This window comes from Lysobacter gummosus (assembly GCF_001442805.1).
Classification (GTDB): domain Bacteria; phylum Pseudomonadota; class Gammaproteobacteria; order Xanthomonadales; family Xanthomonadaceae; genus Lysobacter; species Lysobacter gummosus.
The window spans coordinates 3,723,650-3,781,149 of sequence record NZ_CP011131.1 but is presented as its reverse complement, the minus strand read 5'-3'; the positions used below and the strand labels follow the sequence as shown (position 1 = coordinate 3,781,149).

The following is a 57,500-nucleotide window of genomic DNA, read 5'->3' as shown; positions in this document are numbered from 1 at the left end:
TTGGCGTCGGTGTAGTACGGCGCGTCCGGCAGGCCCAGGCCGCCCTGCGAGGCGTAGGCGATGTTGTTGGCCGAATCCTTGAAGTCGGCTTCGGCGCCGAAGCCGAACAGCGGGTTGTCGCCGGTCTTGGACACTTCGCGCAGGTAGGCGGCGATGGCTTCCGGGCTGTCGATCGCGTCGATCTTGCCCAGGTCGGCCTTCAGCGGCTCGATGCCCTGGGCGTTGATCTTGGCCTCGTCCATGCCGGTGGCCCACAGGTCGCCGACGATCTTCTCAACGCCCGTGCCCTTGGTGTCGGCCGCGGCCTGTTCGGCCAGCTGGCGCTGCACGCCGTCGGAGCGCTCGTCGAGCATTTCGAACGCGCCCCACGAGGTGCGGTCGCCCGGGATGGCGTTGGCGGCGAGCCACTTGCCGTTGACGTAGCCGCCGAAGTCGGTGCAGGCGTCCTTGGTGGTGTCCAGGTCGCTCATGAGGAAGCGGTTGACCGGCGGCAGCTTGCTTTCGTCGAGCTTGAACTGGACGGCTTCGGCCGGCTTGGCGGCGGTGGCGTCGCCGGCGGCGGCCGGGGTGGAGGTTTCCTGCTTGCCGCAGGCGGCCACCGCGGCGGCGATGGCGAGGGACAACAGCAGGACTTGCGGTTTGTTGAAGGTCACAAAGAGCTCCAGCCGGAAGGGCGTTGGCGAGAAACGAACGGGGATTGTCGCGGATTTCGCGCCGGATTGACGCGGCTCGTGCCGGGACACCGGGCGGACGATAGTCCCGATCCGGGCGTGAGAAGGGTGTCGAAGGTCATGTGGGGTGGCGCGGGAATGTTCAGTTTTGCCCGGTTTGTGCATCGGATGAGCGCGATGCAGCGGTTCGGGCTTGCCGCTGCCTTCTCCCGCTTGGCGGGAGAAGGTGGCCCGCAGGGCCGGATGAGGGCCGGCGCCGCCTGACCCGCCCCGGCTCAAACGCTGGGCGTTTGAGCGTTCCCGGACGCGCGAGCCAGTGGCTCGCAAGCCGCGTCCGCTCACCCCGCAAGCGGGAGAGGGGACAGATGAGGCGCAAGCTGTCAACTCACCAGATAACCACCTGCTTATCGGCAGCACGCACCATCGGCTGCCCCGCCTTGCACGAGAACGCCGCCGCGAACGCGGGCAGATTCGACGGCGCGCCGATCGCGCGGAAATTGGCCGGCGCGTGTTCGTTGGAATTGACGATCACCTTGAGCAGATCCGGGGTGTAGCGATCGCGCCAACTGGTGGCGAAGCCGTAGAAGAACCGTTGATCGCGGGTCAGGCCGTCGGTCTTGGGATCGGGCTTGTCGCCGACCGCCAGGCGCATGGCGTCATAGGCGGTGGCCAGGCCGCCCAGGTCAGCGATGTTCTCGCCCAGGGTCAGCTTGCCGTTGACGTGCAGGCCGGGCGCGGCCTGGTAGCCGTTGAACTGCTCGATCAACTTCGTGCTGCGCGCAGCAAAGCCTTTCGCGTCCTCCGGCGTCCACCAGTTGACCATGTTGCCGGACGGATCGAAGCGGCTGCCCTGATCGTCGTAGCCGTGGATCATCTCGTGGCCGATCACCGCGCCGATGCCGCCGTAGTTCATCGCCTCGTCGGCGTTGGGATCGAAGAACGGCGGCTGCAGGATCGCGGCCGGGAACACCACTTCGTTCTGCAGCGGGTTGTAGTAGGCGTTGACCGTCTGCGGCGACATGCCCCATTCGGTCTTGTCCACCGGCTTGCCGATCTTGCCCAGGTTCCACTTGTAGTTGAACTGCTCTGCGGCCAGGGCGTTGGCGTAGTAACTGTCGCGGCCGGTCTTCAGGCCGCTCCAGTCGCGCCACTTGTCCGGATAACCGATCTTGGGCGTGAAGCTGGCCCACTTCTCCAGCGCTTTTTTCTTGGTGTCGGCGCTCATCCAGCTCAGGTTTTCGATGCGCCCCTTCAGCGCGGTGCGCAGGCCCTGCACCAGCGCGTCCATCTGCGCCTTGGACTGCTGCGGGAAGGCGACCTTCACGTACAACTGGCCCATGGCCTCGCCGGCCGAGCCGTTGATGGCGTTCAACACGCGTTTCCACCGGGCTTTTTGTTCTTTCTGCCCGACCATGGCCTTGCTGTGGAATTCGAAGTGCTCCGCGACGAAGGGATCGCTCAGGTACGGCGATGCGCCATCGACAGTGTGATAGCGCAGATACGCCTGCCAATCCGCGGCCGGCGTATCGGCGAGCATCTTGCTGACTTCCTTGTGGAAGTCCGGCATCGCCAGCGAGAACTGCGCCGGCACTTCCACGCCCTGCGATTTGAAAAACTCGGTCCAGGAGAAGTTGGGCGTCAGCTCGTTGGCCTTAGCCGGGCTGATGGGCTGGTAGTACAAGGCGACATCGCGCTGCAACTGCTCGCGCGACAGCGAGGCCTTGGCCAGACGGGTTTCGAACGCGATCACCGCCTTGGCCTGCGTCGCCGCATCGGCCGCGGCCGTGCCCGACAACTCCAGCACCTTGGCGATGTGTTGCTGATACGCGGCCAGCTTGTCGCGCTTGTCCTGATCGAAGTAATAGCCCTTGTCCGGCAGGCCCAGGCCGCTTTGCGTGGCGAAGGCCATGTTCATCGAGGAATTCTTGAAGTCGGCCTCGGCGCCGAAATCGAAGATCACCCCGCGGCCCTCGGCGGCGGACGTGCGCAGATAGGCGGCGATCTTCTCCGGCGTGTCGAGCGCGGCGATCGCGCTCAGATCGTTCTTCAGCGGCTCGATGCCCTGGGCGTTGATCCTGGCCTCGTCCATGCCGGTGGCCCACAGGTCGCCGACGATCTTCTCGATGCCGCTGGCGTTCGCGTCCTGGGCGGCCTGTTCGGCCAACTGGTGCTGCACCGCCAGCGAGCGTTCGGCCAACACGTCCGACACACCCCAGGACGAACGATCGCCCGGAATCGCGTTGGCGGCGAACCACTTGTCGTTGACGTACTGGCCAAGGTCGTCGCAGGCGTTCTTGGACGCGTCCAGATCGCCGACGGCGAAGCGCACCGGCTGCAGCAGTTTGCTTTCGTCGATCTTCAGCGTGGGCGCGGCCGCGGGCGGCGCGGCGGTTTGCGCGCTCGCCGCCGGCGCCGGCGTTTCGGGCTTGGCGCAGGCGCTCAAGGCCGCGGCGATGGCGAGCGACAGCAGCAAGGGGGACGATTTGAATCGGGTCGTGACGAATCGGGTCATGGCGCACTCCGGCCGGGCGAACTTGGGGTAGATGACGAAACAGCGGCTCTCGTTGCGGGCCGTCGTCGTCGGTCCCCAGCGCGATCCCACGACGATAGACCGGTTCGCAGGTCCGGAAGGGTGTCGTCAGTCATGTGGGGTGACCGGCGGCCTTGCGATTTGTGCGCTGAGCCGTTGCGCAACGAGGGCGCCGCCCGGAACCTGGGGCCGGCCGCGCGCATGCTAAGTTCGACGCCTGGATCGCGGCCGCCACCGCGGCCGGTCCACTCAGGAGCACAACCCATGCGCGTTCATTTCCACGGCGCCGCCGGCGAGGTCACCGGTTCCCTGCACGAAGTCGAGGCCGCCGGCCATCGCGTGCTGCTCGATTGCGGCATGATCCAGGGCAGTCCCGAGGCGGAACGGCGCAATCTCGATCCGTTCGCCTTCGACGCCGCCGCGCTCGACGCGCTGGTGATCAGCCACGCCCATATCGATCACATCGGCCGCGTGCCGCTGCTGCTCAAGCGCGGTTTCCGCGGCGCCATCCACGCCCAGGAAGCCACCGCCGACCTGATGCGGATCATGCTGCTGGATTCGGCCTCCATCGCCGAAAGCGAAGCCGAACGCGGCAACCGCAAACGCCAGCGCGGCGAGCCCGAACTGATTCCGCTGTACACCCGCGAAGATGTCGAAGCGACCATGCAGCGCGTGCAGCCGCTGGCCTACGACACGCGCCGCGAAATCCTGCCCGGCGTGGAGGTCGCGTTCCGCGAGGCCGGGCATATCCTGGGTTCGTCGGTGGTCGAGGTGTACGCCGAAGACCGCAAGCTGGTGTTCTCCGGCGACCTGGGGCCCAAGGGCACGCCGATCCTGCGCGATCCGGCGCCGATCGATCGCGCCGACCTGGTGCTGATGGAGTCCACCTACGGCGACCGCCTGCACAAGGATCGCGCCGAGACCATCCTCGAACTCGGGCGCATTCTCGAAAGCGCCTGGAGCGACGGCGGCAACGTGCTGATCCCGGCGTTCGCGGTCGGCCGCAGCCAGGAGCTGCTGTACTGGTTCGCCAAGTATTGGGACGAATGGAATGTCGGGCGCTGGAAGATTTTTCTCGACAGCCCGATGGCGGCCAAGGTGGTCGATGTCTACGACCGCCATACCGATCTGTTCGACGAAGACGCGGTGCGGGTGTGGAAACAGAAACCCAATCCCTTCCATCTGCCGAATCTGCAACTGACCGAATCGGCGCAGGATTCGATGGCGATCAACGAGCTCGAACGCGGCGCGATCGTGATCGCCGGGTCCGGCATGGCCAACGCCGGACGCATCCTGCATCACTTCAAGCACAACCTGAGCAAGCCGCAGACGCATGTGGTGTTCGTCGGTTATCAGGCCGAAGGCACGATCGGCCGGCGATTGGTGGAAGGCGCGAAGTGGGTGCGCATCCACGGACGCGACGTGCGCGCGCTGGCGCAGCGCCACACCATCGGCGGATTGTCGGCGCATACCGATCAACACGGATTGATCGAGTGGTACGGCCAGATCGCCGGCCATCCGCCGCTGGCGCTGGTGCACGGCGAAGACAAGGCGCGCGAAGCGCTGGCCGGCGAGATCGGCGAACGCTTCGGCGTGAAGGTGGAGCTGGCGCGGCCGGGGATGACTCTGCAGGTCTAGGTGCGGCGATGGACGCCGACCACTCGCGTCCATGACCCGCCGCCGCGGCTATGCGAAGAATTTACGCCTCGTTGTTGCTGTGAAATAGCGCCTTTATGGCTACCGGTCGCAAGCTGCGCCCAGACCATCAACAGGCGGCAAGCGTGAGCATCGTGATCGTACAAGGCGCCCATTCCGACTCGGAGCCGTTGGGCGCGGACTTCTATGCCGGGCTGCGCCGGCTGGCGGCCGCGGTCGGGCGCCGTCTGGACGTGCGGCCGTGCGCGAACCTGCGCGAGTTCCTCGCGCAACTGGGCTCGGCGCGCGCGGGCAACGCCGAGTTCGTGTTGATCGATCCGGGTGAACTCGCCTCGCAGGCGCTGGCCCAGCCCGAACCGCTGCGGCAGGCGCTGGACGCATTGCCCAGCGCTTACATCGAAGTCCACGACGGCAGCGCCACCACTCTGGACGAACGCCTGCGCGCGCACGCCGCGCCGCTGGCGACGATCGTGATCAACCGCGATCTGGCGGCGAGCTATCGCATCGCGTTAGGCATCGCCTTGCGGCGATTGGGGCGCGGCTGAGCGTCGCGGTCGCGCGCTGCCTCAATGCTTCCGTTCGGCTTCGGAATACCGCATCGACGCGGTTTCCCAGCCGGCGACGATCATCAGCACCACGGTCGTGACCGCGCCCAGCACCAGCGGCGACAGATGCATCGGCGCGGCGGCCAGCGCCAGCGCGGCGAGCAGCGACAGCCCGCCCAGATGCGAGGCCGGCGGGAAGCGGCGGGTGTTGGTCACCCACTTGAACAGCGCGCAGCCCAGCAGGTACAGCGCGGGGCCGCCGATGATCGCGACCACGCCGGCGGTTTCGGCGTGATCGGGATGCACCAGCACCAGTTCGTCGGCGACCGCGCACACGATGATGCCGCCGACGATCAGCAGGTGCAGATAGGTATAGGCCAGGCGCGCCTGGCTGGCGCTGTCCTGGCCGTGGGTGATGCGGTGTTCGCCGCGCGCCGCGCCGCTGTCGAAATAGATCCACCACATCGCCACGCTGCCGAGGAAGGCCATGCAGAACGCGGCGATGGTGGTGGGATTCCACTCCAGCTTGGCGAAGGTCGCGCCGGTGATCAGCACCGACTCGCCCAGCGCGATGATGATGAACAAGCCGCAGCGTTCGGACAGATGGCCGCCTTCCACGTCCCAGTCCGACAGCGACGAGCGGCCCAGGCCGGGCACGCGGAAGAACGCGATCGGACCCAGGTATTCGATCGCCACCGCGCCCAGCCACCACCACGCCCGCGACTCGGGTTCGGCCAGTCCGCCGGCGATCCACAGCACCGCCGACATCGCGAACCACAGGGTGATGCGGATGAAATTAAGGAAATTGCCCGGGCCGCGGCCGCCGCGCAGCGCCCACAGCATGAACGCGCTGCGGCCGACCTGCATGGCCGCGAACACCACGGCGAAGGCCAGTCCGCGCTCGGCGAACGCGTCCGGCAGCGCCGACGACATCATCAGGCCGCCCAGCATCAGGCCGAAGATGGTCAGCCGCACCGGGATTTTTTCCGGGTCCAGCCAGTTGGTCACCCACGAGGTGCAGATCCACAGCCACCACACCGCGAGGAACAACAGCCCGGTGCGCAATGCGCCGGTGGGGGTGAGGTGTTCGAGCAGGGTGTGCGAGAGCTGGGTGACCGCGAACACGAACACCAGATCGAAGAACAGTTCGGCGTAGCCGACCTTGGCGTGGCCTTCGCGGATGCGCAGCAGGGTGGACAGGGGTGGAGTCATGGGCGGAGTCGGGTCGGGGGCGCGTTCGCTACGGTAAGCGATGCGCGCGGTGGTTGCGATGGATCGGCCGCCGGCGTGTCAGGCGCGCGCCAGTCGCCACCACAGCAAGCCGGCGACCGCCGCCGGGACCGCGTAGATCAGCAGGAAGATAGGCAATTCCTCGCCGACCGAATAACCGGCGCGGGCCACGCCGATGTACATGTTGATCCCGGCGCCGAGCAGCCACAGCGGCAGAAACAGCTTCAATCCGGTGATCAGCGAGGCCGCGCCGGGGCCGCCGAATATGCGGCCGCCGAGCAGGCACAGCGCCATCAGGACGAAGCCGCCGAGTATCACCAGAATCGTATGCATCGTGTTTTCCCCTGGGGCGCTGGTCTGGGACCGCGGCCGTCGTGATGAGAGTCCGTCGGTGGGCATCGCTTCCACCGGCGCGATCATGGTTGGCGTCGGCGCGTGCAGGCGGTGTGCAGACGCAAGCGTGGACTGAGAGCCGCGAACAAAACCGCTCCCTCTCCCGCGTGCGGGAGAGGGCTGGGGTGAGCGGATGAGCGCCGTGGGCGCGAATGCTCCTACGCGAAACCCCACCAGTTGCCGCGCACCCTGACCCCAACCCCTCTCCCGCACACGGGAGAGGGGCTACTTCCGTACCGCATCGCCGCACCCAGCGTGCTTTCGCGCGCAGCCACACGCATACCCACACCCCGCGCTCATTAGCATTGCCCACCAGCACACCCCCAGGTAGGCGAACCCGCCGCCGCAGCACAAGACACCCGCGGCTTTCCCCGTGCACACCGCAGCTCGAATCACCCCGCCCAGCACACCGCGCGCATACCTGATCCCCCATGCCATCGGTCATGCCCACCAACCGCCCATTGGGCGCGACGGAGTTCGCCGTTAGCATCGGCCATAAGCGCAATGCCGCCCGACCCGCGAGCCGCGCATGGAACCGACGGAGCCCCTGCATGCTGACCATCCGCGACCTCACCAAGACCTACGCCAACGGCGTGCGCGCGCTCGACGGTATCTCCCTGGACATTCCGCGCGGGATGTTCGGTCTGCTCGGCCCCAACGGCGCCGGCAAGTCGTCGCTGATGCGGACCCTGGCGACCTTGCAGGAAGCCGACGCGGGCAGCGTGACCTTGGAGGGCGCCGACGGCCAGCCGATCGACGTGTTGCGCGACAAAGACACCGTGCGCCGGCAACTGGGCTATCTGCCGCAGGATTTCGGCGTCTATCCCAAGGTCAGCGCCGAGGAACTGCTCAATCACTTCGCCGTGCTCAAGGGCCTGAGCCAGCGCAAGCAGCGGCGCGAAGTGGTCGAGGCGCTGCTGCATCAGGTCAACCTGTGGAACGCGCGCAAGCAGAAGCTGGGCACCTACTCCGGCGGCATGCGCCAGCGTTTCGGCATCGCCCAGGCGCTGCTCGGCGATCCGCGCCTGGTGATCGTCGATGAACCCACCGCCGGCCTGGACCCGGAAGAACGCAACCGCTTCCTCAACCTGCTGGCCGAGATCGGCGAGAACGTCGCGGTGATCCTGTCCACGCACATCGTCGAGGACGTCACCGACCTGTGCCCGACCATGGCCATCGTCGATAAGGGCAAGGTGCTGCTGACCGGCGAGCCCAACGCGGCGATCGCCGCGCTTAACCAGCAGGTGTGGCGTAAGCAGGTCGCCAAGTCGGAACTGGCCAGTTACGAAACCCGCTTCACCGTGCTGTCGACGCGTCTGGTCGGCGGCCAGCCGGTGATCCACGTTTTCAGCGCCGATGCGCCCGAGGAGGGCTTCGAACGCGTCGCGCCGGATCTGGAAGACGTGTACTTCCAGCGCCTGCGCGAACACGCGCGCGTCGCGGCCTGAGCGGGGCGGTAATCATGATCAAGGAATTTTTCCGCTTCGAATTGCGGCAACAACTGCGTTCGCCGCTGCTGTGGCTGCTGGCGGCGATGTTCGGCCTGCTGGCGTTCGCCCTGGCCAGTTCCGACGCGGTGCAGATGGGCGGCGGCATCGGCAACGTCAACCGCAATGCACCTACCACCATCGCCGATATCCTGGCCAATTTCAGCGTGCTCAGCCTGCTGGTGATCGCCGTGTTCGTCGCTAACGCGCTGTTGCGCGACTTCGAGATGGGCACGGCCGATCTGTTCTTCTCCAGCCCGATGCGCAAGCGCGATTTCCTGATCGGCCGCTTCTGCGGCGCGCTCGCCTCGTGTCTGCTGGTGTACGCGATGATCGTGGTCGGGCTGCTGATCGCGCCGTCGATGCCGTGGGTCGATGCCGAGCGGCTCGGGCCGTTCTCGCTGTGGCCGTACATCTGGAGCTTCGCGGTCCTGGTGCTGCCCAACCTGATCTTCATCGGCGCCTTGCTGGCGCTGCTGGCGGTGACCGGGCGCAGTCTGCTGATCGTGTACCTGGGCGTGATCGGCTTCCTGATACTGCGCTTCCTCGCCCGCACCCTGGTCGCCGACCTGGACAACGAGTGGCTGGCGGTGATGATCGATCCGTTCGGCACCACCGCGTTCAAGCGCTCGATACGCTACTGGTCGTCGGTCGAGCTCAACAGCCAGTTGCCGGCGTTCAGCGGCTTTCTGCTGGTCAACCGTCTGGTGTGGGGCAGCGTCGGCCTGGGCATGATCGCGGCCGCGTTCGCCTTGTTCAAACCGCAGCGCAGCGGCACCGGCAAGGCTTGGTTCGGCCGCCGCCGCAAGCCGGTCGCGGCGGCGCGGCGCAGCGTCGGCGTGGAAGCGCCACGGGTGCGGCCGTCGTTCGGCGCGGCCACGGTGCGGGCGCAGTTCCTGCAGTCGCTGCGACTGGATACGATCGGCGTGCTCAAGAGCGTGCCGTTCCTGATCATGCTGGCCTTCGCGATCACCAATTTCATGGTCGGCGCCAGCTCGATGCAGAGCATGTTCGGCACCAAGACCTATCCGACCACCTCGTTGATGGTGATCGCGCTGCAGGCCAGTTTCAGCTTCATGCTGGTCCTGGTGACGATGTTCTACGCCGGCGAGCTGGTGTTCAAGGAACGCAGCGCCAAGCTGGCCGAAGTGGTCGATGCGATGCCGGTGCCGAACTGGCTGCCGCTGCTGAGCAAGTTCCTGACCTTGATCGCAGTGGTGGCGGTGTTCCAGTGCATCGGCGGCGTCGCGGCGATAGTGCTGCAATTGTCCAAGGGCTATACCGCGCTGGAACCGATGCTTTATCTGCGCGGTCTGGTGCTGGGCGCGATTCCGTTCGTGCTGATGGGCGGATTGGCGCTGGTGCTGCAGGTGCTCAGCAACAACCGCTTCATCGGCTACGGCCTCACCGTGCTGGTGGTGATCGTGCAGGCTTCGCTCGGCCTGCTGCACTTCGATCACAACCTCTACAACTACGCCCAGGCACCGGCGGCGCCGTATTCGGACATGAACGGCTACGGCCATTTCCTGATCGCGCGGCTGTGGTTCCAGGGCTATTGGGGATTGCTGCTGGGCGCGTTGATGCTGCTGGCGGCGGCGTTCTGGGTGCGCGGGGTGTCCACCGGCTGGCGCGACCGCGTGCGGCTGGCGCGCGAACGCCTGCGCGGCCGGACGCGCATCGCCCTGGCCGCGGTGCTATTGGCCTGGCTCGCGACCGGCGCCTGGATTTACTGGAACACCAACACGCTCAACCATTACCTGCCGTCGGACGTGACGATGGACGAGCAGGTGCGGTACGAACGCGAGTTCGGCAAGTACAAGAACCTGCCGCAGCCGCGCATCGTCGCGGTCGACAACCGGGTCGATCTGCATCCGGAAACCCTGCGCATGCGCGCCGTCGGCCGTTACGAACTGCTCAATCCGCATCCGGCGCCGATCGCCGAATTCCATATCAGGGTCGATTCCGACGCGAAGATCGAGCGCCTGGAATTCGGCGGCGCCAAGCTGATCCGCAACGATGAGCGCCTGGGCTACCGCATCTACCGGCTCGACCGGCCGATGCAGCCCGGTGAGCGCCGCACTTTGGATTTCGTCCAGTCCTCGGCGGTGGAAGGCTTCGCCAACGAGCCCTCGCAGTATGCGCTGGTCGGCAACGGCAGCTTCTTCAATTCCTCGGTGTTCCCGCACTTCGGCTACGACCAAAGCGGCCAGTTGACCGATCGCAACGAGCGGCGAAAACGCGGCATGGGCGAATTCGAGCGCATGGCCAAGCTGGAGGATCAGGCCGCGCGCGCCAATCACTACATCGCCAACGACGCCGATTGGATCGACTTCAAGACCACGGTGTGCACCGCGCCGGACCAGATCGCGCTGGCGCCGGGGTATCTGCGCAAGCAATACCAGCGCGAGGGCCGGCAGTGCTTCGACTACGCTATGGACCGGCCGATGCTGCCGTTCTATTCGTACCTGTCGGCGCGCTGGAAAGTGCGTAGCGATGAGGCGCCGGGCGGCATCAAGATCGAGATCTACTACGATCCCAAGCACGAGTACAACGTCGATCGCATGGTCGCCGCCGTGAAGAAGTCGCTGGCTTACTACCAGGCCAACTTCACCCCGTACCAGCACAAGCAGGTGCGGATCATCGAGTTCCCGGGCTACGCGACCTTCGCGCAGAGCTTCGCCAACACCATCCCGTTCTCCGAATCGATCGGCTTCGTCGCCGACCTGCGCGATCCGGACGCGATCGACTACGTGTTCTACGTGACCGCACACGAAGTCGCGCATCAGTGGTGGGCGCATCAGGTGATCGGCGCGCAAGTGCAGGGCTCGACCATGCTGTCGGAGTCGCTGTCGCAGTACTCGGCGCTGATGGTGATGGAGCACGAATACGGCCGCGCCAAGATGCGCCGCTTCCTCAAGTACGAACTGGACCGTTACCTGTCCGATCGCGGCGGCGAGCGGGTCGAGGAAATGCCGCTGTATCGGGTGGAGAACCAGCAGTACATCCACTATCGCAAGGGCTCGCTGGTGTTCTATCGGCTGCGCGAGGAACTCGGCGAAGCCGCGCTCAACCGCGCGCTGAAGCGTTTCCTGCAGGACAAGGGCTATCAGTCGCCGCCGTACACGACCTCGGCCGAGTTGCTGGAGTACATACGCGCCGAGGCCCGGCCCGATCAGCAGGGTCTGATCACCGATCTGTTCGAGAAGATCGGCTTCTACGACAACCGCGTGGTGTCGGCGTCGTCGAAGAAGCTCGCCGGCGGCAAGTACGAAGTCACGATGCAGTTGCATGCCGGCAAGCTCTACGCCGACGGCAAGGGCAAGGAAACATCGGGCGCGGTGGACGACTGGATCGAAGTCGGCGTGTTCGCGCGAGGGCTGTCGGGCAAGGAGGCCGATGAGCAGGTGTTGTCGTTGCAGCGCAGGCGGGTGACGCAGGCAGAGACCAAGGTGACGGTGGTGGTGGATCGCGAGCCGTACGAGGTCGGGTTCGATCCTTACAACAAGTTGATCGATCGGGTGCCTTCGGATAATCGCAAGCGGTTGTAAGGGGCGAGGGCTGAGTCGGCTTTTGCGGTTGCGGTTGCGGTTGTAGTTGCCGTTGCCGTTGCCGAGATTTTGTTTCGCTTCGCCTTTGTTGTTGTTGCTGTTGCTGGGCGCCGCGAGTTACACGCCGCGCCCAGCAACGGCAAAGGCAAGGCCGAGGCGAAGCAAAATTGGCAGCGGCAACGGCACGGCTAAAGCGAAATAGCCCGGGGCGGAGTCGAGGCCATAAGCCAAAGACCGAAAGCCGGTGCGGGACAGCAGGGCACAGGACAGCCCAAGGCGAAAGCGGGGCTAGGGAGTACCGAACCGCCGCGCGGGGAGGAGGCGCACAATTGCAACTTCAGGTTCCTATTTGGCTGGTTGGCAACCGCAAGATGGATCGGCTTTGCCGCCGGCACGAGGTTGCGGCCCAGTTGCCGGAGCGGTCGCCCGCCCAGGCGCAACCCGTGCGCGTCCTCCTCGCGCAAGCCCCGGCGGCAATGGCTCTCGCCCCCGAACCCGCCCATGGCCGCTTCGGCCGAAACCCGGCGATCGACCCACCCCAGCCACCCCCGAACCCCACCCACATGACCGCCCGCTGACACCGCCCGCACAGCTCAACTGGCGGTTTTGCCCGCTTTCGCGTAGAGTTCGCGCCGTTCAGCGCACGGCTGCCTCCCGCAAGGGTACGTTTCCCAGGTTGCCTGTCGCCCCGCACCGAGTTCTCGGATTCGCCGGCGCGACTTTTTATCCCGCACGTCTTTCGTAGCGCCGACACGGCCCGGAGCATCCGGCGTCGTCAAATTTAGATACTCGCAGCGCGGTTCAAGGGAACGCTGGGGTCATCACGCGATCGCTTCGTTCGCGCGTCCGTTCATTCGGCCGCGCGCGTCGGCGCACCGCGAACCACTGGAGTTCCAACATGACGTTTGAATCGCTTGGGCTTGCGCCCGCGCTGCTGCGCGCGCTGTCCGAACAGAACTACATCAACCCGACCCCGATCCAGGCCGAAGCGATCCCGCTGGCCCTGGCCGGGCACGACCTGCTCGGCGGCGCCCAGACCGGCACCGGCAAGACCGCGGCCTTCGGGCTGCCGCTGCTGCACCGTCTGGCCACCACCCAGGGCAACACCCAGCGCAAGCCGCGCGTGCTGATCCTGGCGCCGACCCGCGAACTGGCGCTGCAGGTCAGCGACAGCCTGCGCGGTTACGCCAAGTACCTGCGCCTGAACGTGCACGCCATCTTCGGCGGCGCCGGCATGGGCCCGCAGCTCGACGCGTTGCGTCGCGGCGTGGACGTGCTGGTCGCGACCCCCGGCCGCCTGATCGACCACCTCGAGCGCGGTAGCGCCAAGCTCGACGCGGTCGAGATGCTGGTCATGGACGAAGCCGACCGCATGCTCGACATGGGCTTCCTGCCCGCGATCAAGCGCATCCTCGGCCGCCTGCCGCCTCAGCGTCAGACCCTGCTGTTCTCGGCGACGTTCGAAACGCAGATCAAGCAGCTGGCGCTGGAGTTCATGCGCTCGCCGCAGCAGGTGCAGATCGCTTCCAACAGCATCGTCGCCGACGCGATCACGCACCGCGTGCATCCGGTCGACGGTGGCCGCAAGCGCGACCTGCTGATCCAGATCCTGGCTTCGCGCCCGAACGATCAGGTGATCGTGTTCGGCCGCACCAAGCACGGCTGCAACCGTCTGTCGGAGCAGCTGGAAGAAGCCGGCCTGAAGTCGGTCGCGATCCACGGCAACAAGAGCCAGGCGCAGCGCCAGAAAGCCCTGCGCGACTTCAAGGCGAACAAGGCCCGCGTGCTGGTCGCCACCGACGTCGCCGCGCGCGGTCTGGACATTCCGAGCCTGCCGCTGGTGATCAACTTCGATCTGCCGATGGTCGCGGAAGACTACGTGCACCGTATCGGCCGCACCGGCCGTAACGGTCTGACCGGCGAGGCGCTGTCGCTGGTGTCGCCGGATGAGGGCGGTCTGCTGCGCCAGATCCAGCGCATCTTGAAGGACGACATCGAGATGGTGACGGTCGCCGGCTTCGAGCCGTCGCGTCCGATCCGCATGGGTTCCGACGCCCCGGGCGCGCGTCGTCCGGGCGCTCCGGGCGGCAACAACCGCGGCAACAACGCTCCGCGCAAGCCGGCGCACCGTCCGCACGGCAAGCCGGCGTCGCGTCATGCGCATGCCGGTCCGAAGCAGCACCGCGGTGGCGGTGCGGGCGCGGGTGCCGGTGCTCAGCAGGGGCAGCGGCGGGATCGCAGCGCGGGTTGATTGATCGGCGCTGATCCAGACTGAAGAAAAAGGCCGGCTTTGCCGGCCTTTTTTGTTTGTGGTTTCGTCGGCTGGCCGATGCTGCTGATCGCCATCGCCATCGCCATCGCTGTCGTCGTCGCCGCTGTTGTTGCTGTTGCCGAGATTTTGCTTTGCTCGGCTGTGCTGTGCCTTTGCCTTTGTCGTTGCTGGGCGCGGCTTGTTACTCGCGAGACCAGGGGCACCCGGAGGGCGGCGCACATGGACGTGCGCCGGGTCCCGCCGTGGGCAGGATGCCCACTGCGGGACCTGCCTGCGCAAGCTACGCACTCGTGGCTTTTGACTCGAAACAGCTAAAGCCCTTTCTTTGGTTACTTTCTTTGTGGCTTTGGACAAAGAAAGTGACCCGCCGCTCTATGGCGGAAGCGTTTAGCGTTTGATCTTGCTTGTGGCTTCTAGGGCTTCTAGGGCTTCTAAGGAAACGGAAGTCCCTGATCAAAACAGCCAGACCTGCGCACTCCCCCTACCGTCATTCCCGCGAACGCGGGAATCCAGAGACTTCAAGCGTTCTCGCCCGAAAGGCTCTGGATTCCCGCGTTCGCGGGAATGACGAGCAAAAGAAGCCTCAAGCAAGAGCAAGAGCGAAAGCGAAAGCGAAAGCAAGATCAAACGCCTAAAGCTTCCGCCATGGAGCGGCGGGTCACTTTCTTTGTCCAAAGTGAATCGCCCAGGTTTTTGTAGACAGTCGTCAGCCGTTTAGTGCGTACCGCCTTTCAAACTCTATCGGGGACAGGCCATTGTTGGAACTGTGCCGTCGTTTGGGGTTGTAGAACAGCTCGATGTAATCGAACACATCGCCTCGTGCTTTGTCATGGGTATGGTAGATCCGTTGCTTAACCCGTTCGCGCTTGAGCAACTGGAAGAAGCTTTCCATCGCGGCGTTGTCGTGACAGTTACCGCGTCGGCTCATGCTGCACACGATGCCGTGGGCCTTCAAAAAGCTCTGCCAGTCTTCGCTCGTGAACTGACTGCCTTGATCCGAGTGCAAGAGCAAACCAGGCGCGGGCTTGCGTCGCCACACCGCCGCTAGCAGCGCCTGCAGCACCAGATCGGAGTGCTGCGTTGGACGCGTGGCCCAGCCCACGATCCTGCGGGAGAACAGATCGAGCACGACGGCCAAGTACAAGAAGCCTTCGTGGGTGCGAATGTAGGTGATGTCGGTCACCCAGGCCCGATTGGGTTCTTGCGCTGTGAACTCACGCGCCAGCACGTTGTTGGCGACGGCGCCGATCGGCCCGCTCAACGGCCGCGGCCGCCGGCCGTAGCCCACCATGGCGCGCAGCCCTTCTTGCTTCATCAAACGCGCAACGCGGTGTTTGCTGCACGTTTCACCCAACTCGCGCAGGTCCGTGGTGATCTTGCGATGGCCGTAGATCGAGCCGCTTTCCAACCAACTGTGCTTGATCAATCCCAACAGACGTTGGTCGTCGCGTGCACGCGCACTGGCCGGCGCGTGAAGCCAAGCGTAGTAACCGCTGCGGTTTATGCCCAAGACACGGCACATTGCGGCCAGGCCGAACTCGTCGGCGTGCTGCTTCATGAAGGCGTACTTCACCTTTACCCCTTGGCAAAGTACGCGGCGGCTTTTTTTAGGATGTCTCGTTCTTCAGTCACGCGCCGAAGTTCTGCCTTCAGGCGTCGCACGTCCGCGTTCTGATCTTTTTCCACACGACGAACCACATCGCTTTTGCCTTGCTGACGCCGCCAGCCGTACAGGCTGTGCACCGACACGCCCAGGCGCTCGGCTACTTCGGCCACCGGCCGCCCGTACTCCACGATCTGACGGACCGCTTCGATCTTGAACTCATCGGTGTATCGCTTCGCGCTCATAACCACCTCCACTTAAGCCATAGTTTATGGCTGCGAGATGTCTACGAAACCCTGGGCGATTCAGGCAACGGCCACAGCCACAGCCGCAGCCGCAGCCGCAGCCGCAGCCACAGCCACAGCCACAGCAGCAACGGCCTGGCTGAGTGAAGGCCCAGCAACGGTTCGCCCGTCGCGATCGCAACAGCATCGGTCAGTGGCGCAACAAGACCGAGCTCAAGCCCCGATCACAACTCGCCCAATCGCGCCGCCTCACGCCGATCGCGCCCGTTCTCCTTGGCGCGATACAACGCCGCATCCGCCCCGTCGAACAACGTCCGCACGTGCGTATGCACACCCGGAACGCAGGTGTACAAGCCGATGCTCAGACTCACCTTCTGATCCTCGCCCTGGCCATAGCGCGCATCGAGCTTGCGCATGTCGGCCAGGATCATGTCGGCCACGCGCGCGGCGCCTTCGACATGGGTGTCGGGCAGGATCACCGCGAATTCGTCGCCGCCGAAACGCGCGGCCAGGTCACGCGGGCGGCGTGCGTGCGAGGCGATGATTTCGGCGATCTTCTGCAACAGTTTGTCGCCGGCGCGATGGCCCACCGAATCGTTGTAGGCCTTGAAGTAATCCACGTCGATCAACGCCAGCGACATCGGCGCGCGGGTGCGGCGGGCGCTGGCCAGTTCGCGCTGCAGGACGTGGTCGAAACGGCGGCGGTTGCCGAGCCGGGTCAGGGTGTCCAGGTTGGCTTCGCGGCGCCAGTGGCGCAGGTGGCCGACCATCCACGCCAGATACGCCAGCGCGATCATCACGATCGTCGCCGCCGGCGGGAACCACAGATTGCCCAGACGCAGCACGGTCACGCTGCCGGCCGCGGTCAGCAGCGCGGCCGCGCCGGTGATCAGCAGCGGCCGCTGGAAGCGCGACAGCAGCATCAGCGACACCACCGCCAGCAGCATCGCCGCCGCCAGCAACGCCTGCCAGAACGACGACAGCGGCACGATCGCGCGATTGTGCAGCAGCATTTCGATGACGTTGGCCTGGTACTCGGCGCCGTGCATACGCACGTCGTCGGACATCGGCGTGAGGTAGCGCGGCACCAGTCCGGTCGCGGTCACGCCGATCACCACCCAGCGCCCGCGCAGCAGTTCGGCCGGCACCTGGCCGCTGAGCACGTCGGAATACGAGACCTGGCCGAAGGTGCCCGGCGGGCCGGCGAAGCGGATGCGCACGTAGTTGTCGCGCGTCCATTGGTAAGGCGAGCCCTGCACCAGCGCGGGCCGGCGCAATCCGGGCAGAGGGTTGGGCGCGGCGCCCGGTTCCAGGCCGATCAAGGCCAGCCCCAGCGCCGGCCAGCGCGAATCGCCGAGGCCGGCCTTGAGGTACATGCCGCGGGTGGTGCCTTCGGCATCGAGTTCGATGTCGGTGTGGCCCAGGGTGTTGGCGGCGGTGGCGATCACCGGCGTCGGCAACACTTCCACCGGCGGGCCGTTCTGACGCAGCGGCGCGGTGGTCACCGGCAGGGCGACGCGGCCCAGCCGGCGCATCGAGGCGGCCAGGGCGAGGTCGTGGTCGTCGCCGCTGCGGTCGGCTTCGGCCAGCACCAGGTCCAGGGCGACGCCGCGCACGCCGGCATAGCCCAGGCGATCGAGCACCTGCGCGTGGATGTCGCGCGGCCACGGCCACTGGCCGAGTTCGTTGAGGCTGCGATCGTCGATGGCGACGATCACCACGTCGTCGTCGGGCGCGTAGCCCCAGTTCGACAGGTGCTGGTCGTAGAAGAAGTCGTCCAGGCGCCAGGTCGCGCCGCTGACGGTCAGCAGCGCGGCCAGACCGGCCGCGCACAGGGCCGCACCGCCACGCAACAGCCTGGACAGTGCGGTGGGGCTCATAAGGCCAGCAGCAACAGCACCGCGCCGGCCGCGCCGCCGGCGTAGCACAGGCGGCAGGGCAGGCGGATTTCCTGCGTCGGGCCGTACGGCGCTTCGTAGCCATCGTCTTCGATGGTCTGCACGCGCACATGCCAGGTTCCGCCGCCGGGGCGCTTGAGTTCGATCTGCGGCACGTCCACCACCTGTTCCAACAGCAGTTGCGAGAAATCGGCCTTGCGCGATATCTGCACACGATAACGCTGTCCGGGCTCGCCTTTCTGCCAGCGCAAGGTCAATTGGCCCTTGGCCGCCTGCGGCGGTTCCAGGCCGGGATCGACGGGTGCATCGCTGATCTGGAACGGCAAGGCGTTGCCGAAACGGCCGATGCGGCCGTTGCCGTCGCGCGAGGCCACGCGCCAGTAGTAATTGCCCGCTTGCAGAGCCTGTTCGGGGCGTGCGCGCAAGCCGCCGACTTCCATGTCCGCGATCGGCTCGGCGAAGTGTTCGTCGCGCGCGATCTGCAGGCGCGTGCGCTCGGCGTCCTGCGCGCGCGCCCACTCGAAGCGCGGTTTGGGCTGATGCAGAACCTGGCCGTCGATCGGGCTGATGGTCAGCGGCGGCAGCGGTTGATCGTTGACGGTGAACACTTGCGCGCTGTCGCGGCCGCCCAGGCCGTTGGCGGCGATCGCGCGCACCAGCAGGCGCTGGCGGCCGGCGGGCAGGTCGTCGATGCGCACGTTCGTGTCGGTCACCCGGCTTTCGAACAGCAGCACTTCCGGGGCGTCGTCGCGCACCACTTCGACCCGGTACGCGGTCGCGCCGGGCACCGCGGCCCAGCTCGCGGTGGCCGGCAGTTGGTCGAGTTGGGTCGCCGCGCGCGCCAGGGCCGGCGCCGGCAGCAGTTCGATCGGCTGCGACGGCGCGGCGCCCGCGCCGGCGACGGCGCCGAAGCCCGGGGTCACCAGCACCTGGCCGCGCTGCGCGCCGACCTGGACCTTGCCTTCGAGCACTTCGGTCGCGTCCATCGCGCCGGTGTCGCCGCCGTCCGCGTCGCCGGCGCTGACCCGGAAGTGGGTGCCGCGCACGCTGGAGGTCGCCGACGGGGTTTCGATGATGTAGCGCGAGGCCGGGCCCTTGGCCGGGATCACCCGGTTGCTGGTGCGGCCGCGCTGCAGGCGCATGCGCGTATCGACCATGCCGGTGCTGCCGTAGCTGCTGAGTTCGTCGAACACCACGCGGCTGTTGTCCTGGACCATCAGCCGCGAGCCGTCGGCGAATTCCAGGGTCGCGCTGGCGCCGGGCCCGGTTTCCAGGCGGCTGCCGATGCCGATGCGCATGCCTTCGCTGACCAACACTCCCGGCGTTTTATCGGTGGCGAGCACATTGACCGCGCCGCGCACCGCCACCACCCGCGCCTTGGCCGGCTCGATCCGCAGCCAGCCGATCGGAAAGCGCATGCTGGTGCCCGGCGGCAGGTGATAGGGATCGACGATGCGGTTGTGTTCCTGCAGCCGGCGCCAGTTGATGCCGGCTTTCAGATGGCGCGCGCCCAGGTCCCACAAGGTGTCGCCGGGGCGCACGCGATAGCTCCAGTCCTGCGCCTGGGCAAAGCCGGAAACGCAAAACAGCAGGGCCGCGAGAGCGAGGAAACGGCGGGATGTCTTGACCCGGGACGCGGTCGCGCGGCGGGGGGCGCGGGGCGTGAACGGAAACAGGAGCGCTGTAATCGGAGACATCCGTAATCCGTGGCTGAGTGGGATGGCGAGCACCGGCCGGGCCGGCGACTGTGGGCACAGCAACCCCTAATTATGCGGCTTCAGTCACATTTTTTCTGCTTCGTACCCTCCAGCGCGGCGGTCTGGGCGGATGGACGGTGGCTGGGCGGCCTATCCGGTAGGTATCCAATGAGGCTCATAGGCGCGTGAGACGCTGCGGTGGCGCGTTGTCCGTGCCCTGCCGGCTGATCGTAGCGCCGATGCTGTGCGGGTGGTGAGGGGCGCCGCAACCGCGGCGGCCGGTTCCCCTTCGGGTGCTGGCCGGGTGAGGACTCAGGTTCCAAGGCGTCCGCCGGCGCGCCGACTCGGCCCCTCTCCGCTTGGGCGGGGGAGGGGCTTTCAAACGCAGCGGGTTTCGATCGTCCCCTGCGTTCGCGGGCGGCGTTCGCGCCTAGGCCGAACGCCGCCGCGCGGCTCAGGCTTTCTTCGCCGCGATCCAGCGATCGATCTTCTTGTCGAGGATTTCCAGCGGCAGCGAGCCGTCCTTGAGCATTTCGGCATGGAATTCGCGAATGTCGAAGCGCGCGCCCAGTTCTTTCTCGGCGCGCTTGCGCAACTCCATGATCTTGAGCTCGCCGACCTTGTACGCCAGCGCCTGACCCGGGATCGCCATGTAGCGCTCGGCCTCGGCGGTGGCCTGGGTCTCGCTCTCGGCCGAATTGGCCAGCATGTAGGCGATCACCTGCTCGCGGGTCCAGTTCTTGCTGTGCAGGCCGGTGTCCACCACCAGGCGGATCGCGCGCCACAACTCGTTCTGCAGATAGCCGAAGTAGTCGTAGGCATTGCGGTACACGCCCAGTTCCTTGCCCAGCGATTCGGCGTACAGGCCCCAACCTTCGGAGAACGCCATCTCGCTGCCGAAGCGGCGGAACTTCGGCAGGTCGGTGAGTTCCTGCTGCAGCGCCAGCTGGAAGTGATGGCCCGGGATCGCCTCGTGCAGGAACAAATCCTCCGCGTCCCAGGTCTTGCGCGTGGGCAGGTCGTAGGTGTTGACGTAGAAGATGCCCGGCCGGCTGCCGTCTTCGCTGGGGCGCATGTAAGAGCCGCCCGCGGCCGACTGCGCGCGGAAGGCTTCCACCGCGCGGATTTCGAACGGCGCCTTCGGCGTCAGCGAGAACAGCGCGGGAACTTTCGCGTTGATGGTCGCTTCCAGGCCGCGGTAGTGCGCCAGCAGTTCGTCCTCGGTCTTGAACACGAAGCGCGGGTCGGTCTGCAGGAACTTGAAGAACTCCGGCCGCGTGCCCTTGAACTTCAGCTCGGCGATGACCTTGTCCATCTCGCCGTGGATGCGCGCGACTTCGTCCAGGCCGATCTGGTGGATCTGCGCCGGGCTCATCGACGTGGTGGTGGTGCGCCGCGCGTTGAACGCGTACCAGGCCTCGCCGTTGGGCAATGCGCCCAGGCCGTCGGTATCGCGCGCATGCTTCATGTAGTCCTCGCGCAGGTAGTCGCGCAGACGCCGGTAGGCCGGCATCAGCTCGCCGTCGATGCTGCGCCGGTATTCGGCGGTCAGGCGCGCCTTGTCGGTGTCGGAGAACGAGGCCGGCAGGCCGGCGATGGGCTTCCAGAACAAGGTGTCTTCCGCGCGATCCTTGATCAGCGCGTCGAGCTGCGAGAGCACCTTGACCATCAGCGACTTGGGCTGGACCACGCCGCGCTTGACGCCTTCGCGGCTGTTGACGATGAACTGATCGAAGATCGCCGGCACGTGGCCGGCGCGGGCGCGCCAGTTTTCGTAGTCGGCCACGGTCTTGAACGGCTGCGCGCCGGTGCCGGAGCCGAACTGGGCGACGCTGGCGGCGAAATTGTAGAACTGGTTGATCGGCAGCAGCCAGGTCGGGTACTGGTCGGATTCCAGGTCGATCTTGGCGCTGCGCACGAAGATCTCGTAGCTCAGCAGATCCTGCTCGGACAGGCCTTGCGAGCCGACCGCTTCGATCGTCTTGAGCCAGCGCTGGGTGAACTCGCGGTCCTGCTTGCGGTACGCGGCGGTGGCGAAGTTCGGCAGCTGGTCGTTGTAGCGCGGATCGCCCTGCATGGTGGCGAGCACGGGGTTGAGCTTGAGGTTTTCTTCCCAGTACTGCTCGTACAGGCGGTCGAGCTTCTGGCTCTTGGTCTGCACGGTGACCTTGGGCGCGGCCGGCGCCGGTTCGGCGGCGAACGCCGGCGCCGACAGGCTCAGCGCGGCGGCGAGGGCGAGGCTGAGGAAGGAGACGGTCGAGCGCGCGCGGGCGCGCGGGTGTCGCGGGCGGAGCGAGGAAGCGGTCATGTCGCAGGCGATCCGGACGGATGGACCGGCAGACTCGCGCGCGCCGCGGGCCGGCGGAAGAGCCGAAGGTCATGCGGCGGCGTCCGCGATGCGGGTTATGCGCGCCAATGCCGGATCGGCGCGACCCGAAGACGCGGTTACGCGCGCAACCCTTCGCGCATCGGCTTGGCGAACATCGGCTGGGCGAAGGCGGGCCGGGAAGCGATCGGGGCGCGCGCCTTCAGTCCGCTGCCGCCTCGTCCTGCAACTGCTTGGCCCGCGCATGGCCCAGATAGCCGTGGATCCACACCCGCAGCAGATAGATCAGCGGGATCATCGCTACCGCCGCCAGCATCTTGTAGACGTAGTTGACCGAGCCGATCGCCAGGAACTGCGGAATCGGCCAGTGCTGCGGACCGAGCACGAAGGCGATGTACAGCACCACGAAGCTGTCCACCAGTTGCGACACCGCGGTCGAGCCGGTGGCGCGCAGCCAGATGTGCTTGTCGCCGGTGACGCTGCGGATGCGGTGGAACACCGCCACGTCGATCAGCTGGCCGAGCATGAAGGCCACCAGCGAGCCGCCGATGCTCCACATGCCCTGGCCGAAGATCGCCGCGAAGGCGGCCTGGTAATCCGGCACGCCCTGCGCCTGCGCGGCCTTGACCCACCAGCCGGCCGGCGCCAGCGCGATCGCGGCGAAGGCGAACAAGAAGCCGTACGCGATCAGGATCGCCGCCAGCCAGGAAATCATGCGCACGCCGCGACGGCCGAAGAATTCGTTGATGACGTCGGTCATCAGGAACACCACCGGCCACAGCAGAGTGCCGGCGGTGAAGTTCAGCGAGCCGTTCTGGCCGAACAGGTTCCATTGCAGCGGCGCGATCCCGAGCGTGTCTTCCAGGGCGAAGATCTTCACCCCGATGAACTCGGCCAGCGCCGCGTTGACGCAGAAGAACGCCGACAACACGATGAACAATCGCAGCGAGCGATCCTGCAAGGTACGCGTGCCTTCGCCGGTGGCGAAGGGGATGCTGGACTCGCCCGCGCTCATCGCTTCGGCCTCACGCGGTAGATCACCCCGCTTTTGTCGTCGGTGAACAGGAAACTGTCGCGGCCGGTGCGCAGCACGTCGCACGGACGGCCGAGCACTTTGCCGTTCGCCAGGAAGCCGGTGACCAAGTCGCCGCCGCTGCGGCCGTCGGCCTTGACCCGCACCAGCCGGTAGCCGTGATTGAGCGCGAGCTTGCTGGCGCCGTGCAACGCGACCACGTACTCATCGCGCAACTGGCCGTTGTCGCTGGCCGGAAACCAACCGAAGCCGAGTGCGGAAGCGTGAGAGGGAAAATACGAGAACGTCTTCGGCGCATTCGCGCAGCCGCTCTTGCGCGGAAACTTGGGGTCGGCGGCGACCTTGCCGTTGCTGTAATAGCAATACGGCCAGCCATAGTCCGCGCCGTCCTGCACCACGAACATGGTCTCGTCCGGCTTCTGGTCGCCCAGATGGTCCGAGCCCTGGTTGGTCGCCAGCAGCTTGCCGTCGCGATAGAGCAAACCGACCGCGTTGCGCAGGCCGCTGGCGTAGATGCGGCGGCTGCTGCCGTCGGGATTCATCTGCAGGATCGCCGCGCGCACGTCTTCTTTCTCGACGCAGGCGTTGCAGCTGCTGCCGACCGAGACGTAGAGCTTGCCGCCGCCGAACGCCAGGGTGCGGGTCAGATGCCAGCCGCCGTATTTGTAGCTCAGGCCGTAGTCGGGAAAGCTCGCCAGCGCTTCGGGCTCGGAGGACGGCTTGAGGTCGCCGTTGCGGTAGCGATAACGCAGCAGCTTGTCGGTGTTGGCCAGGTACAGCCACGACTGCCCGGCCGGATCGGTATGGAACGCCACGCTGTTGGGATTGCGCAGCTTGTCCAGATACACCGATACCTTTGTGTAGCGCTCGGTCTTCTCGTCCCAGCCGTCCAGCGCGTACACGCGGCCGAGCTTGTTGTCGCTCAGATCGTGCATGTCGGTGACGAACAGGCGGCCGTCGGGGCTGCGGGCGAAGAAGCGCACGCGCTTGAGGCCTTGCACCACCGGCACGATGTCCAGGTTGGCGGGCAGGTTGAGATTGAAGCTGCGGCCGTCGTCGAGCTTGACCGGATGCGGCGTCAGCGCCGTGGTCGGCGCGGCGAGCGCGGCGCCGGCCAGCAGCGCGGTCGCGGCCGCCGCTGCGCGCAACGCGGAAACCAGGACAGGGATCATGCGGGAGTATCCGTATCGGTCGCCGCGTTGGCGGCGGGAGCGGAGAAGGGAATCGTCGCCGGCGACACCGCGCCGCCGGAGATGATGAAGCTCATCGCCTGATCGACGGTCCAGTCGGTCGGAGTGATCAGTTCCACCGGCACGATTTCCAGATAGCCGGAGGTCGGATTGGGCGTGGTCGGCACGTATACCGCGGCCAGTTCGCGGCCGGTGCCTTCCTCGCGCATGACCTTGGTGACGAAGCCGATCGACTTCATCTGGTTGTGCGGGAAGTCCACCAGCACCACGCGCTGGGTGCCGTCGGGCTTGGTCTGCAGGATGTCGAGCAACTGCCGCGCGCTGCCGTAGATGGTGCTGGCCAGCGGGATGCGTTTGATCAGCGACTCGAACCAGCGCAGCACGGTCTGGCCGACCACGCGCCGCGCCATCGCGCCGGACAGCAGGATCACGCCGAGCGTCGCGGCCAGGGCGATGGCGGTCTGTACCCACTGATCGTTCAACCAGCCCAGCGCTTGCGGCGAGGTCGTGGCGAGATTGTTGAGCAGCGGCCCGATCAGCGGCCGGCTGGTATCGGACAGCAGCACGAACACGAATTTGACGACCACCCAGGTCAGCCAGATCGGCAGCAGGGTGAGAAGGCCGGTGAGGAACAGGCGTTGCAGGTTGGGCGAGCGCATGGGCGCGATTGTAGGGGACAGGGGCGGGTGTGGGTTCGTGCGATGTGGGGGCTAATCCCCCGCGCCGGTCGAGGATGGCGTTTCAGGGAGTTGCGCAAGGCGCTCGCCCCCTCAACAAAGTGGGCGATGAGTAACGCGCTTGATCGCAGGAACGACCCGCGCCAATCGTCGCCCACTTTGTTGAGGGGGCGGGCGCCTTGCGCCAATACGAAGTCCGGAAATACCAAAGGCGCGGGGGATTCGCTCCGCGCCCAACCTCAGCGTTCGCGCACCAACCGGAACCCGACGTCGTCGTACCCGCGCCCCGCGCTCAGCGGCCGCTGCGGCGTCCCGCTGCGCCAGGAATTGCCGCCGACCTGGCGCTGCTGGCAGTTGCGGCCGCAATCGGCCGACCACATCGACAAGGCGCGGCCGCTGCTGCCGGGCATGCGCTGGGCTTCTTCCGCGGTCGGCAGGCGATAGCGGCGGCCGGTCTGCCGGCTGTACCACTGCGCATACGCCTCGGCGTCGGAAATCGACACGCACACCACCGGCTCGGATTCGGTCTGATCGAAGCCCGGCGCCTTCCAGTCCTTCGGCGCGATCATCCGCAGCAACGACACGCGTTCGCGGCACAGCGCCGGCGAACGCTGATGGGCGCTGGCGAAACGCGCGTACTCGCCGCGGCTGACCGGACGCGGATTGAAGCTCACCGCGACGCTGGCGGCCGGGGAGATCGCGCTGGTGCTCAGGCCGCGCGCGACGCTGCCGTCGCCGGCGATGCCGCGGGCCTGGGCGATCAACTTGCTGGACGCCGCGCGCGACAGTCCGAATTCGTCCGCCAGCGCGATCACCTTGCCGGCGTCGGCGCCGTCGCCGCGACGCGCGGCCAGTTCCAGCCGCGCCTGCAAGGCCTGCTCGGCTTTCCCGCGCAGACCGCGCTGCGCGTCGGAATCGGCGGTGCCGGTCTGCTGGCCCAGGGCGGTGGCGTTGACCAGATGTTCGCGCGCGCGCTGGTCGCGGCCTTCGCGCAGATCGCGTTCGAGTTCGTTCGCGAAGGCCTGCGTGAGTTCGGTGACTACCACTGCGACTTCCGGATTGGTGCTGTCCAGATGCCAGGCGGTCAACAGGCTGTTGTAGGCGTTGGCGTCGGCCGGCGAGGCCAATCGTCCCTGCGCGATATAGGTGCGCGCGGACTGCAGCGAATCCTGCAGCGGCGCCTGCGGCAGCGGCGCCATCATCGCCTGGGTCGGATCGTTGTCGGCGGCGGCCGCGCTGGTCTTGTCGGCGGTGGCCGGATCGACGCGGAAGAAGCCGTCTTTCTCGACCCGGTTCAGCGCGAACGCGATGGTGACCACGGCGATGGCGACCACCGCCAGCCCGGCCCAGGCCGGCGTGGCCCATCGCTTGAGCGGACGCAGGTGGCTCATCATGCGGCCGAAACCGCTCATCTCGCCGCGATGCTTGATCTCGGCCAGCGCCGTGGCCATTTCGGCGGCGTCGTCGAAACGTTGGTCGGGCTGCTTGGACAGCGCGCGGTTCATGAAACGCTGCCAGTGCTTGAGCGGCGGCGGCAGTTTCGGAATCGGGTTCTGCGCGTGCATCACCGCCATCGACAGCGCGTCGGGCGCTTCGAACGGCAGGCGGCCGGTGAGCATTTCCCAGCACAGCACGCCCAGGCTGTAGAGATCGGCGCGGCCATCGACTTCTTCGCCGCGCGCCTGCTCCGGCGCCATGTAGGCGGTGCTGCCCACGGCCAGGCCGGTCGCGGTCATGCGCGCGCCGAAACCGCGGCGCAGGGCGATGCCGAAATCGGCCAGCAGCGGGCGTTCGGTGACGTCGAACAGGACGTTCTCGGCCTTGACGTCGCGATGCACGACGCCGCGCGCATGCGCGTACTCCAGCGCCGACAGCAGCGGCTCCATGATCGAGATGACATCCACTTCGCCGCGCGCGAAGCCTTGCTCGATGCGCTTGCCCAGATGGCCGCGCGGCAGGAACGGCATGGCGTAGTAGGGCAGGCCGTCGCGGGTGCGGCCGACTTCGTGGATGCTGACCACGTGCGGGTGTTCCAGCCGCGCGATGGTGCGCACTTCGTTTTCGAAGCGGCGGCGGCTGACCTCGTCGGCCAGCGCGTGCGGCAGCATGATCTTGATCGCCACTTCGCGCCCAAGCGCGATCTGCTCGCCCAGGTAGACCGTGGACAAGCCGCCGTGGTTGATGATCCGGCTCAACCGGTAGCCGGGGATCTCCGGCATCGGCGCGCTGACTGCATCGGTTTGCGGTGTGACATTCGACATTCGCGGCCCCGTGTCGCGACTGTGCAGCATAACGCTGCGGCAGTGCCCGCGTGACGCGTAGTGTGGCTTTTCTATGCCTTTATTTACAAGCCTGTATGCGCGGCTGCCGTACTTCCGGGGCGTGCAACGAATGTTGCTTTGCGTCTCATTGTGGCCCCGCGCGGCGCGCCCGCGGCGGCATTCAGCGGTCGCGCTTGCGCCGCACGTACAGCTGTTTGCGGATTTTGGCCACTATTTCGCCGCTGGCGTCGGTGATGTCGGTGTCGAACCAGCGCAGGTATTTGTCGCCGCCGGCGGTGGCTTCGCGCAGTTCGCGCAGCACCGCGTCGTCCAGGTCGAACTGCGCGCGCACGGTGCCGCGGCCGGGTTTGACGAATTCGATGGCGCCGGCGCGGTCCCAGACGATGTAGTCGCGACCCAGCGCGTTCATCGCCAGCAGCATCCAGAACGGGTCGGTCATCGAGAACAGGCTGCCGCCGAAATGGGTGCCGACGTAGTTGCGGTTCCACGGCCGCATGCGCAGCTCGACGGTGGCGTGGCGGTAGTCGGACGCGATCTGGGCGACGTGGATACCGGAGAACAGGAACGGCGGCCACAGATTCAGGCCGTGTCGCAGGGTCGAGGCTTTCATGCAGGCGCGGGTGGGGAAGGCGTGCCCAGCCTGCCATACGGCAGCGTATAGTCAAGTCTCGCGACGATTACGCTGGGTTCGGGCCGCCGCGGATGCGGCGCGCCGGCCGGCTAGGCCGGGCGCCACCGGTCGATCAGAACAGCAGCGAGGACATCTTGCGCCGGTACTTGCCGACCAGGTCTTCGTCGGCGACCACCCGGAACGCATCGATCAGGGCCTTGCGCGGCAAGCCGTCCTGGAAGGCGCGGTCGCGGCGCAGCATTTCGATGAACTGCTCCAGGCCGGGCTCGTCGCGGCCGGCGGCGATCAGGCGCGCGCCGAGCAGGTAACGCGCCTGCAGGTCTTCAGGTTGAGCGGCGACCGCCGCTTCCAACGTCGGCACCGGCGGCGCGTCCTTGCTGGCGGCGATGAAGCCCAGGCGGGCGCGGGCGCGCAGGCTGCGGTCGTCGGTAGCCAGATTGGCGGGCAGGGCGTCGAGCAGTTGTTCGGACTCGTGCGCAGCGCCGGTGTCGAGCAGGGCCAGGGCCAGGTCGAGCCGCAGCTCGGCCTTGTCCGGTTGTGCGGCCACCTCAGAGCGCAGGCGCACGACTTCGGCATGCGGATCGAGCGCGGGCGCCTGCGCTTCCACGGGTTCTTCCACCGGCGCGGCGGCCGGCTCGATGCCGTGGTGCTTGAGGAATTCGCGCACCGCGCTTTCCGGCAGCGCTTCGGCGAAACCGTCCACCAGTTGCCCGTCCTTGACCAGGAACACGGTCGGGATCGAGCGGATCTGGAACGCGGCGCCGAGCTGCTGCTCGGCCTCGACATCGACCTTGGCCAGTTCGAACGCGCCGTGGTATTCGCCGGCCAGCTTTTCCAGGATCGGACCGAGGGTCTTGCACGGTTGGCACCATTCCGCCCAGAAATCGATCAGGACCGGCGTCGTCAGCGATTTCTGCAGGACCTCGTCCTGGAAGCGGTCGGCGGTGGCGTCGAAGACGTGGGGTTTGGCGGGTGCGGTCATCGGCTGGCTCGTGAGGCTGTGCGGGGTCGAAACCCGAGGTGGGGGCGATGCGCGCGTCAGGCAAGCGGTGGCCCGGCCGGCGCGCGCCGCGGCAGCGCACGCTAGCATGTCGCGATGAAACGCTCATCGAAACCGGCCGCCGCCGCGGCCGCGAATTCCACTGGCGGCGACGCCGCGATCGCGTCCGGCGCGCGCTCGCTCGCTCTGGCCGCGGCGCTGTGTTGCGTGGCGGCCTTGCTCGGTTTCGGCGCGGCGCTCGACGGCTATTCGCAATGGCGGCATCCGCCGGGCCTGCTTGGCGCGCGCGGCATCGAGCACGCGCTGGCGTTCAATCTGCTGGCCTACCTCGGCCCGGGGTTGGTGCTGGCCTGGGGGGCGTGGCGGTTGCGCGATGCGCTGCAGGCGCGCGGCGCGTCGGCGCGGATCGGCGCATGGCTGTGGCTGTGGTCGGCGCTGGCCTGGGCGGCGCAGGGCGTGGCGTCGCTCGATCCGCAGGATCTGGACGCGCAGGCCAGCCGTTTGCACGCGCTGGCGTGGCTGCTGTGGGGGCTGGCGTTCGTGCCGGGCGCGCTGTTGCTGGCGCGGGCGACGCTGGCGGCGCCGGCATGGCGGCGTTTCGGCGCGATCGCGCTGGCCGCGGCGGCGGTGCTGACCTTGGCGATCGTTCTGGCCGATCTGCGCGTGGCGCCGTCGGCGCCGGCGCAGCGCGTGGCGCTGCTGGCGTGGCTGGTGGCCTATGTCGCCGCGGCGTGGTCGCGGCGTGGATCGCCGGGATGATTGAGTGCCGTCGGGTGTCGCCGCGCGCGAACCCGACTGGATTTGCGCTGCAGCGCGCGGGCGATCAGCTCGCGCAGGTCCTGCGCGAGCACAGGCGGAACATCACATCGCAATCCAGTTGCGGGCCGGGCCAGTTGTCCTGATTGTCGGCGATGCATTGCTGGCGTTGCGCCTCGCAGTGGCAAGGCTCGCTGGCCCGGAGCGTGGCGGTGAAACCGAAAGCGGCGGTGGCGATCGCGATCGCCAGAAGAGTGCTGCGCTGCCATGCGATATGCATCGGTCATTCCTTGGAAGATGCGGCGGCGGTCGTTGCGGGAGTGGTGCCGATGCCGCAACAAGGCCAGTCGTAACCGGCGCCCATCGCGGAACGAATTCCGCATAGGCCTTGTTGCGGCAACGGCGAAACTTGGGATCGGCTCAGGGGCAGGCGCTCACGAGGCATCGATCGAACGAAGCCTGGCAAGCGGCCTCGCGCGCCGGCGTGGTCGCGTGCTCCAGGCAGATATCCAGGCGTTCCTGGCAGAACGGGCATCGCCCCGCGGCCTGCGAGGGCGCGGTGGTGAAGGCCGCGGCGAAGCCGAAACAACCCGCGGCCAGCGCGGCGATCAACGACCAGGATTTCATGCGAACTCCTTTTCTCAGGGGCGCGAACGGTCCGGGTGGATGCGGTAGTGACGCTGGTCCGCGCGAACGTGGTTCGGTCTCATGACTTATGTCACGGCGTCGCCATGATCGCCGTGACCGCGCTCACGGGCGCGGCAATGCATCGGCGTTCGATGCCGGCGCGCTGGCGAAACTGAGGACTCGGTCGGAACCGCGACCGTCACGAGCGTGTGATCGCTCGGCGCCGCTCGCTGGCCGGCGCTGTGTCGTTCGCAGAACGACTGCGCGATATCGCATCGCTCGCGCCGGTCATGCGCGACCTGAAAAAACAACGCCCCGGCCGCAGGACGGCCGGGGCGTGGATGGTTCGCTCAGGCGGTCAGCAAGCGCTCACAGCGCCTGCTTGTAGACCTGTCCGTCCTTCATCACGAAATCCACGTTCATGACCGTGTTGATGTCCTCGACCGGATCGCCCTTGACCGCGACGATGTCCGCGCGCTTGCCCGCTTCGATCACGCCCTGATCGTCCACGCCCAGCACTTCCGCGGCGCGGATGGTCGCGGCCTGCAGGGCCACCGACGCGGGAATGCCGGCTTCGACCATGTACAGGAATTCGCGCGCGTTATCGCCGTGCGGGCCCACGCCCATGTCGGTGCCGAAGGCGATCTTGACCCCGTTCTTGTACGCGTTGGCGGCGGTCTGCTGGATCAAAGCGCCGATCCGCGCGGCCTTGGGCCGCACCACTTCGGGAAAGTAGCCCTCGAGCTTGGCCTTGTCGGCGACGAAGCGGCCGGCGTAGATGGTCGGAACGTACCACGCGCCTTTCTGCTTCATCAGCGACATGACCTCGGCATCCATGTAGGTGCCGTGCTCGATCGAGGTGACGCCGCCGAGCACCGCGCGCTTCATGCCCTCGGTGCCGTGCGCGTGCGCGGCGACGCGGTAGCCGTAGTCCTTCGCGGTATCGACGATGGCTTTGACTTCTTCCACCGTGAACTGCGGCGCGTCGCCGGAGCGCGCATAGCTGAGCACGCCGCCGGTGGCGGTGATCTTGATGACGTCGCTGCCTTCCTTGTAGCGCTGGCGCACGGCCTGGCGCGCGTCGTCGATGGAATTGATCACGCCCTCGGTCGGGCCGGGCGGGCCGATCAGGTGCGAGAGTGCGTCGTTGTAGCCGTTGGTGGGATCGGCGTGGCCGCCGGTGGTGGCGATGGACTTGCCGGCCGCCCAGATGCGCGGGCCATCGACCAGGCCCTGGTTGATCGCGTCGCGCAGATGCGGCGCCACTTCGCCGCCCAGATCGCGCACGCTGGTGAAGCCGGCCAGCAGGGTTTTCTTCGCATAGCCGACCGAGCGGAAGGCGAAGTCGGTGTCGTCCAGGCGGAAGCCTTCCGAATAGCTCTGCGGGCTGGACTGCGAACTCATGTGCACGTGCAGATCGGTCCAGCCGGGCGTGCAGGTGTGCTGGGACAGATCGATCGCGCGCGCGCCGGGCGCCTCGCTGCGGCCGTCGAGGATCTTCTCGATCTTGCCCTCGCGCACGACCACGGTGCGCGCCGAGAGGATTTTCCCGCTGCGCGCGTCGAACAGGCGTCCGCACTGCAAGGCCACCGGTTCGGCGGCGTGGACGGGGGCGGCGAGCGCGCCGGCGCTGGCGGCGAGAACGATCGATACGGCGACGGACAGGCGGGTCATGGGCAATTCCGGCTGAGTGCGGGCGTGGGCGCCCGAAGATTCGCCGCGCGGCGCGCAGGACGAATCGCGATGTGCATCGACGAGGGGAGCCGCGCGAGCAAGCCCCTGCGCGACTGCCGAAGCCGTCGCAGCATGCAAGCCGGGCCGGCGATGGGTCAACGTGACTAAGGTACTACTCGACGCATGCGCCGCGGCGGCGAAGGCCACCATCGGACGATGCCGGCGCGGGGATGAGCCGAATACCGCGCGAATCCCGAGTCTTGCCGCGGGGCGGGGCGAGCGCCGCCCTGCGCTCGCTTTCGGCCCCAATCCGCGGATGTCCGCACCCGATTCGATCAAGGAGCCACGCATGAAAACCCGATTCCTCATCGCAGCGCTATTCGCGTTGTGCAGCACCTGCGCTTTCGCGGCCGGCGACGGCGACACCAGCGGCGAAGGCAATGGCGGCACCGATCGCGCCAACCGCCAGCCGCCGCTGGTGTGTCCCGCCGGCGAGGCCGCGCTGCCGGCGACGGACGCAGACGGCAGGGCCGTCTGGATCTGCACGCGCGACGGCGAGCCGGCGCCGCTGTACTTGCCCGCCAGCTGCCGCAGCATCGATTGGAGCTGCCGGACCCGGCAGTAATTGGCCGGTCCGTTGCGCAGTCGCGAAGGCCCCCGGCCTTGCTCACGAACAGCCGCCGGCTCGAACACGCCGGCGTATGGTCGGCGCGCCGAAGCGCTCCGGGCCGGGTGCGATCCCGATTCCGTAACCGGGTTGGCCAAAAAAAACCGCCGCGGCGGTTGCGGGCGGTTGCCAGCGCGGCCGGGGCTGCGCAAGGTGGGCGCCGGCAGGGAGCCATTACGGACCGGGGGTTCCAGGCCATCGCCACGTCTGTCCGGTTCGCCACAGCGAGTCGATTCTTTTATGAGCAAGTTGATCTGTCCGGCCCTGATCGTGGCCGCCTGCGTTCTGTCCTTCGCCGTCAACGCGGCCGAGCGTAAATCCGCGTCGGTGCCGGGCGTTGTCGTCAGCTCCGACATCTTCAAGCCCTTGCCCCAGCCGTGCCCGGTGGGCAAGACCGAGCAGGTGATCTACGACAAGTCGGGCCAGCCGGTCGCGCGCATTTGCGTGTGAGTTGAGGTTCCCGGGCGCCAGCCCGCCGTGAACCGGAGCGCCGACCGCGCTCCGGTTCGCGGAATGAACGCACGGCGATTTCGCCCGCCGATGGCCTCGCCGCGCGCGATCCCCGAGGCGCGATCGCGGGCCAGGGCGGGCCCGGATCGCCGAATCGCGCCGATCGACCGGCTCCGGTGCGTGGCGGGCTTTTGTGCGCTGCGGTAGGCTTGCCGGTCCTGTCCCATCGCCATTACCTGCCTGTGTCCGACGCCGCCCCCGCCCCGAACGACCCCCAGAACGATCCCCTGGCCTTCGAGCCCGGCCTGATCGAAGCCGCCGCGCAACGTTTCTGGGACGGCACGCGCGCGTTCGAGGTCGATGAGCGCTCGGACAAGCCCAAGTACTACTGCCTGTCGATGCTGCCGTACCCCTCCGGCGCGCTGCACATGGGCCACGTGCGCAACTACACCATCGGCGACGTGATCAGCCGCTACAAGCGCATGACCGGCTTTAATGTGCTGCAGCCGATGGGCTGGGACGCGTTCGGCCTGCCGGCGGAAAACGCCGCGATCAAGAACAACACCGCGCCGGCGAAGTGGACCTACGCCAACATCGCCCACATGAAGGCGCAGCTCAAGACGATGGGCTATGCCATCGACTGGTCGCGCGAATTCGCCACCTGCACGCCGGACTACTACGTCCACGAGCAGCGCATGTTCGTGCGGCTGATGAAGCAAGGCCTGGCCTACCGCAAGAACTCGGTGGTGAACTGGGACCCGGTGGATCAGACCGTGCTGGCCAACGAGCAGGTCATCGACGGCCGCGGCTGGCGCACCGGCGCCTTGGTCGAGAAGCGCGAAATCCCGCAGTGGTTCCTGAAGATCACCGACTACGCGCAGGAACTGCTCGACGGCCTGGACACGCTGCCGGGCTGGCCGGATGCGGTCAAGACCATGCAGCGCAACTGGATCGGCCGCAGCGAAGGCCTGGAAATCCGTTTCGACGTGCGCGACGAAGCCGGCAACCCGGTCGAGCCGCTGACCGTGTTCACCACGCGTCCGGACACGCTGATGGGCGCGACCTTCGTGTCGATCGCCGCCGAGCACCCGCTGGCCGTGCACGCCGCGCAGACCGACGCCGACCTGGCCGCCTTCATCGCCGAACTGCGCAAGGGCGGGGTGTCCGAAGCCGAACTGGAAACTCAGGAGAAGCGCGGCCGCGATACCGGCCTGCGCGCGATCCACCCGGTCACCGGCGAAGAAGTGCCGGTGTTCGTGGCCAACTTCGTGCTGATGAACTACGGCACCGGCGCGGTCATGGCCGTGCCCGGCCACGATCAGCGCGACTGGGAATTCGCCAAGCGCTATCACCTGCCGATCAAGACCGTGATCGTGCCCGACGCGGTGCGCGACGCGCTGGCGGAAATCGCCGGCGACATGAGCAGGCACAAGGACCCGATGAGCAGCGCGCTGGGCAGCGCGCCGTCGGTGGACGTGTACGAAACCAGCGCCGCGGTGCAGGTGGTCGAAGAGTTCCAGACTGCGATCCAGGAGCAGGGCCCGTGGACCGAGCGCGGCTGGCTGGTCAATTCGGGCGAATACGACGGCATGGATTTCCAGCAGTCGCTCGATGCGCTGGCGGCGCGGTTCGAAGCCGAAGGCCGCGGCAACCGCCGGGTCAACTTCCGTCTGCGCGACTGGGGCGTGAGCCGCCAGCGTTATTGGGGCTGCCCGATCCCGGTGATCCTGTGCGCCAAGTGCGGCGACGTACCGGTGCCGGAAGACCAGTTGCCGGTGGTGCTGCCGGAAGACGTGGAATTCAGCGGCGTGGCCTCGCCGATCAAGGCCGACCCGCAGTGGCGCAAGACCACCTGCCCGAGCTGCGGTGGCGCGGCCGAGCGCGAAACCGACACCTTCGACACCTTCATGGAGTCGAGCTGGTACTACGCCCGCTACACCTCGCCGGGCGCGGCCCAGCAGGTGGATGAGCGCGCCAAGTACTGGACGCCGGTGGACCAGTACATCGGCGGCATCGAGCACGCGATCTTGCACCTGATGTACTTCCGCTTCTATCACAAGCTCATGCGCGACCAGGGCCTGGTCAACAGCGACGAGCCGGCGACCAACCTGATGACCCAGGGCATGGTGATCGCGGAGACCTTCTACCGCATCTTGCCCAACGGCGGTTTCGACTGGATCAACCCGGCCGATGTCGAGATCAAGCGCGACGACCGCGGCCGCATCACCGGCGCGGTGCTCAAGGCCGATGGCGAGCCGGTGCAGATCGGCGGCATCGAGAAGATGTCCAAGTCGAAGAACAACGGCGTCGATCCGCAGTTGATGGTCGGCAAGTTCGGCGCCGACACGGTGCGCCTGTTCTCGATGTTCGCCGCGCCGCCGGACCAGTCGCTGGAATGGAACGAGGCCGGCGTCGAAGGCATGGCGCGGTTCCTGCGCCGTCTGTGGGTGGCGGTGCACAAGCACGCCGCCGACGGCGCCGCGCCGTCGCTCGACCTGGCCGGGCTGGATGGCGCGCAGAAGACGCTGCGCCGGCAGCTGCATGAAGCGATCCAGAAGGTCGGCGACGATTACGGCCGCCGCCACAGCTTCAACACCGCGATCGCCGCGGTGATGGAACTGCTCAATCATTTGTCCAAGTTCGACGATGCCAGCGACAACGGCCGCGCGCTGCGTCAGGAAGCCCTGACGGCGATCGTGCTGCTGCTCAACCCGATCACCCCGCACACCAGCCACGCGCTGTGGCAGGTGCTGGGGCACGGCGAGACCTTGCTGGAAGACCTGACGTTCCCGCAGGCCGATCCGTCGGCGATGACGCGCGATTCGGTGACGCTGGCAGTGCAGGTCAACGGCAAGCTGCGCGGCACCATCGAGGTTGCGGTGAATCTGCCCAAGGATGAGGTCGAGCGCTTGGCGCTGGCCGAGCCGAACGTGGTCAAGTACATGGAAGGGCTGACCGTGCGCAAGGTGATCGTGGTGCCGGGGAAGATCGTCAATATCGTTGCTTCGTAAGCTTCGGGGCTTAGAAGCGAATCCCCCTCGGTCCCCCTTTTTCAAAGGGGGAAGACAAGCACGGTGCCGCGATGGTTGCGCCGGCTGAAGATGCGGCCGACGCGGCGTCCCATCCAGACCGCATCAACACCCACCCGAAGCATTCCCCCCTTTGAAAAAGGGGGGCAGGGGGGATTTGCTCTTCGCCTCCAAACCTCAATCGACCAAGCCCCCATGCCCGCAATCCTCTACTGCCACCCCGATTCCGGCTTCAGCTACAAAGCCGCACTCGCCCTGCGCCTGCTGGGCATCGACTTCGAACAGCGCCACGTCAACATCCGCATCCCGCGCGACCAGCGTTCGCAGGAATTCCGCGACCTCGCCGCGCACGGCGAAATCCCGGTGCTGCTGATCGACGGTCTGGTGTTGTGCCAGTCCAACGTGATCCTGGATTACCTCGCCATCCGCCAGGACGCCCTGGGCGAGGGCGCGCGCCGCTTCGACGGCGCCGACACCGAGCAGCGCCTGCACGTGCGCGAATGGCTGTCGTGGGAAGCCAACCGCATCAGCCTCAACCTCGCCCATTCGCGCTACGGCCGCCAGTTCGGCAGCTACGATGCGGCCGTGCTGGCGTGGTACGACCGCCGCTCCATCGCCGATCTCGACCGCCTGCAGCAGCAACTGAGCCAGACGCCTTGGCTGGCCGGGCCGGCAGCGACCATCGCCGACGTGGCCTGCATGGGGTACCTGTGCTTCACGCAAGAGCCCTGGGCGCAGGACGCCGGCGTCGCCATGCAGTCCTGGAGGCACCGCTGGCCGGCGCTGGAGGCCTGGTACCAGCGCCTGCTGGCGCTGCCGGGCGCGCAGAGCGCGCAAGAGCTGTTCGCCGGGTACGAACTGCGCTACTGACCGGCGTTGCGCGCGATCTGTGCGCGTCGTCGCCGGCCTCGCCGCCTTTGCGTGATCCCGCGCGCATCGCCGCGCCAGTTCGCATCGTGCGGGCCCCGCGCGGTTCAGTCTTCCTATTGATGCCCGCAGCCGCCTCGTCCAGACTTCGCCCATGACGCCTCGCTCCCTTCTTACCCGCACGTCGCTCGCCGCGCTCGTGCTGACCCTGTCGGCCTGCGGATTCCAGCTGCGCCAAGCCCTGGTCCTGCCGCCCGACCTCGGTCCGGTGCGGGTGGTCTCGGCCGACCGCTACAGCCCGCTGGCCGAATCGCTGGCCCAGGCCCTGACCCGCGCGGGTGCCGTGCCGGCGCAGCCGGATTCGAGCGAAGTCGCCGTCCTCGACCTGCTGTCCGAGCGCTGGGGCGACACCCCGGCCGCGCTCGACGAACTCGGCCGCGTGCAGGAATACAGCCTGCGCTACGCGGTGGTGTTCGAACTGCGCAAGGCCGACGGCAAGGCGCTGGTCCCGCGCCAGAGCATCGAGCTGTCGCGCGACTACGTGTCCAACCCGACCAATGCCATCGGCACCGAAGGCGAGCGCGAAATCCTGATGCGCGAAATGCGCCGCGAGATGAGCGCCGCGGTGCTGCGCCGGGTCGGCGCGGTCAGCGAACGGCGTTGAGCCGCTCGCGTCCGCCGCATCCGTCCCGCCGGCGCTAGCCTGCCGCCATGGAACTCACCCCCGAGCGCCTGCTCGCCCAGCTCGACCAGGAAGCGCTGCGTCCGGTCTATCTGATCGCCGGCCCGGAACCGCTGCGCGTGCTCGAAGCCGCCGACGCGGTGCGCGCATCCGCGCGCAAGCAGGGCATCGCCGAGCGCGAAATCTTCGAAGCCGAAGGCAACCAGCGCGAGCCCGACTGGAACGCGATGTCGGCCTCGTTCCGCGCCCCCAGCCTGTTCGCCAGCCGGCGCCTGCTGGAACTGCGCCTGCCCACCGGCAAGCCGGGCAAGGAAGGCGCCGAGGTCATCAGCGACTTCTGCGCCGATCCGCCGGGCGATGTCAGCCTGCTGATCACCGCGGGTGAATGGAGCAAGCAACACGGCGGCAAATGGAGCGAAACCGTGGCCAAGGTCGGGCATGTGGCCGTGGCCTGGGCGATCAAGCCGCACGAACTGCCGGACTGGATCGAACGACGCCTGCGCGCGCGCGGCCTGCGCGCCGACCGCGACGCGGTGCAGAGCCTGGCCGACCGGGTCGAAGGCAATCTGCTCGCCGCCGCGCAGGAAGTGGACAAGCTCGCGCTGTTGTCCGACGGCGAAACCCTCACCGTCGATCGCATGCAGGCCCTGGTCGCCGATGCCGCGCGCTTCGACGTGTTCCGGGTGCTGGACGCGGCCATGAACGGGCAGGGCGCGCAAGTCTCGCGCATGCTCGCCGGCCTGCGCGCCGAGGGCGAAGCGGTGCCGGCCCTGCTCGGCATGGTGGTGATGGAACTGCAGCGCACCGCCGCCTTGGCGCGGGTCGCCGCCCGCGGCGGCAACATCGCCTCTGAATTCAAGGCGCAGCGGATCTGGGACTCCAAGCAGCCCATGTACCGCCGCGCCCTGCAGCGTCACGACGCGCGCCGCTGGGAAGGGCTGCTGGCCCAGGCCGGACGGGTCGATCGCATGGCCAAGGGCCGCGAAGCCGGCGACGCCTGGGTGGCGCTGGAACGCCTGCTGCTGGCGGTGGCCGAGCCGCGCGCGCTGCGCCTGCTCTCGGTTTCGGCCGTCTGAGCCGCGTGCGGCCATGAGTCTGCTCGTTTTCTACGGCGGCACCTTCGATCCGATCCACGACGGCCATCTGGCCATCGCCCGCGCCGCGCGCGACGCGCTGGCCGCGCGGGTGCGGCTGATGCCGGCCGCCGATCCGCCGCATCGCGCGCCGCCCGGCGCCAGCGCCGAACACCGCGCGCGGATGCTGGACCTGGCTGTGGCGGGCGAGCCCGATCTCATCGTCGATCGCCGCGAACTGCGCCGCGACGGCCCGTCCTACAGCGTCGAGACCCTGCGCGAAATCCGCGCCGAAGTCGGCCCGGAACAGCCGCTGGCGCTGCTGGTCGGCGCCGACAGCTTTCTCGACCTGCCCAAATGGCGCGAATGGCAGGCTTTGTTCGAGCTGGCCCATTTCGTCGTCGCCGAACGTCCCGGCAGCCCGCTCGACAACGAACGCGTCGAAGCCATCGCAGCCAACCGCGAGACGGCCGAAGTGGAGGCCTTGCGCGGCGCGCCGGCCGGGCGGGTCTATCGCCTTCACCAGCCGCTGCACGCCGAATCGGCCAGCCAGGTCCGCCAGCTGATCGCCGCCGGACAGGCCTGGCAGCCGTTCGTGCCGGCGCCGGTGGCCGCCTACATCGAACGCCATGGTTTGTACGGGGTCCCGATCCAGCGCGGAGCGGTGGTCTGACCGGCCGTTCCGGGCCGTCTCAGGGCCGCCCGATCCGGGCCGCGCGTCTGTGCCGCGCGATCCGCACGCTGTCGCATGGCCCTTCGGTATAATCCCGGCACATCTCCCGCATTAACGAGCCGCATCCTCTTGACCAGTCAAGCCCAAGTCATCAAGACCCAGCTGCCGAACCCGCCGCCGCCGATCGAACTCCTGCTCAAGACGGTCCACGCTGCGGTCGAAGAACTCAAGGCCAAGGATGTCGTCGAAATCGATGTGCGCGGCAAGAGCAGCGTTACCGATTTCATGGTCGTCGCCTCCGGCACCTCGACCCGCCACGTCAAGTCGATCGCCAACGAAGTGGTCAAATTCGCGAAGAATCTCGACGTCATGCCGCTGGGCGTGGAAGGCGAGCGCGAGGCCGAATGGGTGCTGGTCGATCTCGGCGACGTGGTCGTGCACGTCATGCTGCCGCGCGTGCGCGAATTCTACGCGCTCGAGCGCCTGTGGACGGTCGGCGACCAGCCGCCGCCGCCGGAAGGCTACGAAGGCAAGTTCGAGACCGACGACGAAGATCGCTTCTGATTCGATCGCCGCGTTTGGCAGGCATCCACGACGGCGCCCTCGGGCGCCGTCGTCGTTTCCGGCAGGCGGTATCCGCGCCGCCGTGAGCGCACAAAGAAAAAGGGCGCCGATGGCGCCCTTTTTCGTACTGCCTCGATCGAGCCGTCAGTTGCGCGACTGCAGCTTCGACAGCAGGCGCAGGAACTCGATGTACAGCCACACCAGCGTGACCATCAGGCCGAACGCGCCGTACCACTCCATGTACTTCGGCGCGCCTTGCTCGACGCCGGTTTCGATGAAGTCGAAGTCCAGCACCAAGTTGAGCGCGGCCACCACCACCACGAACAGGCTGAAGCCGATCCCGATGATCCCCGAGTCGTGGATGTACGGAATGTTGATGTTGAACATCCGCAGCACGATCGACGCCAGATAGAGCAGGGCGATGCCGCCGGTGGCCGCGACCACGCCGAGCTTGAAGTTCTCCGTCGCCTTGATCAGGCCCGTGCGGTAGGCGGCCAGCAGCGCGAACAAGGTGCCGAAGGTCAGCATCACCGCCTGGATCACGATGCCCGGGAAGCGCGCTTCGAAGATCGAGGACACGGCGCCGAGGAAGAAGCCCTGGACCAGCGCGTGCAACGGCGCGGTCACCGGCGCCCAGGTCTTCTTGAAGGTGGTGATCAGGGCCAGGATCAGGCCGCCGATCGCGCCGCCCCACAGGTACGGCGCCCCGCCGACCACGCCATGTTCGGTGATCTGCACCTGGCTCCAGGCGAACGACGCGGTGAGCACCGTCAGCAGGAGCAGGAAGCCGGTCTTGTTGACCGTACCGTTCAGGGTCATCACCTGATCGCCGCCGCGCACCACGTTGCCGGTGCCGAGGTCGAGGAAGGTGGATTCCTTCAATGCGGGATTGCCGCTGCGCATCATGGTCGTGCTCCTTTTTTGAAACGCATCGCCGGGGTCGGCCGAGGCTTGAGAATGAGTACTAATTGGGGCTGAAGCATACACGGCGCAAGCGCGGCCGATGCCGGCGAAGGCGTGTCTATCTGTGTCGGCGTTCAAACCGATTCGCAACGGCCGCACGGACAGGATTGACAGTGTCCGGACTGCCGCCCACACTATGCGGCCTTTCGCGGCATTGGCGTGCAACGGAAGTCCCGGCTCGGGGTATAGCTCAGCCTGGTAGAGCGCCAGCTTTGGGAGCTGGATGTCGTGGGTTCGAATCCCTCTGCCCCGACCATCCATAGCATCAGGGCGGACGTCAGTTAAGATTCAACTCTGGCGCCCGTAGCTCAACCGGATAGAGCACCGGCCTTCTAAGCCGGTGGTTGTGGGTTCGAGTCCCGCCGGGCGCGCCACGTTTTGTATTAAGATTCGCTTTAGGTAAGTCGCTTCACCCCGCAAGTGTTTATGGTGGATGTAGCTCAGTTGGTTAGAGCACCGGATTGTGATTCCGGGGGTCGCGGGTTCAAATCCCGTCTTCCACCCCAAATTTTTAGTTGTGCGGCACGCAGTAGTTCGTTATAGTGTCGCTCCGGTTTTATCGGGCTGTTAGCTCAGTTGGTAGAGCAGTTGACTCTTAATCAATAGGTCCAAGGTTCGAATCCTTGACAGCCCACCAAATTGAAAGGCCTCTGGAGCAATCCAGGGGCCTTTTTCTTTGCCTCGACAAACTGGCCGGGCTTCCGGCGCATGGCGGCCGGCGCAACAGGCGGCGCTGCATGTCGTGGCGCATGGCGCCAACTCGACAGATCGCTCGCGCCGCGGCCACGTTGAGGGCGGCTTGGCTGGCCTTGCGCCACAGGCATATGCGATCGGCTTTTTCGCTCGCTGCCGGATCGATAGGAGCGCGTGCGCTCATGGGTGACTAATGCCACGTTCTCGACCCGGTCGGGCGTGTGCTGTGATGTCAACGCGAACTCACACGGCCCCAGCCCCGGCGCACTGCGCGGGCTCATTCCAGGATTGACGCCATGCCGAAACCTTTGCGCTCGATGGTCCTTCTCGCAGCGCTCGCGGCGCCTGTTTTCGCCCATGCGCAGCCGCAGCGCGGGCCGGAAATCCGCATCGACGATGTCACCCGCTTCTATGCCTTGTACGACGCCACCGGCGGCCATCCGACCGTTGAGCAGATCCAGAACGATTACCTCGCCAAGGGCACGCAGAGCTTGAGCGAATTCGCCGCGGCCAGGCGCGTCACCGCGCAGCGCATCGCCGAGCAGCTGGCCAGCGATCCTGCGATGTACGAAAACGCCAAGCAGTGCCTGACCGCGCTGCCGGCGGTCAAGCGCCGGCTCGTGGCGACGTTCCGAAAGCTGTCGTCCCTGTATCCCCAGGCCCGGTTTCCGCCGGTGGCCATCGTGGTCGGCCGCGGCAAGCCGGTGGGAATCACCAATCCCGCCGGCGTCACCATCGGCCTGGAAGCGCTGTGCTCGGCGGATGTCATGAATCCGAATCGGGAAGATCGCTTCGTCCATGTGATCGCGCACGAATACGCCCATATCCAGCAGCGCGCGCCCACCGATTTCGAGAAAGGCGATCCCAACGCCACGGTGCTGCGCCTGGCCATGGCCGAAGGCGTGGCCGAACTCATCGCGCAGATCACTTCGGGCAATGTCGCCAATGCGCGCCATGCCGAGTGGACGCGCGGCAAGGAGGCGCAGATCGAGGGCAGGTTCGTGCGCGAAATGGACGGCACCGATCTGTCCGACTGGTTCTTCAATTATCGCAAGGGCTCTGACGAACCCTACGATCTGGGTTACTGGGTCGGCTATCGGATCGCGAAGTCGTATTACCTGCGGGCCGACGATCGCAAGGCCGCGCTCAAGCGTCTGATCGAACTCGACGATCCCAAAGCGTTTCTGGCGCAGAGCGGATGGACGCCGGGCATGCAATTGCCGGCCTCGGCCGACGGCGGGGACTGAGCGAGCCGGCGTCCGAGCAGCCGGCTTCGCTCAGCAGCGTTTGGTCTTGTGCGGGAGGCAGGCGCCGATCAGCCGAAGCGGTCGGCCAGGGCGTCGGTGGCGGTCACCAGCACATCGACGATCGCCGGGTCGGCCGCGCTGTGGCCCGCGAGCACGATGCGAAGCTGCGCTTCCGGCCACGCCGCGGACAGATCGACCGCGCTCTTGACCGGGCAGATCATGTCGTAGCGCCCGTGCACGATCGTCGCCGGAATATGGCGGATGCGGCCGACATCGCGCAGCAGCTGATCCGGCTCCAGAAAGATGTCGTGGCGGAAGTAGTGCGCTTCCGCGCGGGCGAGGCTGATCGCCACGTCCGGTTGTTCGAGATTGCCCGGTTCTTCCGGGTCGTGGATCAAGGTGGTGCTGCCGCCTTCCCAATAGCCCCAGGCCAGCGCCGCGGCCAGGCGCACCGCCGGGTCGTCGCTGTCGAGCCGGCGCCAGTAGGCTTCGGTCAGGTTGTCGTGCTCTTCTTCCGGGATGTGCGCCAGGTAATGCGCCCAGCGTTCCGGGAAGACCCAGCGCGCGCCGCCGTCGAGTTCGTTGAACCAGCGCAACTCGCCCGGCCGACCCAGGAAAATTCCGCGCAGCACCAGGCCGAGCACGCGTTCGGGATGGGCCTGCGCGTAGGCGAGCGAGAGCGTGGAGCCCCACGAGCCGCCGAACACCACCCAGCGTTCGATGCCGAAATGCGCGCGGATCGTTTCGATATCGGCGACCAGATGCTGCGTCGTATTGTCGCGGAGCTCGGCATGCGGCGTGGACTTGCCGGCGCCGCGCTGATCGAACAACACGATGCGATAGCGCTTGGGATCGAAGAAGCGGCGGTGATAAGGCGACACGCCCGCGCCGGGGCCGCCGTGCAGGAACACCACCGGCAGGCCGTCGGGATTGCCGCATTCTTCCACGTGCAACTCGTGCAGATCGCTGACGGCGAGGCGATGGGTCTGGTACGGCTCGATCTCGGGGTATAGCTCGCGCACGGCGGAGGTTCCGTTGGGTTTGCGCGAGCATAGCCGCGCCGGTCGGCGAACAGAATCCGGATGCGGTGGCCGCGTGTTTGCTGGCTATGGCGAATGGATGCCATGGCGGCGGTGCGCGGCGCGAGCGGCGATCGTCTCGCCGAGGGCCGGGCGCGGAGGCGATTTTTTACCGGCGCATGGCTAGAATGCGTCGGCCGCATCGCACGATGCCGGCCCATGCGAAAGTGGCGGAATTGGTAGACGCACTGGATTTAGGTTCCAGCGGGTAACCCCCGTGCGGGTTCGAGTCCCGCCTTTCGCACCAAGGCGTCTGGTCTAAAGACCATCCGCCTCGAATGCCCCAATGGCCGGTCACCCCGGCCGGGCTCTTGCACCGGTAAAGGCCGGGTGCTCCCCGGGTCGCCGACCGCTTTGCGCCGCCGGCCGTGCCGCCGTCTCACCACCTCAAGATTCAGCTCGGTGGCGGTGGCGGTGGCCGGAATCATCCACACCCCGCCCAGACCCGGCGCAACCCCCGATTTAGTCCCCCAAACCACTCAATCGCCCGCAAAACCCCATCCATGGCGGATTTGCGGCCCTTTAGCGCTGGCAGCGGCGGCCTTTATCGGCCAAACTAGCAAGTTCCGCTGGCCGGCGAGCTCTCGCAAGGACTGGCGGCCGGACAAGATCATCAACATCGTCGCTGCGGCAGGTGCCGTGGTCGCAGGAGTGGATATGCAAGTTTCGCTCGAATCGCTGGGCTCGCTGGAACGCCGACTGACCTTCAGCCTCCCGGCCGAGAATCTGGAAAATCAGGTCGGCGGCCGCCTGCGCGAAATCGCGCGCGGCGCCAAGATCAAGGGCTTTCGCCCGGGCAAGGTACCGACCAAGGTCATCGAGCAGCGCTTCGGCGCCCAGGTCCGCGCCGAAATCCTCGATGGCATGCTGCGCGAAAGCTTCAGCAACGCCGTGCGCGAAGAAAAGCTGCAGATCGCGGGCAACCCGCGCATCGAGCCGGCGGTGGAAAGCGGCGAGACGCTTTCGTACATCGCCACCTTCGAAGTCGTGCCGGATTTCGGCGACATCGACGTCGGCAAGCTGGAGATCACCCGCCACACCGCGGAAGTGACCGACACCGACATCGACGCGATGATCGAAAACCTGCGCCTGCAGCGCCGCACCCTGACCACGGTCGAGCGTCCGGCGCAGGAAGGCGACGTGGTCGAAGTGGAAACCTGGACCGAAGTGGACGGCGTGCGTCTGCCGGCCGAGGGCGCCGAGTACGGCAGCACCCAGATCGGCTCGGGCGCGATGTTCAAGCCGCTGGAAGACGCCATGGTCGGCGTCAAGGCCGGCGAAGAGAAGATCGCCGAAGTCGAGTTCCCGGCCGATTGGCGCGCCGCTGAAGTCGCCGGCAAGAAGGCCAACGTGCACCTCAAGCTCAACCACGTCTCCGAGCCGGTGCTGCCGGACGTGGACGATGCCTTCATCAAGAGCTTCGGCGTGAAGAGCGGGGATGCCGAGCAGTTCCGCAACGACATCCGCACCAACCTGGAGCGCGAGCTCAAAGGCGCGCTGATGACCCGTCTGCGCCGCGAAGTCGGCGAGCAGCTGGTCAAGGCCTACGAAGCGGTGGAAATGCCGCCGAAGCTGGTCGAGAACGAAGCCCGCGACATGGTCTGGCAGACCGTCGAGCAGGCCCGCCGCCAGGGCCGCCAGATCGAAGCGCCGGCCGACGCTCACCTGAACTACATGGACGCCGCCCGCCAGCGCGTGCTGGTCGGCCTGCTGGTCGGCGAGATCGCCCGCCGCAACGAGCTGCGCCTGGAGCCCAAGCGTGTCAACGAGACCCTGCGCCTGATCGCCTCGACCTACGAGGAGCCGCAGCAGGTGATCGACCTGTACCGCAACGACCAGCAGCTGATGGCCGGCTTGCAGAACCGGGTGATGGAAGAGCAGGTGATCGACTGGATCGCCGAGCGCGCCCAGCACACCGAACAGCCGCTGTCGTTCAGTGAAGCGATCCGCCCGAGCTGACCTTCGCGCGGCCCGCGGCGCAGGTCGCGGGCCGTCGCCGCATGCGGCCCGGACGGTCCGATGCGGGGCTGTCCGAATCGGGCGCGCTCAGCGGCTTGACCACATTTAGCAATCGCGCCTCTTGCGCTGCGGTCCGGCCGGCCCCAAGTTGGCCGGACCGCGCTGCGTTAATCAAGCGCACTTCTACGTCAGCCAATAGGTGCCGTTGAACATGGATAACCGAACCAAAGCCCTGAACCTGGTGCCGATGGTGGTCGAGCAGACCAGCCGCGGCGAACGCGCCTACGACATCTATTCGCGCCTGCTCAAAGAGCGCGTGATCTTCCTGGTCGGCGGCGTGGACGACCACGTGGCCAACGTGATCGTCGCCCAGATGCTGTTTCTCGAGGCGGAAAACCCCGAGAAGGACATCAACCTCTACATCAACTCGCCGGGCGGCGTGGTCACCGCCGGCATGGCGATCTACGACACCATGCAGTACATCAAGCCCGATGTGAGCACCATCTGCATCGGCCAGGCCGCCAGCATGGGCGCGCTGCTGCTCGCCGCCGGCGCCAAGGGCAAGCGCCTGGCGCTGCCGAATTCGCGCGTGATGATCCACCAGCCGCTGGGCGGCTTCCAGGGTCAGGCGACCGATATCGACATCCACGCCCGCGAGATCCTGACCCTGCGTCAGCGCCTCAACGAAATCCTGTCCAAGCACACCGGGCAGGCCCTGGAGACCATCGCGCGCGACACCGAGCGCGACAACTTCAAGAGCGCCGAGGCCGCGCGCGATTACGGCCTGATCGACCAGGTGCTGGAACGCCGCCCGGAAGATTCGGTCCAGGCCTCCTGATCGGCGCCGATCAGCGACCGGACATGACACGCAAACCCTTGATAGCGCTGGGGAACCCCCGGCGCGACCCATCCTGCGGGGTGGGCCGGGGCGCTGTGTTATTCTCGGATCGTCATAGCTGAATGAGTGCTGGCGGCGCTTGCCGTCAAGCTCATTTGGGCATATTAAGAACCAAGCTTCACGACTGAGCAGCAACGGACCCCACCAAGCATGACCGACGATCGACAAGGACGCAGCACGGGCGACAGCAACAAGATCCTGTATTGCTCGTTCTGCGGTAAAAGCCAGCACGAAGTCCGCAAGCTGATTGCGGGTCCGAGCGTCTTCATCTGCGATGAGTGCGTCGAGCTTTGCAACGACATCATCCGTGAAGAACTCGAGGAAAAGGCGCAGTCGGCACGCAGTCATCTGCCGAAGCCGCGCGAGATCCTCGAGGTGCTCGACCAGTACGTGATCGGCCAGCTGCGCGCCAAGCGCACGTTGGCTGTGGCCGTGTACAACCACTACAAGCGCATCGAAAGCCGCCAGAAGAACGACGACGTCGAATTGTCGAAGTCGAACATTCTGCTGGTCGGGCCGACCGGTTCGGGCAAGACGCTGCTGGCCGAAACGCTGGCGCGCCTGCTCAACGTGCCGTTCACGATCGCCGACGCCACCACCCTGACCGAAGCCGGTTACGTGGGCGAGGACGTCGAGAACATCATTCAAAAGCTGCTGCAAAAGTGCGACTACGACGTCGAGAAGGCGCAGCAGGGCATCGTCTACATCGATGAAATCGACAAGATTTCGCGTAAGAGCGATAACCCGTCGATCACCCGCGACGTGTCCGGCGAAGGCGTGCAGCAGGCGCTGCTGAAGCTGATCGAAGGCACCATCGCCAGCGTGCCGCCGCAGGGCGGGCGCAAGCATCCGCAGCAGGAATTCCTGCAGGTCGATACGCGCAACATCCTGTTCGTGGTCGGCGGCGCGTTCGCCGGTCTGGACAAGATCATCCAGCAGCGCAGCACCGAGGCCGGCGGAATCGGCTTCGGCGCCAAGGTCAAGAGCAGCGAGCGCAAGATCGACATCGGCAAGATCCTGGCCGAAGTCGAGCCCGAAGATCTGATCAAGTTCGGCCTGATCCCTGAGTTCGTCGGCCGCCTGCCCGTGGTCGCCACGCTTGAGGAACTCGACGAAGCGGCGCTGGTGTCGATCCTGACCGAGCCCAAGAACGCGATCACCAAGCAGTTCCGCAAGCTGTTCGAGATGGAGAGCGTCGAGCTCGAATTCCGTCCCGACGCGCTGGCGGCGATCGCGCGCAAGGCTCTGAAGCGCAAGACCGGCGCGCGCGGCCTGCGCACCATCGTCGAGTCGGTGCTGCTGGACACGATGTACGAACTGCCGTCGCTGGAGAATGTCAGCAAGGTGGTCGTGGACGAGTCGGTGATCGAGCACAAGTCCGAGCCGTATCTGATCTATCAGACGCCGCCGGCGCAGCCCAAGGTCGCTTCGGCCGAGTAAGCCCGGCCGCAGACGAATCAGAAGCAGCCAAACGCCCCGGATCTCCGGGGCGTTTTCGTATGCGCGGGCGTCTATGTTTGAGGCGCCGGATGGCGCAAGACCATTGGCCAATTGCGCCGGAGCGGGCAAGGCGATTCAGTAGGACTCGATGCCGGGTGGTTGCGCAGTCCGCCGACCCCGCCAAGGTCTCGCGCGGTGGTTCAGGCAGGTTCGCCCGCCTGCCGCCGCCGGGCCTCTCGGCCGGGTAAGCGGGCCCAGCTGAATGAGGGGTTTGCAGCCGCTGTTCCGGTACATGTGCTCGCTTGCGTTATATAGCTCGATGGGCTCGCGCGATCACCGCCCATCCGCGCTCCCGGGATGCGGATCCAGGGCCGCGGGACGCTTTGTCCCAGTCTCGAATTTGCATCGCAAGCTGGTGATTTCGAAGGCGTTTTTCAGGTTTTTTCGAGCGACCCGGCAGCCTTTGCTTGCGCTCCCGGGCCGGCACCCCCATAACGGGAGCCTGGGCGCTCCAGCGTCCTCACCCCACGCTTGTCGAGACCTACGATGACTGAGTCTTCCGCCGAATCCATGACCCTGCCGGTGCTGCCGCTGCGCGATGTGGTCGTGTTCCCGCACATGGTGATCCCGCTGTTCGTGGGGCGCGACAAATCCATTCGCGCACTCGATCAGGCCATGGAATCCGATAAGCGCATCCTGTTGGTCGCGCAGAAGTCCGCCGAGACCGACGACCCGGGCGCGGAGGATCTCTACGAGATCGGCACGCTCGCCCAGGTGCTGCAATTGCTCAAGCTGCCCGACGGCACCATCAAGGTGCTGGTCGAAGGCGTTTCGCGCGTCAGCGTCAGCGACGTGCTGGAACGCGACGGCGCGCTGTCGGGCCAGGCCTTGGTGGTCGAGCCGGTCGTCGATCGCGAAGAACGCGAGGTGGAAGCGATCGCGCGATCGCTGATGGGCCTGTTCGAGCAATACGTCAAGACCAACCGCAAGCTGCCGCCGGAGCTGATGCAGACCCTGGCCGGCATCGACGAACCCGGCCGCCTGGCCGATACCGTCGCCGCCCACCTGGGCGTGCGCATCGGCGACAAGCAGAAGCTGTTGGAAACCCATGCGATCGGCACCCGCCTGGAACAGCTGGTCGGGCTGGTCGATGGCGAGATCGATGTGCAGCAGCTGGAAAAGCGCATCCGCGGCCGGGTCAAGTCGCAGATGGAGAAGAGCCAGCGCGAGTACTACCTCAACGAGCAGATGAAGGCGATCCAGAAGGAGCTCGGCGAAATCGACGATGCGCCCAACGACATCGACGAGCTCGCGCGCAAGATTGCCGAAGCCGGCATGCCCAAGCCGGTGGAGACCAAGGCCAAGGCCGAGCTCAACAAGCTCAAGCAGATGTCGCCGATGTCGGCCGAAGCCGCGGTCGTGCGCAACTATCTGGATTGGCTGCTCGGCGTGCCGTGGAAGAAGCGCAGCAAGATCCGCAAGGACCTCAAGGCCGCGCAGGACGTGCTCGACGCGGATCACTTCGGTCTGGAAAAGGTCAAGGAACGCATTCTCGAATACCTCGCCGTGCAGACGCGCGTGAAAAACATGAAGGGCGCGATCCTGTGCCTGGTCGGCCCGCCCGGCGTGGGCAAGACTTCGCTGGGCCAGTCCATCGCCAAGGCCACCAATCGCAAGTTCGTGCGCATGTCGCTCGGCGGCGTGCGCGACGAAGCCGAGATTCGCGGCCATCGCCGTACCTATGTGGGTTCGATGCCGGGCCGCATCGTGCAGAACCTCAACAAGATCGGCACCAAGAACCCGCTGTTCGTGCTCGATGAAATCGACAAGATGTCGATGGACTTCCGCGGCGATCCGTCCTCGGCGCTGCTGGAAGTGCTCGATCCGGAGCAGAACAACTCGTTCAACGACCACTACCTGGAGGTCGATCTCGACCTCAGCGAAGTGATGTTCGTCGCCACCTCCAACTCGCTCAACATTCCCGGCCCCTTGCTGGACCGCATGGAAGTGATCCGCATCCCGGGCTACACCGAGGAAGAGAAGCTCAACATCGCCATGCGCTATCTGCTGCCCAAGCAGATCAAGAACAACGGCCTGAAGGTCGAGGAAATCAAGATCGCCGAATCGGCGGTGCGCGACATCGTGCGTTACTACACGCGCGAATCGGGCGTGCGTAACCTGGAACGCGAAATCTCCAAGATCTGCCGCAAGGTGGTGAAGGAAATCGCGCTGGCCGGTCCCAAGGTCAAGAAGGGCAAAGACAGCGCGCTCAGCATCAGCTCGAAGAATCTCGAGAAATACCTGGGCGTGCGTCGCTTCGATTTCGGCCGCGCCGAAGAGCAGAACGAAATCGGCCTGGTCACCGGTCTGGCCTGGACCGAAGTCGGCGGCGACTTGCTGCAGGTCGAAGCCACGCTGGTGCCGGGCAAGGGCCAGCTGATCCTCACCGGCCAGCTGGGCGATGTGATGAAGGAATCGGCGTCGGCGGCGTTGTCGGTAGTGCGCGCGCGCGCGCAGACGCTGGGTATCGACGTCGAGTTCCTGCAGAAGCACGACGTGCACGTGCACGTGCCCGAAGGCGCGACGCCGAAGGACGGCCCGAGCGCCGGCATCGGCATGGCGACCGCGCTGGTGTCGATGCTGACCAAGAATCCGGTCAAGGCCGATGTGGCGATGACCGGCGAGATCACCTTGCGCGGCCGCGTGTTGCCGATCGGCGGCTTGAAAGAGAAGTTGCTCGCCGCGCTGCGCGGCGGCATCCGCACCGTGATCATTCCCGAAGAGAACCGCAAGGATCTGGCCGATCTGCCCAAGAGCGTGACGCAGGGCTTGAAGATCGTGCCGGCGCGCTGGATCGACGAAGTGCTCGATCTCGCGCTTGAACGTCCCATCGCGCCGACTCCGGCCTCCGGCGAAGGCGAACTTCCGGTTCGAGAAAGCGGCAAGACCAATCCGCAGCCCGACGTCAAGCACTGACTCGGGCCGCTGGTCGGGCAGATCGAATGGGGACGCAAAAAACCTCTGAAAGCCGCGCCACAGCTAGCTTTCAAGCTTGCGCCCCCAAAATGCCGCTGGTATAACGAGCGCAACCGCGCTGCATCAATGCACAACAAAACTGTTGCGCGGCACACTTGATCGAAACGCTCGCCTCCTGCGGCGACCGTTTCGATTCTCAGAACACGCGGTCACACCGCACAGGGAGTCAAAAAAATAATGAACAAGGCCGAACTCGTAGGCGCCGTCGCCGAAACCGCCGAGCTGTCGAAGACCGACGCTACCGCCGCCGTCGATGCGCTGATCGACGTCGTCACCAAGGCGCTCAAGAAGGGCGACACAGTCACGCTCGTAGGCTTCGGCACCTTCCAGGTGCGCAAGCGCGCCGCCCGCCAGGGCCGTAACCCGAAGACCGGCGAAACGATCAAGATCGCGGCCTCGAAGAATCCCTCCTTCAAGGCTGGCAAGGCGCTGAAGGATGCTGTAAACTGAGTAACTCGACGGCGGTGCAGGGCATCGCCGAACGGAACCCAAAGCAGTAGGCCCAAATCATTCGGGTGCTTAGCTCAGCGGTAGAGCGTCTCCTTTACACGGAGAGGGTCGGGGGTTCGAAACCCTCAGCACCCACCAGGCTGGCTGGTCTTTCTGCCGAAGCGTTCCCCGCAAGGCGGTTCGCGGTAAGAGTCGGGTTCCCGGTTACAAGCGTTTAGCGGTAAAAGTTTCAAAGCATGCGGAGTGGTAGTTCAGTCGGTTAGAATGCTGGCCTGTCACGCCGGAGGTCGCGGGTTCGAGTCCCGTCCACTCCGCCAGTTTTGCCAAGGGCGCCGTTTATACGGCGCCTTTGTTTTTATATAAGTGAGGGGCTTCGATTTTGTCGCGATGCGGCAATAACCGGTCGAAGGCCTTGAAAGTTTCAAAGCGCGGAGTGGTAGTTCAGTCGGTTAGAATGCTGGCCTGTCACGCCGGAGGTCGCGGGTTCGAGTCCCGTCCACTCCGCCAGTTTTACCGAAGGCATCGGCAACGGTGCCTTCGTTTTGTTCGGGGCGTCCCAGATGGGGCGCCCTTTTTCTTTGGGGCCACCGGTGCCCCGGGCGGGGCGATGGGGCTGGCGCGGGAGGCGGCGGCCTTGAGGCCAGGGGCTGCGCGCCTTCGCCCAGATTCGGCCGCCGCCGCGTGCGGTCTGTTGGAACCGCGCTAAACTGTCCGGCTTACGACTTAACGCGACCCGGACATGCTGCAGACCCTACGCGACAAGACCTCGGGCTGGATCGCCACCGTGATCCTCGGCCTGCTGATCATTCCCTTCGCCTTCGTCGGCATCGAGCAGTACCTCGTGCAGCGCGTGGACAACGCGGTGGCGCGCATCGAGGTTCCGCCGTCGTGGTGGCGCACCGCGCCGACGTGGTGGCCGGCGTCCATGCTGTGGCGCAAGGAGTCGATCGACGCGGGCGAATTCAGCGAGCGCTTCCAGCGCGAACGCGATCGCCGCCGCGCGCAGCAAGGCGAAGCCTTCGACGCGCGCGAGTTCGAAAAACCCGAAAGCAAGCGCGAAGTGCTCGATCAACTGATCGATGAGCGAGTGCGCAAGCTCGCGGCGGAAATCGACGGCCTGACGGTCAGCGATGCGCTGGTGGTCAAGACCATCCAGAGCGTGCCGGACTTCCAGGACAGCAACGGCAAGTTCAATCAGGAGCGCTACATCCTCGGCCTGCAGATGCGTCAGCCGCAGCAGACGCCGACGCAGTTCGAGCAGTTCGTGCGCGATCGCCTGATGGAAACCCTGTTGACCGGCGGCGTCGGCGAAAGCAGCTTTCTGACCCCCAGCGAGATCGATCGCCTGGTCAAGCTGATGGGCGAAAAGCGCGACGTCAGCCTGGTCATGATGCCGGCGCCGCCGGCCGACACCGGCGAAGTCGCCGCCGCCGACATCCAGAAGTGGTACGACAGCCACGCGAAGGATTTCCGCGCGCCGGAAAGCGTCAATATCGAATACGTCGAACTCATCGGCGCGAACCTGCCGCCGCCGGGTCCGCCGAGCGAGGAAGCGCTGCGCAAGCGTTACGACGACGAAAAGAACCGCTTCCTCGCCGCCGAGCAGCGCCAGATCTCGCACATCCAGATCAACGTGCCGGCCGGTGCCGACGCGGCCGCGCAGAAGGCCGCCGAAGACAAGGCCAAGCAGATCGCCGCGCAGGCCAAGGCGCCGGGCGCCGACTTCGCCGCGCTGGCCCGCGCCAACAGCGACGACCTGGGTTCCAAGGCCGCCGGCGGCGATCTGGGCTGGATGGGCAAGGGCGCCATTCCCGGCCCGTTCGACGATGCCGCCTTCGCGCTGCAGTCCGGCCAGATCAGCAATCCGGTCAAGGACGACAGCGGTTGGCATGTGATATGGGTGCGCGAGATCAAGAGCGGCCAGCAGCAGTCGTTCGAGCAGGTGCGCGAGACGCTGGTGCGCGAGGAGTCCGAGACCAGCCGCGAGCGCGCGTTCAACGACTTCTCGGCCAAGCTGGTCGATCGCGTCTACAAGAACCCGACCACGCTGGCCGAGCCGGCCAAGGCGATGAACCTGCCGGTGCTCAAGCTCGATGGCGTGACTCGCAACGCCGCGGCCAACACCGGCATCGGCGCCAACGCCGCGGTGATCCGCGCCGCGTTCTCCGATGCGCGCATCCAGGACAACACGGTCAGCGATCCGATCGATATCGGCCAGGACCACAGCGTGCTGATCCGCGTGCTTGCGCACACGCCCGAGCGCGCGCAACCGCTGGCTCAGGTGCGCGACAAGGTGATCGCCGCAGTGCGCGCCGATCGCAGCGCCAAGGCCGCCGAGAAGGAAGCCGATGCGCTGATCGCGCGTATCAACGGCGGCGAAACCATCGCCGCTGTGGCCGCGTCCAAGCAGCTGCCGGCGCCGGAAACGCTGCCGGGCGTGAGCCGCGGCATGCCGCTGCCGACGCCGGAAGTCAGCGAGGCGATCTTCGCCCTGAAGGCTCCGGCCGCGGGCAAGGTGACGGCCGGCAAGGCCAAGCTCGACGACGGCCGCATGGTGCTGTTCGCGCTCAACAAGGTGGTGCCGGGTAACAAGTCGGATATCCCCGCGGCGCAGATGGACATGCTGCGCACGCAGATCGCGCAGATGGGCGGTTTCGAGGAAAGCCGCGAGCTGACCTCGGCGCTGCGCAAGCGCGTGCAGATCAAGGTGATCGAAGAGAATCTGCGCTGAGCGCAGGCGGGCATGGAGTAACCGCGCGCCGTCGCGGATGACGGCGGTCGCGGGCATCGGGCGGTCTTCCCGGCAATTCGGGAAGATCCGCCGCGAGGTGTTCTGACGATACTTCGCGATGTGCCCGCCAACGCGTTCAAGGAGACAGACGTGGTTGGCGACGATAGCTTGGGTTACGCCTTTTTCTCGGTGCAGGGCTTGTGCGTGCTGGGGGCCTTGCTGCTGGTCTGGCACCGGTTTCGTCCCTTGCCCCGATGGGCCGCCGCGTTGGGTATCGCGCGCTGGCTGATCGTCGCGATCGGCGGATTGGCGGCGGGTTGGGTGGTGCATCTGGCGATTTCGGCCGCCGACTCGTGGGCACGCTTGATCGCCTACGCCGCGGCGCTGGCTTTTTCCCCGTCTATCGTTTCGGCGCTGGTCGCGCTGGTCTTCAGGCCGCGGCGTTGAGGACGGCGTAGCCGGCTGGTTGGTTCCGGCGCGGCTCGGATTCGCAAAGCGAAAGGCCCGGCATTCGTCGGGCCTTTTCATGTTCGGCCGGATGCTGTGTTCGCCGGCCCGGCCTCGCGGCCGGCGGCGCGAGCGCGGCGGCTTGGCTACCATGGGCGCATGAAGAGCAAACTCATCGCCGTCGGCGAACGCGCGCCGCGCTGGGTCGCGGAGGGCTTCGGCGAATACCAGAAGCGGTTGTCGCATTGGCTTCCGCTGGAGCTGGTCGAAATCGAGCCCGGACTGCGCGGCAAAGGCCGCGACGCGGTGCGCGCGACTCAGGACGAAGGCGCGCGGGTGCTCGCCGCCTTGCCGAAGAATGCCTGCGTGGTCGCGTTGGAAGGGCGCGGGCGTTTGTGGACCTCGGAGCAACTGGCGCAGCGCCTGGAGCATTGGCGCGGGCAGGGGCGGGATCTGGCGTTTCTGATCGGCGGCCCGGAAGGCCATGCGCCCGAAGTGCTGGCGCGCGCCGATGAGCAATGGTCGCTGGGGCCGCTGACCTTGCCGCACATGCTGGTGCGATTGGTCGCGGCCGAGCAGTTGTATCGGGCCGCGGCGCTGTTGGCCAATCATCCGTATCACCGGGCCTGATCGGCTTGCGCGTTTCGCGCGGCGATAAAAAAGCCCGGGCCTGAGCCCGGGCTTTTCGGTTCTGCGCGATGTCGAAGCGATTACTGGTCGAGCTTGAACTCGATCGGCACGCGGCCGCGCGCCTGCACGGGCTGGCCGTTGCTCATCGCCGGCTGGAAGGTCCAGCGCGACTTGACCACCCGGACCGCGGCCTGATCGAGGATGCGATGGCCGCTGCTGCGCACGATGCTGACGTCGATCGGCTTGCCGTCGATGCCGACCAGGATTTCCAGTTCGACCACGCCGGTGAGGTTGCCGCGCACGGCCTCGGGCGGATAGGACGGAGGCGGGTTCCTGAGCGCCTGTAACGTGGCGCCGATCAGCGGTCCGGTTTCGATCGGCGGCGGTGTCGTTATCGCCACTTGTTGCTCGATGCCCGGCGGATCGCCGGCCATTGGCGGGCTATCGACCACGATCGGCGGCGGGTCCTGCACCTGCGTATGCGCGACAGGTTGCGGCTTGACCGGGTCGCGAGTGATTCGCACGGTCTGAGTCGGCGGCGGCGGGGGCGGCGGATCGACTTTCCTGTCGGGCCGGATGATCGTCACGTCGATGGTGGTCGTGGGCTCGGGCAGCAGAAGCCGAGGGGCGCTCAAGGGAATGAGCATGAGCATCAACATCGCCCCGTTGAAGGCGATGGCGCCGGCATTCGCGGCGATGCGGGTGAAGTCCAGCGGTTGATGCGGGTTAGAAGGAATCGCGCGAACCATGTGCTGCCTCCTTGGATTGTCTACACAACTCAGACAACGGCCGGGTTCCGCCAACGGGGTTGAAACTGAAGGCGGAGCCACGTCACAAAAATGCGCTGGCGCGGGCGGGTAATGCAAGCGGTTCTCGTTTACGACTTTGGTGGGTGGGGCGTGGGGCGAAGCGCTATCGCGATGAGCGCTTCGAAGGCGGCCTCACGGTTTTTCGCCGGGGTTTTTCCGGGATCGCCGATTGCAGGCGCGGCGGCGAGTTGCCATCGGCACGTGTCGAATCGCTGAATGAATAACAACGGACTTCCAGAGGTCATGCGCTTGGCCACTTGCGCATCGGTGCAAAGCGTCAACGTTTCCTTTGAAACCTTGCTGATTCTGTCCTGCCGGCGGCCTGCGGCACGACGCGATCAATGGCGCCGAGCCCGCAAAGCATGCAGACCAAACGAAACGAGGCCCGCTTGCGCGGGCCTCGTGTGCCTGCAGATGCTGGCGCCGACTCAATCCCCGGCCGGGTCCTGATCCGCTCCGGGCTTGCGCTCCAGACCGCCGTCGTCCGGATTGGGCGGCTTGCGCGGATGTGGCTGACGCGCGTCGTCCGGGTCGCGCGGCTGCGGCTCGGGGTAGCCGGGATTGCGTCCCGGCAGCGGATCGGGCGCCGGCGGCGCGGTCTTGTCGGGGCCGGTCATGCTCACTTACCCAGTTCGAAGACCACGTCCAGGCTCATCGACAGCGAGTTTTCGCCCGGCGAGACCGAGGTGTCGGACGCCGCGCCGGCCTTCTCCATGCGCATGGCCATCATCGGCATCGGCATCGGCGGCGCGAAGCGGCCGCCTTCGCTGACGCTGACGATGCGGCGCACCTTCATGCCGAGGGTCTTGGCGTAGAGCTCGGCGCGGGCCTGGGCCTTTTCGATCGCGCCGCGGCGGGCTTCGTCGAACGCGGCGTCCTTGTCCTTGTCGTCGAGGTCGAAGGTCGGGCCGTTGATCTGGTTGGCGCCGGTGGCGACCAGCGAGTCGAGGATCTTGCCGACCTTGGAGATGTCGCGCACCACGATGTTGACGTTGTTGCTGGCCTGGTAGCCGGTGATCACCGGCGGCTGGTTCTCGGCGTAGCGGTACTGCGGGTTGAGGCTGATGCCGCTGGTCTGGATGTCGCGCTCGGCGATGCCGGCGGCCTTGATCGCGGCCACGACCTTGGCCATCTGGTCGGCG

General features: G+C 66.6%; 45 protein-coding genes and 8 tRNA genes (2 of these 53 running past the window's edge). 31 read left to right on the top strand and 22 right to left on the bottom strand.

What is annotated here, in order from left to right:
* Both LG3211_RS15470 and LG3211_RS15465 read right to left on the bottom strand, forming a co-directional pair.
* Positions 1-629, bottom strand: the start of a protein-coding gene (locus LG3211_RS15470) for a M13 family metallopeptidase (protein ID WP_057945519.1). It extends 1,462 nt beyond the left edge of the window; 629 of the gene's 2,091 nt are visible here — the first part of the coding sequence; the start codon lies at positions 627-629; its stop codon lies beyond the left edge, outside the window.
* Positions 630-1,056: 427 nt separating this feature from the next.
* On the bottom strand, positions 1,057-3,144 hold the full coding sequence (locus LG3211_RS15465; RefSeq protein ID WP_057943615.1) for a M13 family metallopeptidase: 2,088 nt from the start codon (positions 3,142-3,144) through the stop codon (positions 1,057-1,059).
* 321 nt (positions 3,145-3,465) lie between these two features.
* Between LG3211_RS15465 and LG3211_RS15460 the strand changes: the two genes are divergently transcribed.
* Both LG3211_RS15460 and LG3211_RS15455 read left to right on the top strand, forming a co-directional pair.
* A complete protein-coding gene (locus LG3211_RS15460) occupies positions 3,466-4,839 on the top strand; it encodes an MBL fold metallo-hydrolase (RefSeq protein WP_057943614.1) in 1,374 nt (457 codons plus the stop codon).
* Positions 4,840-4,982: 143 nt separating this feature from the next.
* Positions 4,983-5,402 carry a hypothetical protein gene (locus LG3211_RS15455; RefSeq protein ID WP_057943613.1) on the top strand — a complete coding sequence of 140 codons (420 nt, stop codon included), beginning with the start codon at positions 4,983-4,985 and terminating at the stop codon, positions 5,400-5,402.
* A 21-nt stretch (positions 5,403-5,423) separates the two neighbouring features.
* Here the strand turns inward: LG3211_RS15455 and LG3211_RS15450 are convergent, their stop codons facing one another.
* Positions 5,424-6,614, bottom strand: coding sequence for a low temperature requirement protein A (locus LG3211_RS15450; RefSeq protein WP_057943612.1), 1,191 nt, complete (start codon positions 6,612-6,614; stop codon positions 5,424-5,426).
* A gap of 78 nt (positions 6,615-6,692) precedes the next feature.
* Positions 6,693-6,965 carry a hypothetical protein gene (locus LG3211_RS15445; RefSeq protein ID WP_057943611.1) on the bottom strand — a complete coding sequence of 91 codons (273 nt, stop codon included), beginning with the start codon at positions 6,963-6,965 and terminating at the stop codon, positions 6,693-6,695.
* A gap of 611 nt (positions 6,966-7,576) precedes the next feature.
* On the opposite strand from LG3211_RS15445, the gene LG3211_RS15440 reads away from it, so the two are divergent.
* From LG3211_RS15440 to LG3211_RS15430, 3 genes are all read left to right on the top strand, one after another.
* A complete protein-coding gene (locus tag LG3211_RS15440; RefSeq protein ID WP_057943610.1) occupies positions 7,577-8,473 on the top strand; it encodes an ABC transporter ATP-binding protein in 897 nt (298 codons plus the stop codon).
* Positions 8,474-8,487: 14 nt separating this feature from the next.
* Entirely contained in the window at positions 8,488-12,060 is a 3,573-nt protein-coding gene (locus tag LG3211_RS15435; protein ID WP_057943609.1) for an ABC transporter permease/M1 family aminopeptidase, read from the top strand.
* 898 nt (positions 12,061-12,958) lie between these two features.
* Positions 12,959-14,311: a DEAD/DEAH box helicase gene (locus LG3211_RS15430; RefSeq protein WP_057943608.1), complete on the top strand. Its 1,353-nt coding sequence runs from the start codon at positions 12,959-12,961 to the stop codon at positions 14,309-14,311.
* Positions 14,312-15,038: 727 nt separating this feature from the next.
* Here LG3211_RS15430 and LG3211_RS15425 read toward each other — a convergent pair.
* The 10 genes from LG3211_RS15425 to LG3211_RS15375 form a co-directional block, all read right to left on the bottom strand.
* A protein-coding gene (locus tag LG3211_RS15425; RefSeq protein ID WP_148648703.1) for an IS3 family transposase occupies positions 15,039-16,180 on the bottom strand; the annotation gives its coding sequence in 2 pieces (ribosomal slippage) (positions 15,039-15,943 and positions 15,943-16,180; 1,143 coding nt in all).
* Between the two features lie 224 nt (positions 16,181-16,404).
* The gene (locus LG3211_RS15415; protein WP_057943607.1) at positions 16,405-18,060 is read right to left on the bottom strand and encodes a CHASE2 domain-containing protein; all 1,656 of its coding nucleotides are present in this window, start codon (positions 18,058-18,060) and stop codon (positions 16,405-16,407) included.
* Entirely contained in the window at positions 18,057-19,619 is a 1,563-nt protein-coding gene (locus tag LG3211_RS15410) for a FecR family protein (RefSeq protein WP_237049768.1), read from the bottom strand. Before LG3211_RS15410 ends, LG3211_RS15415 begins: the two co-directional genes overlap by 4 nt.
* Before the next feature lie 610 nt (positions 19,620-20,229).
* Positions 20,230-22,083, bottom strand: coding sequence for a DUF885 domain-containing protein (locus LG3211_RS15405; RefSeq protein ID WP_083512569.1), 1,854 nt, complete (start codon positions 22,081-22,083; stop codon positions 20,230-20,232).
* Between the two features lie 220 nt (positions 22,084-22,303).
* Complete coding sequence (locus LG3211_RS15400; RefSeq protein WP_057943605.1) at positions 22,304-23,116, bottom strand: queuosine precursor transporter; 813 nt, start codon at positions 23,114-23,116, stop codon at positions 22,304-22,306.
* Entirely contained in the window at positions 23,113-24,306 is a 1,194-nt protein-coding gene (locus LG3211_RS15395) for a PQQ-dependent sugar dehydrogenase (RefSeq protein WP_148648931.1), read from the bottom strand. The genes LG3211_RS15400 and LG3211_RS15395 overlap by 4 nt, the downstream gene beginning before the upstream one ends.
* The gene (locus LG3211_RS15390) at positions 24,303-24,983 is read right to left on the bottom strand and encodes a DUF502 domain-containing protein (protein WP_148648930.1); all 681 of its coding nucleotides are present in this window, start codon (positions 24,981-24,983) and stop codon (positions 24,303-24,305) included. The genes LG3211_RS15395 and LG3211_RS15390 overlap by 4 nt, the downstream gene beginning before the upstream one ends.
* 257 nt (positions 24,984-25,240) lie before the next feature.
* Complete coding sequence (locus LG3211_RS15385) at positions 25,241-27,262, bottom strand: bifunctional serine/threonine-protein kinase/formylglycine-generating enzyme family protein (protein ID WP_187313028.1); 2,022 nt, start codon at positions 27,260-27,262, stop codon at positions 25,241-25,243.
* A 181-nt stretch (positions 27,263-27,443) separates the two neighbouring features.
* Positions 27,444-27,893, bottom strand: coding sequence for a DUF4442 domain-containing protein (locus LG3211_RS15380; protein WP_057943602.1), 450 nt, complete (start codon positions 27,891-27,893; stop codon positions 27,444-27,446).
* Positions 27,894-28,026: 133 nt separating this feature from the next.
* Positions 28,027-28,896 carry a tetratricopeptide repeat protein gene (locus LG3211_RS15375; protein ID WP_057943601.1) on the bottom strand — a complete coding sequence of 290 codons (870 nt, stop codon included), beginning with the start codon at positions 28,894-28,896 and terminating at the stop codon, positions 28,027-28,029.
* Between the two features lie 114 nt (positions 28,897-29,010).
* Here LG3211_RS15375 and LG3211_RS15370 point away from each other — a divergent pair, with 114 nt between their 5' ends.
* Positions 29,011-29,673: a DUF998 domain-containing protein gene (locus LG3211_RS15370; RefSeq protein ID WP_057943600.1), complete on the top strand. Its 663-nt coding sequence runs from the start codon at positions 29,011-29,013 to the stop codon at positions 29,671-29,673.
* 64 nt (positions 29,674-29,737) lie between these two features.
* Here LG3211_RS15370 and LG3211_RS15365 read toward each other — a convergent pair whose 3' ends face one another.
* The 3 genes from LG3211_RS15365 to LG3211_RS15355 form a co-directional block, all read right to left on the bottom strand.
* Complete coding sequence (locus LG3211_RS15365) at positions 29,738-29,950, bottom strand: hypothetical protein (protein WP_057943599.1); 213 nt, start codon at positions 29,948-29,950, stop codon at positions 29,738-29,740.
* A gap of 140 nt (positions 29,951-30,090) precedes the next feature.
* The gene (locus tag LG3211_RS15360; protein ID WP_057943598.1) at positions 30,091-30,297 is read right to left on the bottom strand and encodes a hypothetical protein; all 207 of its coding nucleotides are present in this window, start codon (positions 30,295-30,297) and stop codon (positions 30,091-30,093) included.
* A gap of 369 nt (positions 30,298-30,666) precedes the next feature.
* Positions 30,667-31,971 (bottom strand): metal-dependent hydrolase family protein, encoded by a 1,305-nt coding sequence (locus tag LG3211_RS15355; protein WP_057943597.1) that lies wholly within the window; start codon positions 31,969-31,971, stop codon positions 30,667-30,669.
* A gap of 349 nt (positions 31,972-32,320) precedes the next feature.
* On the opposite strand from LG3211_RS15355, the gene LG3211_RS15350 reads away from it, so the two are divergent.
* The 8 genes from LG3211_RS15350 (at position 32,321) to rsfS (ending at position 39,976) form a co-directional block, all read left to right on the top strand.
* A complete protein-coding gene (locus LG3211_RS15350; RefSeq protein WP_057943596.1) occupies positions 32,321-32,596 on the top strand; it encodes a hypothetical protein in 276 nt (91 codons plus the stop codon).
* 282 nt (positions 32,597-32,878) lie between these two features.
* Positions 32,879-33,088 carry a hypothetical protein gene (locus LG3211_RS15345; RefSeq protein ID WP_057943595.1) on the top strand — a complete coding sequence of 70 codons (210 nt, stop codon included), beginning with the start codon at positions 32,879-32,881 and terminating at the stop codon, positions 33,086-33,088.
* Between the two features lie 287 nt (positions 33,089-33,375).
* The gene (gene leuS / locus LG3211_RS15340) at positions 33,376-36,099 is read left to right on the top strand and encodes a leucine--tRNA ligase (RefSeq protein ID WP_187313201.1); all 2,724 of its coding nucleotides are present in this window, start codon (positions 33,376-33,378) and stop codon (positions 36,097-36,099) included.
* Between the two features lie 213 nt (positions 36,100-36,312).
* Complete coding sequence (locus tag LG3211_RS15335; protein ID WP_057943593.1) at positions 36,313-36,987, top strand: glutathione S-transferase family protein; 675 nt, start codon at positions 36,313-36,315, stop codon at positions 36,985-36,987.
* A 151-nt stretch (positions 36,988-37,138) separates the two neighbouring features.
* On the top strand, positions 37,139-37,648 hold the full coding sequence (locus LG3211_RS15330) for an LPS-assembly lipoprotein LptE (protein ID WP_057943592.1): 510 nt from the start codon (positions 37,139-37,141) through the stop codon (positions 37,646-37,648).
* Positions 37,649-37,695: 47 nt separating this feature from the next.
* Entirely contained in the window at positions 37,696-38,742 is a 1,047-nt protein-coding gene (gene holA / locus LG3211_RS15325) for a DNA polymerase III subunit delta (protein WP_057943591.1), read from the top strand.
* Between the two features lie 13 nt (positions 38,743-38,755).
* On the top strand, positions 38,756-39,412 hold the full coding sequence (nadD, locus tag LG3211_RS15320) for a nicotinate-nucleotide adenylyltransferase (RefSeq protein WP_057943590.1): 657 nt from the start codon (positions 38,756-38,758) through the stop codon (positions 39,410-39,412).
* Between the two features lie 129 nt (positions 39,413-39,541).
* Positions 39,542-39,976, top strand: a complete 435-nt coding sequence (gene rsfS, locus LG3211_RS15315; protein ID WP_057943589.1) for a ribosome silencing factor — start codon at positions 39,542-39,544, stop codon at positions 39,974-39,976.
* A 144-nt stretch (positions 39,977-40,120) separates the two neighbouring features.
* Here the strand turns inward: rsfS and LG3211_RS15310 are convergent, their stop codons facing one another.
* Positions 40,121-40,882, bottom strand: a complete 762-nt coding sequence (locus LG3211_RS15310) for a Bax inhibitor-1/YccA family protein (RefSeq protein ID WP_083512566.1) — start codon at positions 40,880-40,882, stop codon at positions 40,121-40,123.
* 236 nt (positions 40,883-41,118) lie between these two features.
* On the opposite strand from LG3211_RS15310, the gene LG3211_RS15305 reads away from it, so the two are divergent.
* From LG3211_RS15305 to LG3211_RS15285, 5 genes are all read left to right on the top strand, one after another.
* Positions 41,119-41,195, top strand: a tRNA-Pro gene (locus LG3211_RS15305).
* Positions 41,196-41,236: 41 nt separating this feature from the next.
* Positions 41,237-41,313 (top strand) — tRNA-Arg (locus LG3211_RS15300).
* 55 nt (positions 41,314-41,368) lie between these two features.
* A tRNA-His gene (locus LG3211_RS15295) sits at positions 41,369-41,445 on the top strand.
* A 55-nt stretch (positions 41,446-41,500) separates the two neighbouring features.
* Positions 41,501-41,576 (top strand) — tRNA-Lys (locus tag LG3211_RS15290).
* A 352-nt stretch (positions 41,577-41,928) separates the two neighbouring features.
* Positions 41,929-42,879 (top strand): DUF2268 domain-containing putative Zn-dependent protease, encoded by a 951-nt coding sequence (locus tag LG3211_RS15285; RefSeq protein ID WP_057943588.1) that lies wholly within the window; start codon positions 41,929-41,931, stop codon positions 42,877-42,879.
* A gap of 68 nt (positions 42,880-42,947) precedes the next feature.
* Here LG3211_RS15285 and pip read toward each other — a convergent pair whose 3' ends face one another.
* Complete coding sequence (pip, locus tag LG3211_RS15280) at positions 42,948-43,901, bottom strand: prolyl aminopeptidase (protein WP_057943587.1); 954 nt, start codon at positions 43,899-43,901, stop codon at positions 42,948-42,950.
* Positions 43,902-44,119: 218 nt separating this feature from the next.
* Between pip and LG3211_RS15275 the strand changes: the two genes are divergently transcribed.
* From LG3211_RS15275 to rlmH, 12 genes are all read left to right on the top strand, one after another.
* Positions 44,120-44,205 (top strand) — tRNA-Leu (locus LG3211_RS15275).
* Between the two features lie 410 nt (positions 44,206-44,615).
* Positions 44,616-45,917, top strand: coding sequence for a trigger factor (tig, locus tag LG3211_RS15270; RefSeq protein WP_057943586.1), 1,302 nt, complete (start codon positions 44,616-44,618; stop codon positions 45,915-45,917).
* A gap of 211 nt (positions 45,918-46,128) precedes the next feature.
* Positions 46,129-46,755 carry an ATP-dependent Clp endopeptidase proteolytic subunit ClpP gene (clpP, locus tag LG3211_RS15265; protein WP_057945515.1) on the top strand — a complete coding sequence of 209 codons (627 nt, stop codon included), beginning with the start codon at positions 46,129-46,131 and terminating at the stop codon, positions 46,753-46,755.
* A gap of 210 nt (positions 46,756-46,965) precedes the next feature.
* On the top strand, positions 46,966-48,255 hold the full coding sequence (clpX, locus tag LG3211_RS15260; protein WP_057943585.1) for an ATP-dependent Clp protease ATP-binding subunit ClpX: 1,290 nt from the start codon (positions 46,966-46,968) through the stop codon (positions 48,253-48,255).
* 546 nt (positions 48,256-48,801) lie between these two features.
* A complete protein-coding gene (gene lon, locus LG3211_RS15255) occupies positions 48,802-51,231 on the top strand; it encodes an endopeptidase La (RefSeq protein ID WP_057943584.1) in 2,430 nt (809 codons plus the stop codon).
* A gap of 237 nt (positions 51,232-51,468) precedes the next feature.
* Entirely contained in the window at positions 51,469-51,741 is a 273-nt protein-coding gene (locus LG3211_RS15250; protein WP_057943583.1) for an HU family DNA-binding protein, read from the top strand.
* Positions 51,742-51,804: 63 nt separating this feature from the next.
* Positions 51,805-51,879, top strand: a tRNA-Val gene (locus tag LG3211_RS15245).
* A 102-nt stretch (positions 51,880-51,981) separates the two neighbouring features.
* Positions 51,982-52,058 (top strand) — tRNA-Asp (locus tag LG3211_RS15240).
* 113 nt (positions 52,059-52,171) lie between these two features.
* A tRNA-Asp gene (locus LG3211_RS15235) sits at positions 52,172-52,248 on the top strand.
* 232 nt (positions 52,249-52,480) lie between these two features.
* The gene (locus LG3211_RS15230) at positions 52,481-54,472 is read left to right on the top strand and encodes a peptidyl-prolyl cis-trans isomerase (RefSeq protein ID WP_057943582.1); all 1,992 of its coding nucleotides are present in this window, start codon (positions 52,481-52,483) and stop codon (positions 54,470-54,472) included.
* Between the two features lie 120 nt (positions 54,473-54,592).
* A complete protein-coding gene (locus LG3211_RS15225) occupies positions 54,593-54,919 on the top strand; it encodes a hypothetical protein (RefSeq protein ID WP_057943581.1) in 327 nt (108 codons plus the stop codon).
* 159 nt (positions 54,920-55,078) lie between these two features.
* Entirely contained in the window at positions 55,079-55,549 is a 471-nt protein-coding gene (rlmH, locus tag LG3211_RS15220; RefSeq protein WP_057943580.1) for a 23S rRNA (pseudouridine(1915)-N(3))-methyltransferase RlmH, read from the top strand.
* A gap of 80 nt (positions 55,550-55,629) precedes the next feature.
* Here the strand turns inward: rlmH and LG3211_RS15215 are convergent, their stop codons facing one another.
* The 3 genes from LG3211_RS15215 to LG3211_RS15205 all read right to left on the bottom strand — a co-directional run.
* Positions 55,630-56,298 (bottom strand): energy transducer TonB, encoded by a 669-nt coding sequence (locus LG3211_RS15215; RefSeq protein WP_057943579.1) that lies wholly within the window; start codon positions 56,296-56,298, stop codon positions 55,630-55,632.
* A 488-nt stretch (positions 56,299-56,786) separates the two neighbouring features.
* A complete protein-coding gene (locus tag LG3211_RS15210; protein ID WP_057943578.1) occupies positions 56,787-56,975 on the bottom strand; it encodes a hypothetical protein in 189 nt (62 codons plus the stop codon).
* A 2-nt stretch (positions 56,976-56,977) separates the two neighbouring features.
* A protein-coding gene (locus LG3211_RS15205) for an SIMPL domain-containing protein (protein ID WP_057943577.1) crosses the window boundary here: on the bottom strand, positions 56,978-57,500 show its 3' portion. The gene runs 260 nt beyond the window's last position; only the last 523 of its 783 coding nucleotides appear in the window; its start codon lies off the right edge, out of view — the gene reads right to left on this strand; its stop codon occupies positions 56,978-56,980.

Excerpts from the sequence above, each read along its gene's own strand:
- LG3211_RS15345 (WP_057943595.1), top strand. The coding sequence starts at position 32,879 with ATGAGCAAGTTGATCTGTCCGGCCCTGATCGTGGCCGCCTGCGTTCTG.
- LG3211_RS15360 (WP_057943598.1), bottom strand. The coding sequence starts at position 30,297 with ATGAAATCCTGGTCGTTGATCGCCGCGCTGGCCGCGGGTTGTTTCGGC.
- LG3211_RS15375 (WP_057943601.1), bottom strand. The coding sequence starts at position 28,896 with ATGACCGCACCCGCCAAACCCCACGTCTTCGACGCCACCGCCGACCGC.
- LG3211_RS15380 (WP_057943602.1), bottom strand. The coding sequence starts at position 27,893 with ATGAAAGCCTCGACCCTGCGACACGGCCTGAATCTGTGGCCGCCGTTC.
- tig (WP_057943586.1), top strand. The coding sequence starts at position 44,616 with ATGCAAGTTTCGCTCGAATCGCTGGGCTCGCTGGAACGCCGACTGACC.
- LG3211_RS15445 (WP_057943611.1), bottom strand. The coding sequence starts at position 6,965 with ATGCATACGATTCTGGTGATACTCGGCGGCTTCGTCCTGATGGCGCTG.
- clpX (WP_057943585.1), top strand. The coding sequence starts at position 46,966 with ATGACCGACGATCGACAAGGACGCAGCACGGGCGACAGCAACAAGATC.
- clpP (WP_057945515.1), top strand. The coding sequence starts at position 46,129 with ATGGATAACCGAACCAAAGCCCTGAACCTGGTGCCGATGGTGGTCGAG.
- LG3211_RS15365 (WP_057943599.1), bottom strand. The coding sequence starts at position 29,950 with ATGCATATCGCATGGCAGCGCAGCACTCTTCTGGCGATCGCGATCGCC.
- LG3211_RS15210 (WP_057943578.1), bottom strand. The coding sequence starts at position 56,975 with ATGACCGGCCCCGACAAGACCGCGCCGCCGGCGCCCGATCCGCTGCCG.
- nadD (WP_057943590.1), top strand. The coding sequence starts at position 38,756 with ATGAGTCTGCTCGTTTTCTACGGCGGCACCTTCGATCCGATCCACGAC.
- LG3211_RS15285 (WP_057943588.1), top strand. The coding sequence starts at position 41,929 with ATGCCGAAACCTTTGCGCTCGATGGTCCTTCTCGCAGCGCTCGCGGCG.
- LG3211_RS15395 (WP_148648931.1), bottom strand. The coding sequence starts at position 24,306 with ATGATCCCTGTCCTGGTTTCCGCGTTGCGCGCAGCGGCGGCCGCGACC.
- LG3211_RS15450 (WP_057943612.1), bottom strand. The coding sequence starts at position 6,614 with ATGACTCCACCCCTGTCCACCCTGCTGCGCATCCGCGAAGGCCACGCC.
- LG3211_RS15370 (WP_057943600.1), top strand. The coding sequence starts at position 29,011 with ATGAAACGCTCATCGAAACCGGCCGCCGCCGCGGCCGCGAATTCCACT.
- LG3211_RS15440 (WP_057943610.1), top strand. The coding sequence starts at position 7,577 with ATGCTGACCATCCGCGACCTCACCAAGACCTACGCCAACGGCGTGCGC.
- LG3211_RS15350 (WP_057943596.1), top strand. The coding sequence starts at position 32,321 with ATGAAAACCCGATTCCTCATCGCAGCGCTATTCGCGTTGTGCAGCACC.
- LG3211_RS15460 (WP_057943614.1), top strand. The coding sequence starts at position 3,466 with ATGCGCGTTCATTTCCACGGCGCCGCCGGCGAGGTCACCGGTTCCCTG.
- rlmH (WP_057943580.1), top strand. The coding sequence starts at position 55,079 with ATGAAGAGCAAACTCATCGCCGTCGGCGAACGCGCGCCGCGCTGGGTC.
- LG3211_RS15405 (WP_083512569.1), bottom strand. The coding sequence starts at position 22,083 with ATGACCGCTTCCTCGCTCCGCCCGCGACACCCGCGCGCCCGCGCGCGC.
- LG3211_RS15335 (WP_057943593.1), top strand. The coding sequence starts at position 36,313 with ATGCCCGCAATCCTCTACTGCCACCCCGATTCCGGCTTCAGCTACAAA.
- LG3211_RS15385 (WP_187313028.1), bottom strand. The coding sequence starts at position 27,262 with ATGTCGAATGTCACACCGCAAACCGATGCAGTCAGCGCGCCGATGCCG.
- LG3211_RS15330 (WP_057943592.1), top strand. The coding sequence starts at position 37,139 with ATGACGCCTCGCTCCCTTCTTACCCGCACGTCGCTCGCCGCGCTCGTG.
- LG3211_RS15435 (WP_057943609.1), top strand. The coding sequence starts at position 8,488 with ATGATCAAGGAATTTTTCCGCTTCGAATTGCGGCAACAACTGCGTTCG.
- LG3211_RS15355 (WP_057943597.1), bottom strand. The coding sequence starts at position 31,971 with ATGACCCGCCTGTCCGTCGCCGTATCGATCGTTCTCGCCGCCAGCGCC.
- LG3211_RS15430 (WP_057943608.1), top strand. The coding sequence starts at position 12,959 with ATGACGTTTGAATCGCTTGGGCTTGCGCCCGCGCTGCTGCGCGCGCTG.
- holA (WP_057943591.1), top strand. The coding sequence starts at position 37,696 with ATGGAACTCACCCCCGAGCGCCTGCTCGCCCAGCTCGACCAGGAAGCG.
- LG3211_RS15390 (WP_148648930.1), bottom strand. The coding sequence starts at position 24,983 with ATGCGCTCGCCCAACCTGCAACGCCTGTTCCTCACCGGCCTTCTCACC.
- LG3211_RS15415 (WP_057943607.1), bottom strand. The coding sequence starts at position 18,060 with ATGAGCCCCACCGCACTGTCCAGGCTGTTGCGTGGCGGTGCGGCCCTG.
- lon (WP_057943584.1), top strand. The coding sequence starts at position 48,802 with ATGACTGAGTCTTCCGCCGAATCCATGACCCTGCCGGTGCTGCCGCTG.
- LG3211_RS15230 (WP_057943582.1), top strand. The coding sequence starts at position 52,481 with ATGCTGCAGACCCTACGCGACAAGACCTCGGGCTGGATCGCCACCGTG.
- LG3211_RS15400 (WP_057943605.1), bottom strand. The coding sequence starts at position 23,116 with ATGAGCGCGGGCGAGTCCAGCATCCCCTTCGCCACCGGCGAAGGCACG.
- LG3211_RS15250 (WP_057943583.1), top strand. The coding sequence starts at position 51,469 with ATGAACAAGGCCGAACTCGTAGGCGCCGTCGCCGAAACCGCCGAGCTG.
- LG3211_RS15310 (WP_083512566.1), bottom strand. The coding sequence starts at position 40,882 with ATGATGCGCAGCGGCAATCCCGCATTGAAGGAATCCACCTTCCTCGAC.
- LG3211_RS15215 (WP_057943579.1), bottom strand. The coding sequence starts at position 56,298 with ATGGTTCGCGCGATTCCTTCTAACCCGCATCAACCGCTGGACTTCACC.